The organism is Apilactobacillus kunkeei DSM 12361 = ATCC 700308 (assembly GCF_001281265.1).
Taxonomy (GTDB): Bacteria; Bacillota; Bacilli; order Lactobacillales; family Lactobacillaceae; genus Apilactobacillus; species Apilactobacillus kunkeei.
Genome location: NZ_JXDB01000004.1, coordinates 1 through 56,787 on the forward strand (window position 1 = coordinate 1; position 56,787 = coordinate 56,787).

At 38.0% G+C, this 56,787-nt stretch carries 45 protein-coding genes, 1 tRNA gene and 3 rRNA genes; 43 read left to right on the forward strand and 6 right to left on the reverse strand.

The annotated features are described in order from the left end of the window. The first annotated feature begins 45 nt into the window (after positions 1-45). From RZ79_RS01360 to ppk1, 6 genes are all read left to right on the forward strand, one after another. A 16S ribosomal RNA gene (locus RZ79_RS01360) occupies positions 46-1,619 on the forward strand. Positions 1,620-1,841: 222 nt separating this feature from the next. Further along, positions 1,842-4,760, forward strand: a 23S ribosomal RNA gene (locus RZ79_RS01365). 69 nt (positions 4,761-4,829) lie between these two features. Continuing rightward, positions 4,830-4,946, forward strand: a 5S ribosomal RNA gene (gene rrf, locus RZ79_RS01370). The 16S, 23S and 5S rRNA genes sit together here with 1 tRNA gene alongside, the layout of an rRNA operon. A 46-nt stretch (positions 4,947-4,992) precedes the next feature. Beyond that, positions 4,993-5,065: transfer RNA gene (locus tag RZ79_RS01375), tRNA-Thr, on the forward strand. A 216-nt stretch (positions 5,066-5,281) separates the two neighbouring features. Beyond that, complete coding sequence (locus RZ79_RS01380) at positions 5,282-6,673, forward strand: DUF2252 domain-containing protein (protein WP_054449690.1); 1,392 nt, start codon at positions 5,282-5,284, stop codon at positions 6,671-6,673. Next, entirely contained in the window at positions 6,657-8,816 is a 2,160-nt protein-coding gene (gene ppk1 / locus RZ79_RS01385) for a polyphosphate kinase 1 (protein WP_054449691.1), read from the forward strand. The genes RZ79_RS01380 and ppk1 overlap by 17 nt, the downstream gene beginning before the upstream one ends. A gap of 62 nt (positions 8,817-8,878) precedes the next feature. On the opposite strand, the gene helD is transcribed toward ppk1, so the two are convergent. Next, positions 8,879-11,185, reverse strand: coding sequence for an RNA polymerase recycling motor HelD (helD, locus tag RZ79_RS01390; RefSeq protein ID WP_054449692.1), 2,307 nt, complete (start codon positions 11,183-11,185; stop codon positions 8,879-8,881). 330 nt (positions 11,186-11,515) lie between these two features. Here helD and trpS point away from each other — a divergent pair, with 330 nt between their 5' ends. The 16 genes from trpS (at position 11,516) to RZ79_RS01470 (ending at position 26,951) form a co-directional block, all read left to right on the forward strand. After that, positions 11,516-12,535: a tryptophan--tRNA ligase gene (gene trpS, locus RZ79_RS01395; RefSeq protein WP_054449693.1), complete on the forward strand. Its 1,020-nt coding sequence runs from the start codon at positions 11,516-11,518 to the stop codon at positions 12,533-12,535. Between the two features lie 31 nt (positions 12,536-12,566). Continuing rightward, positions 12,567-13,499, forward strand: a complete 933-nt coding sequence (locus tag RZ79_RS01400; RefSeq protein ID WP_034532451.1) for a Ppx/GppA family phosphatase — start codon at positions 12,567-12,569, stop codon at positions 13,497-13,499. A 107-nt stretch (positions 13,500-13,606) separates the two neighbouring features. After that, complete coding sequence (locus tag RZ79_RS01405) at positions 13,607-14,872, forward strand: hydroxymethylglutaryl-CoA reductase, degradative (RefSeq protein ID WP_054449694.1); 1,266 nt, start codon at positions 13,607-13,609, stop codon at positions 14,870-14,872. Then, positions 14,872-15,834, forward strand: a complete 963-nt coding sequence (locus RZ79_RS01410; protein ID WP_054449695.1) for a hypothetical protein — start codon at positions 14,872-14,874, stop codon at positions 15,832-15,834. Before RZ79_RS01405 ends, RZ79_RS01410 begins: the two co-directional genes overlap by 1 nt. A gap of 16 nt (positions 15,835-15,850) precedes the next feature. Then, the gene (locus RZ79_RS01415) at positions 15,851-16,555 is read left to right on the forward strand and encodes an NAD-dependent protein deacylase (RefSeq protein WP_191978973.1); all 705 of its coding nucleotides are present in this window, start codon (positions 15,851-15,853) and stop codon (positions 16,553-16,555) included. Positions 16,556-16,574: 19 nt separating this feature from the next. Continuing rightward, positions 16,575-17,426, forward strand: a complete 852-nt coding sequence (locus RZ79_RS01420; protein ID WP_054449697.1) for a DUF72 domain-containing protein — start codon at positions 16,575-16,577, stop codon at positions 17,424-17,426. Between the two features lie 74 nt (positions 17,427-17,500). Next, the gene (gene metG, locus RZ79_RS01425; protein WP_054449698.1) at positions 17,501-19,537 is read left to right on the forward strand and encodes a methionine--tRNA ligase; all 2,037 of its coding nucleotides are present in this window, start codon (positions 17,501-17,503) and stop codon (positions 19,535-19,537) included. A gap of 77 nt (positions 19,538-19,614) precedes the next feature. Next, positions 19,615-20,382, forward strand: a complete 768-nt coding sequence (locus RZ79_RS01430; protein ID WP_054449699.1) for a TatD family hydrolase — start codon at positions 19,615-19,617, stop codon at positions 20,380-20,382. Continuing rightward, positions 20,382-20,933 (forward strand): ribonuclease M5, encoded by a 552-nt coding sequence (rnmV, locus tag RZ79_RS01435; RefSeq protein ID WP_054449700.1) that lies wholly within the window; start codon positions 20,382-20,384, stop codon positions 20,931-20,933. Before RZ79_RS01430 ends, rnmV begins: the two co-directional genes overlap by 1 nt. Before the next feature lie 3 nt (positions 20,934-20,936). Next, positions 20,937-21,824 carry a 16S rRNA (adenine(1518)-N(6)/adenine(1519)-N(6))-dimethyltransferase RsmA gene (gene rsmA / locus RZ79_RS01440; RefSeq protein ID WP_054449701.1) on the forward strand — a complete coding sequence of 296 codons (888 nt, stop codon included), beginning with the start codon at positions 20,937-20,939 and terminating at the stop codon, positions 21,822-21,824. 89 nt (positions 21,825-21,913) lie between these two features. Then, positions 21,914-22,165 carry a Veg family protein gene (locus RZ79_RS01445; RefSeq protein WP_053795143.1) on the forward strand — a complete coding sequence of 84 codons (252 nt, stop codon included), beginning with the start codon at positions 21,914-21,916 and terminating at the stop codon, positions 22,163-22,165. A 133-nt stretch (positions 22,166-22,298) separates the two neighbouring features. Further along, positions 22,299-23,147 (forward strand): 4-(cytidine 5'-diphospho)-2-C-methyl-D-erythritol kinase, encoded by an 849-nt coding sequence (ispE, locus tag RZ79_RS01450; RefSeq protein ID WP_053795144.1) that lies wholly within the window; start codon positions 22,299-22,301, stop codon positions 23,145-23,147. Positions 23,148-23,268: 121 nt separating this feature from the next. Continuing rightward, positions 23,269-24,114: a pur operon repressor gene (gene purR, locus RZ79_RS01455; protein ID WP_053795145.1), complete on the forward strand. Its 846-nt coding sequence runs from the start codon at positions 23,269-23,271 to the stop codon at positions 24,112-24,114. Further along, the gene (glmU, locus tag RZ79_RS01460; RefSeq protein ID WP_054449702.1) at positions 24,114-25,487 is read left to right on the forward strand and encodes a bifunctional UDP-N-acetylglucosamine diphosphorylase/glucosamine-1-phosphate N-acetyltransferase GlmU; all 1,374 of its coding nucleotides are present in this window, start codon (positions 24,114-24,116) and stop codon (positions 25,485-25,487) included. The genes purR and glmU overlap by 1 nt, the downstream gene beginning before the upstream one ends. Positions 25,488-25,620: 133 nt before the next feature. Further along, positions 25,621-26,601 (forward strand): ribose-phosphate diphosphokinase, encoded by a 981-nt coding sequence (locus tag RZ79_RS01465; RefSeq protein WP_034532467.1) that lies wholly within the window; start codon positions 25,621-25,623, stop codon positions 26,599-26,601. Then, complete coding sequence (locus tag RZ79_RS01470; protein WP_054449703.1) at positions 26,601-26,951, forward strand: DUF3899 domain-containing protein; 351 nt, start codon at positions 26,601-26,603, stop codon at positions 26,949-26,951. The genes RZ79_RS01465 and RZ79_RS01470 overlap by 1 nt, the downstream gene beginning before the upstream one ends. A 47-nt stretch (positions 26,952-26,998) precedes the next feature. Here the strand turns inward: RZ79_RS01470 and yidA are convergent, their stop codons facing one another. Beyond that, positions 26,999-27,811, reverse strand: a complete 813-nt coding sequence (gene yidA / locus RZ79_RS01475) for a sugar-phosphatase (RefSeq protein WP_054449704.1) — start codon at positions 27,809-27,811, stop codon at positions 26,999-27,001. A 13-nt stretch (positions 27,812-27,824) separates the two neighbouring features. Continuing rightward, positions 27,825-29,171 carry an HD domain-containing protein gene (locus tag RZ79_RS01480; RefSeq protein ID WP_054449705.1) on the reverse strand — a complete coding sequence of 449 codons (1,347 nt, stop codon included), beginning with the start codon at positions 29,169-29,171 and terminating at the stop codon, positions 27,825-27,827. Positions 29,172-29,334: 163 nt separating this feature from the next. Here RZ79_RS01480 and RZ79_RS01485 point away from each other — a divergent pair, with 163 nt between their 5' ends. The 5 genes from RZ79_RS01485 to RZ79_RS01505 all read left to right on the forward strand — a co-directional run bounded on the left by RZ79_RS01485 (position 29,335) and on the right by RZ79_RS01505 (position 33,990). Then, positions 29,335-29,775, forward strand: coding sequence for a YwiB family protein (locus RZ79_RS01485; RefSeq protein WP_054449706.1), 441 nt, complete (start codon positions 29,335-29,337; stop codon positions 29,773-29,775). Positions 29,776-29,863: 88 nt separating this feature from the next. Then, positions 29,864-30,400 carry a DNA-directed RNA polymerase subunit delta gene (rpoE, locus tag RZ79_RS01490; protein ID WP_373301492.1) on the forward strand — a complete coding sequence of 179 codons (537 nt, stop codon included), beginning with the start codon at positions 29,864-29,866 and terminating at the stop codon, positions 30,398-30,400. A gap of 188 nt (positions 30,401-30,588) precedes the next feature. Continuing rightward, complete coding sequence (locus RZ79_RS01495) at positions 30,589-32,205, forward strand: CTP synthase (RefSeq protein ID WP_054449707.1); 1,617 nt, start codon at positions 30,589-30,591, stop codon at positions 32,203-32,205. 162 nt (positions 32,206-32,367) lie between these two features. Further along, positions 32,368-33,642, forward strand: coding sequence for a UDP-N-acetylglucosamine 1-carboxyvinyltransferase (locus RZ79_RS01500; RefSeq protein ID WP_054449708.1), 1,275 nt, complete (start codon positions 32,368-32,370; stop codon positions 33,640-33,642). Positions 33,643-33,744: 102 nt separating this feature from the next. Beyond that, the gene (locus RZ79_RS01505) at positions 33,745-33,990 is read left to right on the forward strand and encodes a type B 50S ribosomal protein L31 (protein WP_053791508.1); all 246 of its coding nucleotides are present in this window, start codon (positions 33,745-33,747) and stop codon (positions 33,988-33,990) included. A 41-nt stretch (positions 33,991-34,031) separates the two neighbouring features. Here RZ79_RS01505 and RZ79_RS01510 read toward each other — a convergent pair whose 3' ends face one another. Continuing rightward, positions 34,032-34,493, reverse strand: a complete 462-nt coding sequence (locus RZ79_RS01510; RefSeq protein ID WP_054449709.1) for a low molecular weight protein-tyrosine-phosphatase — start codon at positions 34,491-34,493, stop codon at positions 34,032-34,034. 202 nt (positions 34,494-34,695) lie between these two features. On the opposite strand from RZ79_RS01510, the gene RZ79_RS01515 reads away from it, so the two are divergent. From RZ79_RS01515 to RZ79_RS01535, 4 genes are all read left to right on the forward strand, one after another. Beyond that, positions 34,696-36,066: a UDP-N-acetylmuramoyl-tripeptide--D-alanyl-D-alanine ligase gene (locus RZ79_RS01515; RefSeq protein ID WP_054449710.1), complete on the forward strand. Its 1,371-nt coding sequence runs from the start codon at positions 34,696-34,698 to the stop codon at positions 36,064-36,066. 168 nt (positions 36,067-36,234) lie between these two features. After that, positions 36,235-37,761 (forward strand): degradosome RNA helicase CshA, encoded by a 1,527-nt coding sequence (gene cshA, locus RZ79_RS01520; protein ID WP_054449711.1) that lies wholly within the window; start codon positions 36,235-36,237, stop codon positions 37,759-37,761. A 104-nt stretch (positions 37,762-37,865) separates the two neighbouring features. Continuing rightward, positions 37,866-38,984, forward strand: coding sequence for an alanine racemase (gene alr, locus RZ79_RS01525; RefSeq protein WP_054449712.1), 1,119 nt, complete (start codon positions 37,866-37,868; stop codon positions 38,982-38,984). Positions 38,985-39,298: 314 nt separating this feature from the next. After that, positions 39,299-39,652: a type II toxin-antitoxin system PemK/MazF family toxin gene (locus RZ79_RS01535; protein WP_034532478.1), complete on the forward strand. Its 354-nt coding sequence runs from the start codon at positions 39,299-39,301 to the stop codon at positions 39,650-39,652. A gap of 57 nt (positions 39,653-39,709) precedes the next feature. Here RZ79_RS01535 and cbpA read toward each other — a convergent pair whose 3' ends face one another. Both cbpA and RZ79_RS01545 read right to left on the reverse strand, forming a co-directional pair. After that, positions 39,710-40,351, reverse strand: a complete 642-nt coding sequence (gene cbpA, locus RZ79_RS01540) for a cyclic di-AMP binding protein CbpA (protein ID WP_054449714.1) — start codon at positions 40,349-40,351, stop codon at positions 39,710-39,712. A 151-nt stretch (positions 40,352-40,502) separates the two neighbouring features. Beyond that, positions 40,503-41,453, reverse strand: a complete 951-nt coding sequence (locus RZ79_RS01545) for an L-lactate dehydrogenase (protein WP_054449715.1) — start codon at positions 41,451-41,453, stop codon at positions 40,503-40,505. A 189-nt stretch (positions 41,454-41,642) separates the two neighbouring features. On the opposite strand from RZ79_RS01545, the gene pth reads away from it, so the two are divergent. The 12 genes from pth to lysS all read left to right on the forward strand — a co-directional run bounded on the left by pth (position 41,643) and on the right by lysS (position 56,336). Beyond that, on the forward strand, positions 41,643-42,200 hold the full coding sequence (gene pth / locus RZ79_RS01550) for an aminoacyl-tRNA hydrolase (RefSeq protein ID WP_034532481.1): 558 nt from the start codon (positions 41,643-41,645) through the stop codon (positions 42,198-42,200). 21 nt (positions 42,201-42,221) lie between these two features. Further along, the gene (gene mfd / locus RZ79_RS01555; protein ID WP_237756528.1) at positions 42,222-45,749 is read left to right on the forward strand and encodes a transcription-repair coupling factor; all 3,528 of its coding nucleotides are present in this window, start codon (positions 42,222-42,224) and stop codon (positions 45,747-45,749) included. Continuing rightward, positions 45,739-47,316 carry a putative polysaccharide biosynthesis protein gene (locus tag RZ79_RS01560; RefSeq protein WP_054449716.1) on the forward strand — a complete coding sequence of 526 codons (1,578 nt, stop codon included), beginning with the start codon at positions 45,739-45,741 and terminating at the stop codon, positions 47,314-47,316. Before mfd ends, RZ79_RS01560 begins: the two co-directional genes overlap by 11 nt. Beyond that, positions 47,313-47,585: an RNA-binding S4 domain-containing protein gene (locus tag RZ79_RS01565; RefSeq protein WP_053795163.1), complete on the forward strand. Its 273-nt coding sequence runs from the start codon at positions 47,313-47,315 to the stop codon at positions 47,583-47,585. Before RZ79_RS01560 ends, RZ79_RS01565 begins: the two co-directional genes overlap by 4 nt. Before the next feature lie 87 nt (positions 47,586-47,672). After that, a complete protein-coding gene (locus RZ79_RS01570; RefSeq protein WP_054449717.1) occupies positions 47,673-48,050 on the forward strand; it encodes an FtsB family cell division protein in 378 nt (125 codons plus the stop codon). Between the two features lie 95 nt (positions 48,051-48,145). After that, complete coding sequence (locus RZ79_RS01575; RefSeq protein ID WP_041152424.1) at positions 48,146-48,604, forward strand: S1 domain-containing RNA-binding protein; 459 nt, start codon at positions 48,146-48,148, stop codon at positions 48,602-48,604. 79 nt (positions 48,605-48,683) lie between these two features. Beyond that, a complete protein-coding gene (gene tilS, locus RZ79_RS01580) occupies positions 48,684-50,051 on the forward strand; it encodes a tRNA lysidine(34) synthetase TilS (protein ID WP_054449718.1) in 1,368 nt (455 codons plus the stop codon). Between the two features lie 21 nt (positions 50,052-50,072). Beyond that, positions 50,073-50,615 carry a hypoxanthine phosphoribosyltransferase gene (gene hpt, locus RZ79_RS01585; protein ID WP_053795167.1) on the forward strand — a complete coding sequence of 181 codons (543 nt, stop codon included), beginning with the start codon at positions 50,073-50,075 and terminating at the stop codon, positions 50,613-50,615. 117 nt (positions 50,616-50,732) lie between these two features. Then, positions 50,733-52,721 carry an ATP-dependent zinc metalloprotease FtsH gene (ftsH, locus tag RZ79_RS01590; protein ID WP_054449719.1) on the forward strand — a complete coding sequence of 663 codons (1,989 nt, stop codon included), beginning with the start codon at positions 50,733-50,735 and terminating at the stop codon, positions 52,719-52,721. A gap of 65 nt (positions 52,722-52,786) precedes the next feature. Continuing rightward, the gene (gene hslO / locus RZ79_RS01595; protein ID WP_054449720.1) at positions 52,787-53,677 is read left to right on the forward strand and encodes an Hsp33 family molecular chaperone HslO; all 891 of its coding nucleotides are present in this window, start codon (positions 52,787-52,789) and stop codon (positions 53,675-53,677) included. A gap of 75 nt (positions 53,678-53,752) precedes the next feature. Then, positions 53,753-54,763: a tRNA dihydrouridine synthase DusB gene (gene dusB, locus RZ79_RS01600; protein ID WP_054449721.1), complete on the forward strand. Its 1,011-nt coding sequence runs from the start codon at positions 53,753-53,755 to the stop codon at positions 54,761-54,763. A 64-nt stretch (positions 54,764-54,827) separates the two neighbouring features. Continuing rightward, on the forward strand, positions 54,828-56,336 hold the full coding sequence (gene lysS, locus RZ79_RS01605) for a lysine--tRNA ligase (RefSeq protein WP_034532490.1): 1,509 nt from the start codon (positions 54,828-54,830) through the stop codon (positions 56,334-56,336). Positions 56,337-56,787: the final 451 nt, after the last annotated feature.

The window sequence follows — 56,787 nt, forward strand, 5'->3', positions numbered from 1 at the left end:
AAAATAACAATTTATTCAGAAGAGCTAAGTTAAGCTTTTCATCTATAAGATGAGAGTTTGATCCTGGCTCAGGACGAACGCTGGCGGCGTGCCTAATACATGCAAGTCGAACGAGCTCTCCCAAATTGATTTTATGCTTGCATAAATGATTTTTGGATTCGGAGCGAGTGGCGAACTGGTGAGTAACACGTGGGTAACCTGCCCCGAAGCGGGGGATAACATTTGGAAACAAGTGCTAATACCGCATAATTAGTTGGAACCGCATGGTTCCAACTTGAAAGATGGCTCTGCTATCACTTTGGGATGGACCCGCGCCGTATTAGTTAGTTGGTGAGATAAAAGCCCACCAAGACGATGATACGTAGCCGACCTGAGAGGGTAATCGGCCACATTGGGACTGAGACACGGCCCAGACTCCTACGGGAGGCAGCAGTAGGGAATCTTCCACAATGGACGAAAGTCTGATGGAGCAACGCCGCGTGAGTGATGAAGGTTTTCGGATCGTAAAACTCTGTTGTTAAAGAAGAACAAGTGTTAGAGTAACTGTTAACACTTTGACGGTATTTAACCAGAAAGCCACGGCTAACTACGTGCCAGCAGCCGCGGTAATACGTAGGTGGCAAGCGTTGTCCGGATTTATTGGGCGTAAAGCGAGCGCAGGCGGTTTTGTAAGTCTGCTGTGAAAGCCCTCAGCTCAACTGAGGAAGTGCAGTGGAAACTACAAAACTTGAGTACAGAAGAGGAAAGTGGAACTCCATGTGTAGCGGTGAAATGCGTAGATATATGGAAGAACACCAGTGGCGAAGGCGGCTTTCTGGTCTGTTACTGACGCTGAGGCTCGAAAGCATGGGTAGCGAACAGGATTAGATACCCTGGTAGTCCATGCCGTAAACGATGAATACTAGGTGTTGGAGGGTTTCCGCCCTTCAGTGCCGCAGCTAACGCATTAAGTATTCCGCCTGGGGAGTACGACCGCAAGGTTGAAACTCAAAGGAATTGACGGGGGCCCGCACAAGTGGTGGAGCATGTGGTTTAATTCGATGCTACGCGAAGAACCTTACCAGCTCTTGACATCTTCTGCCAACCCAAGAGATTGGGCGTTCCCTTCGGGGACAGAATGACAGGTGGTGCATGGTTGTCGTCAGCTCGTGTCGTGAGATGTTGGGTTAAGTCCCGCAACGAGCGCAACCCTTATTATTAGTTGCCAGCATTTAGTTGGGCACTCTAGTGAGACTGCCGGTGATAAACCGGAGGAAGGTGGGGACGACGTCAAATCATCATGCCCCTTATGAGCTGGGCTACACACGTGCTACAATGGATGGTACAACGAGTCGCGAAACCGCGAGGTCAAGCTAATCTCTTAAAGCCATTCTCAGTTCGGATTGCAGGCTGCAACTCGCCTGCATGAAGTTGGAATCACTAGTAATCGTGGATCAGCATGCCACGGTGAATACGTTCCCGGGCCTTGTACACACCGCCCGTCACACCATGAGAGTTTGTAACACCCAAAGACGATGGGGTAACCTTTTAGGAGCTAGTCGTCTAAGGTGGGACAGATGATTAGGGTGAAGTCGTAACAAGGTAGCCGTAGGAGAACCTGCGGCTGGATCACCTCCTTTCTAAGGAAATTTCGGAAACTTACATTAGGTTCATCAATCTTATTCAGTTTTGAGAGGTTTACCTCTCTACTTGGTTCTTTGAAAACTAGATATTATTTAATTTCTATATTGAATTTGTATAAAAATACAATTTCAACCGAGAACACCGCGTTATTTTGAGTTTTAAAATATTAGTTTATTCGTAAATACTCAACTAACCAAACATCACGTAGTGATGAAATAGGTTAAGTTATGAAGGGCGCATGGTGGATGCCTTGGCACTAGGAGCCGATGAAGGACGGGACTAACACCGATATGCTTCGGGGAGCTGTACGTAAGCTTTGATCCGGAGATTTCCGAATGAGGAAACTCGATAATCTTAATCGATTATCACCAGCTAGAGAATACATATCTAGTTTGGGGGCAGACGTGGGGAACTGAAACATCTAAGTACCCACAGGAAGAGAAAGAAATTTCGATTCCCTAAGTAGCGGCGAGCGAACGGGGAACAGCTCAAACCAAAGAGCTTGCTCTTTGGGGTTGTAGGACTGAACATTTGAGTTACCAAGTTAATTGATAGTCGAATTATCTGGGAAGTTAAGCGAGACAGGGTGATAGCCCCGTAGGCGAAATCAATTAACCTCAGTTCAGGATCCTGAGTACGGCGACACACGTGAAACGTCGTCGGAATCCGGGAGGACCATCTCCCAAAGCTAAATACTCCCTAGTGACCGATAGTGAACCAGTACCGTGAGGGAAAGGTGAAAAGCACCCCGGAAGGGGAGTGAAATAGTTCCTGAAACCATGTGCCTACAAGCAGTCAGAGCCCGTTAATGGGTGATGGCGTGCCTCTTGTAGAATGAACCGGCGAGTTATGCTAACATGCAAGGTTAAGGCGAAAAGTCCGGAGCCGTAGCGAAAGCGAGTCTGAATAGGGCGTTACAGTATGTTGGGATAGACCCGAAACCAGGTGATCTACCCATGTTCAGGCTGAAAGTGCGGTAAAACGCACCGGAGGGCCGAACCCGTGTACGTTGAAAAGTGCTGGGATGAAATGTGGGTAGCGGTGAAATTCCAAACGAACTTGGAGATAGCTGGTTCTCTCCGAAATAGCTTTAGGGCTAGCCTCGGACTTAGAATCATGGAGGTAGAGCACTGTTTGGGTGAGGGGCCCGTCATGGGTTACTAAATTCAGATAAACTCCGAATACCATTGATTTATATGTCCGGGAGTCAGACGATGAGTGATAAGATCCACCGTCGAAAGGGGAACAGCCCAGACCACCAATTAAGGTCCCTAAATATATGCTGAGTGGAAAAGGATGTGGAGTTGCATAGACAACTAGGATGTTGGCTCAGAAGCAGCCACCATTTAAAGAGTGCGTAATAGCTCACTAGTCGAGTGATTCTGCGCCGAAAATTTACCGGGGCTAAGCATATTACCGAGATTGTGGACATGACGTAGTCATGTGATAGGAGAGCGTTCTAAGGGCAACGAAGGTAGACCGTAAGGACTGCTGGAGCGCTTAGAAGTGAGAATGCCGGTATGAGTAGCGAAAGAATAGTGAGAATCTATTCCACCGATTGACTAAGGTTTCCTGGGGAAGGCTCGTCCTCCCAGGGTAAGTCGGGACCTAAGCCGAGGCCTAGAGGCGTAGGCGATGGATAACAGGTTGAGATTCCTGTACTAGTTAATTATGTTTGAGCGATGGAGGGACGTAGAAGGCTAACCTGTGCGCACTGTTGGATATGTGCGTTCAAGCAGTAAGTCAGGTAATGAGTGAAATGCTTGTTACCGTGTTGACAAGCTGTGATGAGGATCGAAATAAAGTAGAGAAGTGGGCCATGTCACGCTACCGAGAAAAGCTTCTAGTGAGTAATTAACTACCCGTACCGCAAACCGACACAGGTAGTCAAGGAGAGTATCCTAAGGTGAGCGAGTGAACTCTCGTTAAGGAACTCGGCAAAATGACCCCGTAACTTCGGGAGAAGGGGTGCTGCACGCAAGTGCAGCCGCAGTGAAAAGGCTCAGGCGACTGTTTATCAAAAACACAGGTTTCTGCAAAATCGTAAGATGAAGTATAGGGGCTGACGCCTGCCCGGTGCTGGAAGGTTAAGTGGATGAGTTAGCTTCGGCGAAGCCCAGAAACGAAGCCCCAGTAAACGGCGGCCGTAACTATAACGGTCCTAAGGTAGCGAAATTCCTTGTCGGGTAAGTTCCGACCCGCACGAAAGGCGTAACGATCTGAGCACTGTCTCAACGAGAGACTCGGTGAAATTGAGATACCTGTGAAGAAGCAGGTTACCCGCGACAGGACGGAAAGACCCCATGGAGCTTTACTGTAATTTGATATTGGGTGTTGACATAGCTTGTACAGGATAGGTAGGAGCCGTGGAAACCGGGACGCTAGTTTCGGTGGAGGCATTGTTGGGATACTACCCTCGCTGTGCTAACACTCTAACCCGCACCACTTATCGTGGTGGGAGACAGTGTCTGATTGGCAGTTTGACTGGGGCGGTCGCCTCCTAAACAGTAACGGAGGCGCCCAAAGGTTCCCTCAGAATGGTTGGAAATCATTCTTCGAGTGTAAAGGCAAAAGGGAGCTTGACTGCGAGACAGACAGGTCGAGCAGGGACGAAAGTCGGGCTTAGTGATCCGGTGGTACCGTATGGAAGGGCCATCGCTCAACGGATAAAAGCTACCCTGGGGATAACAGGCTTATCTCCCCCAAGAGTTCACATCGACGGGGAGGTTTGGCACCTCGATGTCGGCTCATCGCATCCTGGGGCTGTAGTTGGTCCCAAGGGTTGGGCTGTTCGCCCATTAAAGCGGTACGCGAGCTGGGTTCAGAACGTCGTGAGACAGTTCGGTCCCTATCCGTCGCGGGCGTAGGAAATTTGAGGGGAGCTGTCTCTAGTACGAGAGGACCGAGATGGACATACCGCTGGTGTACCAGTTGTCCCGCCAGGGGCATCGCTGGGTAGCTATGTATGGATGAGATAAACGCTGAAAGCATCTAAGTGTGAAACCGACCTCAAGATGAAATTTCCCATTCCTTTATGGAAGTAAGACCCCTAAGAGATGATTAGGTAGATAGGCTAGAAGTGGAAGTGCAGTGATGTATGGAGCGGACTAGTACTAATTGGTCGAGGACTTAACCAAGTAAGGTAGTAATCGGAAGAAATAAATAATATCTAGTTTTGAGAGAACGAAGTTCTTTCAGATAAATAGTGTGGTGGCGATAGCTAGAAGGATACACCTGTTCCCATGCCGAACACAGAAGTTAAGCTTCTAAACGCCGATAGTAGTTGAGGGATCGCCCTCTGCAAGGGTAGGAAGTCGCCGCGCGAATAAAAAAGTCTTCGATGTAAATCGAAGGCTTTTTGTTAATATTGCCGTTTTAGCTCAGGAGGTAGAGCGTTTCCATGGTAAGGAAGAGGTCCCGGGTTCAAATCCCGGAAACGGCTTAAACTTAAAGAATATATAACATTCATTAATATATATAGAATAAAGAGTTTAATAAATATAAATAGAATAATCAAAAAAAGCAGTGAATTGCTAGTAATTCACTGCTTTTTTTGTTTTCAACAAGCTAAATTTTTAGACTTCAAAGCCAATTAGCAAGAAATTGAATGTCTTAATTGCTTTTGATATAACTGGTAATTGAAAAGGAGGGATAATTTATGAATAAGAAAATATTACCTTATAATTTTGATTTTACAGATATATTGTTGAAGACACCCGCTGAATTGATTGTTGAGGGTAGTAGATTAGCAATTGATACTAAATATGATGATATAGCAAGTTATAAAGTTAATCATCGTGATGTTTCAAAAATTATGAAACCTAAAAATGATTTGCTGTATAAAGATTTGCTCGCAACCAAAAGGAAGCGAATGTCAAAATCACCCTTTGCATTCTTTCGAGGATCAGTTGATGTGATGAATTATGATTTAAATCACTATAATAATTCAGGCATCAAAACTTTAATTGGTGGAGACGCTCATCTTGGTAATTTTGGTTACTATGGTTCATCAGAAGGACAGTTATTGTTTGACATGAATGATTTTGATGAGTCTCACATTGATTATTGGGAATATGACGTAAAGCGACTGTTGGTTAGTGCATTGCTGGTAGCAAAACAACAGGGCTTTCATTTAAAAAAGGATGTAGAACCTTTTCTAAAAAAATCTGTTAAAACTTATTTGAAAACGTTGAGATATATGGGTAATTTGCCATCAATGGAAAGATTCATAAAGCCCAATACTTTGGAAAACATTTCGAGTAGTTTTTCTAAAATTCATGAATCCAAAATTACCTTTGATAAATCATTTAAAAAAATTGTCAGTAAATCTATCAATAAGGCTATTAATAATAATTCAGATTATGCAGTTAAAAAATATACGACCACCCTAAAAGGTCAAAAACAATTTATAGAAGATACACCTGTTACGGTGCATGTCGGAAATGAAGATTATAAGAAGTTGGTAAAAGGTTATGAAAATTATTTACATCACTCAAGAAGTGATATTAAACAATTTTTGCTTCAATTCCATATTGTTGATATTGTTCGACATACCGTTGGGGTTGGGAGCGTCGGAACACTTTGTTATTTAATTTTACTAGAAAATTCCTCCGGAGATGATCTTGTTTTACAAATAAAACAAGGATTGCCAATTTATCAAGATGATAAAATCTACATCGACAATAAACATTCAACCGGAGAAGATATTATGAATTGTCAATTGATTTTGCAAAGTGCATCAGACCCATTTCTAGGTTATTTTAATACTGAAAAAAATAGTTTTTATGTAAGACAGTTTAGAGACATGAAGGGCTCGGTTAATCTTAATAAATTAGATTTTCCAGCATTCTGTGACTATGTAAATGTATGTATCAGTCTATTAGCTAGAGCACATAGCCAGTCACCAACTTTTTATAAAATTATTGGATATTTAGAAAGCAAAGATTGGATATCAGAAGCCTTAGTAAAGTACTCGAAACGTTATGTTGAACAAGTTGAATTAGATTTTAAGTCCTTTACTGGAGGCGGAAAACATGGGAATAAAATCTAAATACAAAGGTGAGTTATACAATCGAGATTTAAGCTGGTTACTTTTTAATAAAAGGGTAATCGAATTAGCAAATAATTATCATGTTCCGTATTTAAACAAACTAAATTTTTTATCTATCGCATCTAGCAATTTAGATGAATTTTACAGTGTTAGGGTTCCTAGTCTACAAAGTCAAGAAGCCTTGACTAACAACGGACGTGATCCAAAAACGATGTTAAAGTATTCAGAATTATTAAAAAAAATTCATGAGTCAAATGATAATAATTTCAAATTACAATCGAAGTATTTCAATCAACTAATTACCCAATTATCGGATTATGGTATTGGTAAATTCGTAAAGTATGTTGATTTATGTGATCGAATGAAGCAAAAAGCTAACCAAAAATTCGATGAAAAAATTCTTCCTTTTCTGACTAGTACCACATTTAATTCTGAATATAATTTAGACTTTTTGAAAAATAAATGGATGGCAATTGCGACATTGGTTAAAACAAAAGCAGACACGTCAATTCGTATTATGCCAATACCACCATATATTAGAAGAACCGTAAGTTTGAAAGCAAACGGAAAAAAACAATACTTGATGATGGAAGATCTTATCATCAATAATCTTGAAAATTTATATGACGATGGTGAAATTGAGGATGTTATCATATTTCGATTAAGTCGAGATTTAGATGCATCAATTGACCTAGATAAAAATAATGGTAGTAAAAAAACTATCCAAAACTTACGTCATTATCTAGCGAACCGAGAAAAGGGTAAAGTAACAATGTTAGAAATACAGAAATTACCCGATACTAACGAAAAATTCATTAATTATTTTATTAAAAAGTTTAAAATTAAACCAAGTGATGTTTTTAAAATTGATGCTCCATTAGATTTGACATTTATGTTTCCGTTGATTAAATCTTGGAGTAAAAAGCATCCAGTACTATCATATCCTGACTTTTCAGGAACAAAGTGGCATGGAAACAAATCTATGCAAGATTATCTTAAAAGCCATAATCTACTCTTACAATATCCTTATGATTCATTCGATCAATTTCTTCAGTTTTTAAAAGAAGCGGTAGATAATCCTAAAACTATAGCAATCAAACAAACAATTTATCGAGTCGCGGATAATTCCAAAGTCATAGAGCTATTAAAAGAAGCTTCTAAGAAGGGAATTAAAGTGACAGTGGTAGTTGAACTGAGAGCTAGGTTTGATGAGACTAATAACCTCAAAGTAACTGACGAATTGGAAGATGCAGGATGCGAAATTATATTTGGAAAAAAATATATGAAGGTCCACAGCAAAACATGCTTGGTCATAATGAATGATAAGAGTAGTGTTAAAGGATACGTACAGATTGGAACTGGAAATTATAACGAACAAACAGCAAAGGGATTTGTTGATTTAAGTTTATATTCCAGTTCGGATGAATATGTGAACTGTCTAATATCATTCTTTGATTATTTGTCTCATAATGGTGATTGTTCACGTTCGCCAAAATATAATTCTATTGTTTCGTCACCCAATCGAATCGAAGATATGGTTATTCAAAATATAAATCGAGTTAAGGAATATTACCAAAAATATGGTAAGGGCAAAGTTTTTCTTAAAGTAAATTCTTTGACAGATGTTGATGTCATTGCAGCCATTTATGATGCTGCTACGGTGGGGGTCCCTTTTAGACTGGTAGTAAGAGGATCTTGTTGTTTGAAATTAGGAATATGTGGAGATAAAGAAAATATCGTCGTTTCAAGTGTTGTCGGTCAATTCCTAGAGCATAGCAGAATATATGCGTTTTATACAGATCAGCCGTCATTGTGGATTTCCTCAGCTGATTTAATGACAAGAAACATGGTTAATCGCGTTGAATTAGCAGCTAAGATTTTGGATAAATATAATATTAATAAAATTCAAAAAATTATTGATGTTTATTCTGAAGATGATGTCGATGGTTTCTTCTTGGACAAGGAAGGAAACTATTTCAAGTTTGAAAATTCTAAAAATCATTCTGCACAACAGACATTTATCCAGGAATCTATAAAATTATCCAAACAATTAGAAAGTCAAAGATCACTTTATAAAAGGATTACTGAAAAAATAAGTAAATTAAAGAATCACTTAGTTTCAGGAAAAAATGAAACGTTATAACATCTCTAGGGTGTGATTCCCCATATAAAAAGACCAATCTTTTATGATTGGTCTTTTTTTAATTATTTAATTTTTCTATCAATTTTAACATCATTAATTGGTAAGTTAGCGTTTGCAATAATTGGTGAAACAGTACCATTACTAATTAATGTTAGGTGGTGCATTGAACGAGTGGCAATTGTGTAGATTGTTCCAACATAATCATCGTTTGGATAATTATCTTTAGAAACGTTCCAAGCAATGACAGAATCAAATTCTAGTCCCTTAGCTAGATAGATTGGCATGATTACCACACCCTTTGGAAGTGATCTATCTGTATCAGCTAATAGGGTTGGATTAAGTTGGTTATAGGTATGTTGATGGAGTTGTTTTGCTTCATTTAAGTTCTTGGTAACAATTGCTACGGTACCTTCATCTTTTAATTCTTGTTGGGCACTTTCAATTAAAGCATCAATACATTCTTTTTCGTTATGACGAATTAAAATCTCAGGTGATTTACCTGGACGGTTAAATGCTTCAATCTCATCACCGTTTGGTAATAGTGATTTAGCAAAGTTAGTGATTGGATAAGTTGAACGATATGATCGGTTCAAAGTAATCAATCTTGATTTCTTAGTAGCAAATGCTTCGTTTAACTTATTTAGTAATTCTTGAGGAGCCTCAACCGCCTTGAACAATGCCTGTTCACTGTCACCAATTAAGTTAATCTTGGTTTGAGGGAAAGAATGTTTGATGTAAATCAATTGGGCGATTGAGTAGTCCTGCATTTCGTCGACAAATAGATATTGCATGGTTTGGTTTTGACCGCCACCAATCATTAAATCACGCATGTATAGAAGTGGGGCAGCATCATCCAAACGAACTTGATGTAATTCGATTGAATCTGCAAAACCATCGACGTCATCGTTCCATGCATCAACATTAACATCATTTGGTAGGACCACTTGTTGCATGAAGCGTTGGTATTGAAGATATGGATCAAAAAATGAGCCGTTATACAAAGCATCATATACTTTTCTGAAATGTTCAGTCACAATTTGTTTAGCAATGAAGTATCTTTCATCATCTTCATCCTGGAAACTACCTAGTTGGTGACCTTCCATGAAATCATGATATTGTTCAGAGTTAAGTTGGTCGATTGCATCATCAACCCATGGTTTATATACTTCGACTTCAATTCGTTTCTTCAAGATTTCAATCAAACGGTTCTTAGTCTTTAAGAACTTGTCAGCCGGTTTCATTTGTTTAGGTTGAGAAGCGTAAATGTCCTTAATCACATCGGCATCGAAGAAGACCTTGCCATCGATTAAGATGCTTTGAAAAGCAATGTCATCATTGAAAACGGTATTAATATAGCTCTCAATTGATGTCATGTATTGATGACTGCGTTTGAATGATTGAATTGCTTTTTCTTCATCGGTGTATGCTTGTTCGGTTTCATATTGGTCGAATAAACTTTGGACCTTCACACCTTCAAGACGGTGATCGATGAACTCTTGTAAAGTAACCTGTCTCATATTACGTTCGCCTAAACTAGGTAAAACATCAGAAATATAATGTGAGAACAAACGGTTAGGGGAGAACAAAATAATTTGATCTGCCTGAAGTGAGCTTCTGCTGTGGTACAACAAGAAAGCAATTCTTTGTAGAATCGCAGAAGTCTTACCGGAACCAGCGACCCCTTGAACGACAAGTAGGTCATTGTAGGTATCTCTGATGATATCGTTTTGTTCCTTTTGAATTGTTGAAACGATGTTTTGCATCACTTCATCATGTTGTTGTCCCAACACGGATTGAAGCATTTCATCACCCACAGTTTCATTGGTATCAAACATGTTGATGATTTCACCGTGACTAATTTGAAACTGTCGCTTCTTTTCTAGGTCGGTGCTTTGTTTACCAGCAGGGGTTTGATATGAAACTTTTCCCAACGTTCCGTTGTAATAAATACTAGAAATTGGGGCACGCCAATCGTAGACTAGGAAGTTTTCATTATCGTCAACGAATGAGGCGGTGCCGATGTATAAGCTTTCTGTATCATCGTCTCCATCATCCTTGATATCAATTCGGCCAAAGTATGGTGAATCAGCTAGTTTTTTGTATGTTTCAAGTTGGTTTTTAATAATTGCTTCGCTTTGGACTACCTTATTAACTAGTCCTCTTTGTTGTTGGAGGTCAGCGGAAGTTTCAATCCTATCATCGACTTCGACGTAGTTAACAGAAGTATTGTTACCGTAGTTTTGTTGAACACGTTTGGTTTCATTGTGTGCTTTTTGGTATTCAGTTTCTGTCTTGTCGATTCGTTTGTTTAATTTGGCGACAACTTTATTGACACGATTTTGTTCATTTGTAAGATCGTTATTAGCCATTTTTACCTCCTGATTTATTGTTAAATCCGTTCATTTATGCTCAATAATTCTAATTAGATTTTGGCGTCATGTCAATTAATATCCTTTTTGACATGTCAATTTAAATCCAGTAAAATATAGTTAATATTAATGTAAGTAGCGATGTCATTTACAGAGAGATTATGTATTACTGAAAATAATCACGACTAGCGAAATGGATGAATTTATGGGATTGCACCCTTATCGCAGAGTGGCAAATGATAATACATTTGTAAGTTAGGTGGTACCGCGCTCAAGCGTCCTATTGTTTTTTTAACAATGGGGCGCTTTTTTTGGAAAGGAAGTAACAAAATGGCAGATAAAAAAGTAATTCTAACTGGTGATCGACCAACTGGTAAACTACATATCGGACACTACGTTGGATCATTAAAAAACAGAGTTGCACTACAAAACTCAGGTGAATACGACACCAATATCATGATTGCGGACATGCAAGCATTAACTGATAATGCGCGTGACCCTGAAAAAATCAGAAACTCACTATTACAAGTAGCTTTGGATTACTTAGCTGTCGGAATTGACCCAGAAAAATCAACAATCCTGGTTCAATCACAAATTCCTGCACTAAATGAATTAACAATGCACTACTTAAACTTAGTTTCAGTTAACCGTTTGAAGAGGAACCCAACTGTTAAGACTGAAATTCAACAAAAGAAGTTTGGTGAAAGTGTTCCTGCTGGATTCTTTATTTACCCAGTCAGTCAAGCTGCAGATATTACTGCATTTAAGGCTGACACTGTTCCAGTTGGTGAAGACCAAGAACCAATGCTAGAACAAACTAGAGAAATTGTTAGAAGCATTAACGGTATCTATGGTAAGGACGTATTAGTTGAACCAGAAGGCTACTTCCCACCAAAGGGAATGGGTAGAATTCCTGGTTTAGATGGAAACGCTAAGATGAGTAAATCATTGAACAATGCCATCTACTTAGCAGACGATGCTGATACAATTCAAAAGAAAGTAATGTCAATGTACACTGACCCTAACCACATTCACGTGGAAGATCCTGGTCAAGTTGAAGGAAACACTGTATTTACTTACCTAGACATCTTTGCTGACGACAAGCAAAAGGTTACCGAATTAAAGGAACAATACAGACACGGCGGTCTAGGTGATGTGAAAATCAAACGTTACTTAAACGAAGTATTACAAGCTGAATTGGCACCAATCAGAGAACGTCGTGAACAATTCGAAAAGGATCCACAAGCTGTTTATGACATTCTAAAGGCTGGTAGTGATAAAGCGAATAAGGTAGCCAACCAAACCCTAGATGAAGTAAGGGATGCTATTGGTATTAATTACTTTAAATAAAAAACTATTTTAGGAGTTTAGGGTGAATCGGATGGAGAACTTAGTAATTGTTGACATCGGTTCGAATTCTGCTCGAATGTCCATCTATCGGATTGAAAATGACGGTTATTGCGTTGAACTAAAACGTAGTAAGAGTGATAGTCGTCTATCTGAAGGGATGGGGAAAGAAAAGATTCTACAACCGGTTGCAATTAATCGGACAATTAATGCTTTAAAGTCTTTCAAAAGAATTTATAGCTCAATGAATAATGCCACTGTGATTACCATTGCAACTGCTGCGGTTCGACAAGCTGAAAACCAAAAAGCTTTTATTCGCAAGGTAAGAAAGAAAGTTGGCTTAGACGTTAGAGTCCTATCAGGTCGTGAAGAAGCTTATTACGATTATTTAGGCGTCGTTAATAAGATTAAGATGAACGACTACATGGTGATGGATATTGGTGGTGCCAGTATCGAATTGGTCCGCGTTCAAGGTAAGAAACGTCGTGACTTAATTAGTTTACCAATTGGTGCCGTTAATATTTCAGAACGTTTTAAATTGAATAACTCAGTTCACGCAGCTGACTTATTCAATGCGCAACGTTTCTTAAAGGAAAACATACATCGTGTTCCTTGGCTAAAAAAAGCTGATCACTATCAATTAGTTGTTTTGGGAGGAGCTGCTAGAAGTTTAGCGAGAATTAATCGTAGTCATCAACACTTCAAGAATTCTGATAACCTAAATGGCTATCACCTAAATCAACGCCAAGTGATGGGAACGTATGAATTACTTTTACGTAAGAACTTACACAATCGAAAAGAAATTCACGGATTAGAAAACGAGCGAGCTGATATTATACTAGGTGGTCTATTACCTCTTATTACAGTCATTGATGAAATTGATTCAAGAAGAATCGTGTTTTCAGAAGGTGGCGTAAGAGAAGGACTTATTGCTGAATATATAAAGAAGCACTATCGAAACTATTAAAGAGGTTTTTAATCCAGAGACGGGTTAAAAACCTTTTTAACTGCTTGAAATTTAAATAATGTTATCATAAATATCAGATATAAATACCGCATCCGGGGGGACTAATAATGGGAACTTTCAAACATTTCTACCATTGTAATTATGATGATAGAATGAAACTAATCAGTGAATTTGCTGGATTAGACATGAATCAAAAACATAAAATGACTAACGATTATCACCAATCAAGTGATAGTTTAGTTGAAAACTATGTAACTGATTACTCCATTCCAGAAGGAGTGGGCGTTAATTTTATGATTAATGGTACTGAAAAAATTGTTCCAATGGTAACAGAAGAACCATCCGTGATTGCGGCGGCTAGTAATGGTGCCCGCCTATTTTCCAAGGACACAGGGATTACTGCCGAAGTATTGGGGCATAATCTAATGGGCCAAATTGTTGTTAAAACAAACAATACTAACCTATTGATTGGAATCGTCAATACTCATCAACAAGAAATTATTGATGTTGCAAACCAATCACATCCATCAATTCTAGAATACGGTGGCGGTGCTAAGAAGGTGCGCGTTAGAAAACTAGGTGATGATTATGCATCAATTGATTTGTTTGTGAACGTAGGTGAAGCCATGGGTGCAAACATCATTAACTCAATGCTAGAAGCTACTTCTGAGTTTATCGAAGAACACGTCAGTGGGGATGTTTTGATGAGTATCCTATCTAACTACGGTGAAGATAATCTGGTGAAGGTATCCGGATCAATTCCCGTTATCCAACTGGGTAATTCCGATACCAACGGTAGTGATGTTGCAAACAGAATTGTTGAAGCATCACATATCGCTCAAATTGATCCGTATCGTGCCGCTACCCATAACAAGGGCATCATGAATGGAATCGATGCTGTAGTAATGGCAATGGGTAACGATTGGCGTGCCGTCGAAGCTGGCATTCATTCATACGCCAGTAAAGATGGCCAATACAAGGGTCTATCCAACTGGTCAATTGATGGCGATAAGTTAGTTGGTGAGATGACCATTCCATTATCGTTAGGTTTTATCGGAGGTGCCGTGAAAGTATTACCAAAGGTTAAAATCAACCAACAACTATCTCAAGTAACCTCAAAGGAAGAGTTAAGCCAATTGGTTGCTTCAGTTGGCTTAGCCCAAAACCTAGCAGCTTTAAAGGCCTTAGTTACCGATGGAATTCAAAAGGGCCACATGAACCTACAATTGAATTCATTAGTGATGAGTGCAGGAGCTAAGGGTGAAGAAGTAAAACAAGTTGTTTCAGAAATGAGAGCCAATCATTTAAACGACTTAAAGTCAGCACAAAAAATCTTAAACCAAATTAGAAATAATAATGAAGGTGAATTTTAATGGAAATCGAATTAAATCAAGACACACAAAGTTTAATTAACGTTGTAAACAAATTTTTCCCAGGTAAAATTGAAGTTCAATTTATCGGACAACTTCAATCTGGATACGTTAGACATGATCAAGCACAAGTGGTGCAAGACGGTAAGAACCTATTTGTTCAAATCTCAGACATGTCAGCTCCTAACTACACTGCTTCACACGAACTAATTCACTTGTTGATGACATTACGTGGTTTCCCACAAGTATTCTTCTCACTATCAACTGGTCAAGACGAATTAGACGAACAACTAGAAGTGATGGGTACAGAACTATTTGATATTGTTGCTCACTTTGTGGTTGTTTCAGAACAAAGAAAACACGGCCTAATCAACGAAGACATCGAAAAGATGTACCTAAAGGGTATTCAAAACACAATTGAACCTGAACCAGAAGAATTAGATAACGCAATGGAATTACGTTTATTGACTTTAATCGACGCTCACGTATTCTATGGTGACAAGTTCGATTCATTTGCTCGTCCAACTCTGGAAAAAGACTACCCAGTTGCCCTAAAGGCTGCTGATGAAATCTACAAGATTATCACTGAAAAACCAACAGATTCACCATTTGGTTTCAGAAGAAATGTTGTTAAGTTATTCAAGGCCTTTGACGAACAATTAAAGAAGTGGGGACTACCTGCATTGCATAACTCAGAATTTGCAACTATCTCCAGTGTCGTTTCAGAAAGACAACTAAACTTAAACGTAAAACAACAATTTGAAATCTTCCATTCAGAATTACATGATAAGAAAACTGGTCGTCGTGCATACGTTGGTTTCAACAAGTCAGATGATCAAAACTCGTTCGTTATTCCTGCGCCAACTGGTATGGATGACAGTCCAGAATACTTCAAGAAGTTATACGCTATGACTGTTCAAGAATTATTTAAAGAATTAAAAATGCCATATATCATTAGAAAATAAGGCAGGAGGCAATCTGATGGATAAGGAAATTCAATCATTATTTGATAATGCAAAAAACATCGTATTTTTGACAGGAGCCGGTGTATCAACAGCTTCCAACATTCCAGACTATCGTTCTAAGAATGGGCTATACGCAACTGATACAACTGGAAAACCAGCTGAATATTATTTAAGTCATGCATGTTTAGTTAATGAACCAGATGTGTTTTACACATTTGTGAAGGAAAATATGTACTATCCAGATGCCAAACCCAATGTAATTCACCAAAAACAAGCTGAACTTACTAGGGAAGGTAGAGCCAGTGTAATCACTCAAAACGTTGATGGATTATACGGTGCTGCCGACACCAAGAATTTAATTGAATTTCACGGCAATCTATACGACGTATATTGCCAAAAGTGCCGTCAAAGAGTTGACTGGCATGAATATATGCAAAGCGACAAGCACGCTGATTGCGGCGGAACACTTCGTCCAGGAATCGTGTTATACGATGAAGGTCTTAATCAAGCAAAGGTTGTTAACAGTGTTCAACTAATGGAAAAGGCGGACTTGGTAGTAATCGTTGGGACTTCCATGCGTGTCTACCCATTTGCCGGTCTATTGGATTATAGAAATCCGGGTGCCAAAGTAATTGCGGTTAACCAGGAAAAGTTAAACTTAGGAATCGATTTTACAATGATTCAAGAGGATGCAACGAAATTCTTTAGTGAATTGAAATAAGAAGGAAGATGATGGTTTAATGATAACTTTAGGAGTAACAACTTGGAGCGAACATCCAGCATTGATTAATGGTGAAGATCGTCCCGTTAAGTTAAACGAGTACGCTGCCCATTTTCCAGTCGTGGAAGTCGATAATCCGTTTTACGGCATTCCACAGGAAAAAACAGTGCGTCAATGGATGCGCCAAGTGCCAGAATCATTCCAATTTATCTTAAAAGCTAACCAATTAATGACCAAGCATGACATGCGTTCACAGATGGCTGCCGATGATGATCAGAGAAGACAGGCGTTTAATGATTACGTGAAAATGCTTCAACCTTTAATGGAAACCAATCAATTGAAGACGGTCTTATTTCAATTTCCACCATATTTCCAACGCAATAACGACAATATTCGCTATCTAATGACCATCCGTGAATTGATGGGAAGAAAGGTACCAATTGCAGTCGAGTTTAGAAATCCAACATGGACAGAAAAATCGATGCAAAACTCAATTAAGAATTATTTGAAACGTTTAGGGATGACCTTTGTGATTGCAGATGAACCACATAACCTAAACGACGGAATTGAGTTATTACCAATGGTGACTACTTCTAAGATGGCGATGTTAAGATTGCACGGTCGAAACGCCCAGGGATGGTTTAACCAAGACAAGAATTGGCGTAGTCAAAGAACGTTGTACAAATATAGCGAAGATGAACTAAAGCAATTCGCCGACATCGTCACTAAGTTAAACAAAGAAGTCGATGAGGTGTGTGTGATCTTTAACAACAACTCAGGTAGGGATGCCGCACCGAACGCGCTACAATTAAAAGAGATGTTGCACGTGTCATTTAACGATTTGGCACCGATGCAATTAGATTTGTTCTAAGAGCAATATTATTGACAATTCAAGTATGATATACTAATAGTTAATATTAATTACTGGTTGAAAGGATGATTAACATGGCTGATAACAATACTTTTTATGTTACAACGCCAATCTACTACCCATCAGGACGTCTACATATCGGGAACTCATACACAACTATTGCTTGTGATGCGTTAGCTCGTTACAAACGTGCTGAAGGATTTGACGTGTTCTTCCTAACAGGAACAGATGAACACGGACTAAAAATCGAAGAAAAGGCAGAATCATTAAACACTACTCCACAAGCATATGTGGACAAGATGGCTGCACAAATTAAAGAATTATGGAAGAAATTGGACATCTCAAACGACAAGTTCATCAGAACTACTGATGCTCAACACAGAGAAGTTGTTCAAAAGATTTTCCAACAATTATTAGATCAAGGTGACATTTACCTAGGTGAATACTCTGGTTGGTACTCAGTATCAGACGAAGAATACTTCACTGAATCACAATTAGCCGAAGTATACAAAGACGATAACGGTAACGTTATTGGTGGAAAGGCTCCATCAGGACACGAAGTTGAACTAGTGAACGAAAAGTCATACTTCTTCAAGATGAGCAAGTACGCTGATTGGTTATTACAATACTACAAAGATCATCCTGATTTTATTCAACCAGAATCAAGAATGAACGAAATGATTAATAACTTTATCAAACCAGGTCTAGAAGACTTAGCTGTTTCTAGAACATCATTTAGTTGGGGAATTCCTGTTAAATCAAATCCTGAACACGTAGTTTACGTATGGATTGATGCGCTATCAAACTATATTAGTGCATTAGGATACGATACTGATGATGACTCACTATTCCAAAAATTCTGGCCTGCTGATGTCCACATGGTTGGTAAGGAAATCGTTAGATTCCATACCATCTACTGGCCAATTATCCTACATGCTTTAGGTTTACCATTGCCCAAACATGTTATCGGTCATGGTTGGTTAACCATGAAAGATGGTAAGATGTCTAAGTCAAAGGGTAACGTTATTTACCCAGAAGTCTTAGCCGAAAGATACGGTTTGGATGCTGTAAGATACTACTTACTAAAGGCCGTTCCATTTGGTAACGATGGAGTGTTCACACCAGAAGACTTCGTAGATCGTATCAACTATGACCTAGCAAACGACTTAGGTAACTTATTAAACCGTACTGTTTCAATGATTAACAAGTACGAAGACGGTGTAATTCCAGAATTTAAGTCAAACTTTTTAGAGCCTGACAAGGAACTAGAAGCACTAAGCAAGGATGTTATTGCTGAATACAAGACTAAGATGGATGAATCACGCTTCTCAGATGCTTTAGCTGCTGTTTGGCAATTAGTTTCTCAAACTAACAAGTACATTGATCAAACTACACCATGGATTCTAGCTAAGAATGAAAACGATGGTGACGCTGAAAAGCTTGCTGATGTAATGGCTCATTTAGCTGCCAGCTTACGCGTGATTGGTCTATTAATTAGTCCAATTATGACCCATGCACCAAAGGAAATCTTCACTCAATTAGGTTTAGACAATCAAGCAATTGACTTAACTAACATTACAATTGAAGACTTACCAACAGGTGGCAAAGTGGTTGCTAAGGGAACTCCAATCTTCCCACGTCTAGATAAGGAAGAAGAAGTTGACTTTATCAAGAACCAAATGACTAAGTCAGACAAGCAAAAAGGTCGTGCAGCCAAAGAAGAAGCCAAGAAACAAGCTCAAGTTGCCCAAGAAGGCGTTCAAAGTGCTGCTGATAAGAAAGAAATCAAGTTCGATACCTTTGAAAAAGTAGAACTAAAAGTTGCCGAAGTTAAGAATGTTGAACGTGTGGAAGGGGCAGACAAGTTATTGAAGTTTACCCTAGATGCAGGTAAGGAAGAAACTACTCAAATCCTTTCAGGAATTGCTAAGTGGTATCCTGACTTCGAAAAACTAATCGGTAAGAAAGTAATCATAGTTTCCAATTTGAAACCTAGAAAGATGCGTGGCCAATTGAGCCAAGGAATGTTACTATCTGTTGAACATGACGATGGCAACATTGAATTAGTTACAATTGGTAGCCAATTTGAAAATGGTGCCACTTTGGAATAATGGTGAGATAACAAACTAAAAAATAGCCATTAATTCAAAATGAATTGATGGCTATTTTTACGATAGGAGCAAATATAATGCAAATTTTCGATTCACATACGCATTTAAACGATGATGCTTTTAGAGGACAGGTTCCAGAATACATTGAACACGCCCAAAAGCTGGGCGTTACCAAGATGGCAATCGTTGGATCAAACCGTCAAATGAACGAAGAAGCGATTGAATTAGCGCACCAATACGATAATCTATACGCAATCGTAGGTTTCCATCCAGAAGACGCTTTGAACTATAACGACGGAGAAGAAGACATCCTATACAAGCAACTACAAGATGACAAGGTGGTTGCTTTAGGTGAAATCGGTCTTGATTACAATCAAAGTACCGCACCCAAAAAAGCTCAGTTCAACGTGTTCAAACGTCAAATCGATATTGCCCAAGAACTAGGGATGCCTATTTCTGTGCATAACCGTGATGCCTTTGAAGATACCTACGCCATTTTAAAAGAAAAAGGCGTTAACAACGGTATCATTCATAGTTTCAATGGTGACGCTGAATCGTTAAACAAGATTATGGATTTAGGGATGTACGTCTCATATTCTGGTGTTGCCAGTTTCAAAAAGACCAAGGAAATCCATGATTCCGTTTCAAAGACACCAATCGATAGAATGCTAGTGGAAACAGATGCACCTTATCTAGCACCTGAACCATTACGTGGTCACCAAAACGAACCGGGATATACTCTATACACCGTCGAAGCTGTCGCTCTCTTTAGAGATACAACCCCAGATAAGATTGCTGATGCAACTTATCAAAACGCACTAAGAATTTTTGGATTGGATGAATAATGGAAAAAATCAAAGAAGTAATCGTGGTAGAAGGCCGCGACGATACCAAAAGAATTAAAATGGCGGTCGACTGTGACACTATCGAAACCAGGGGATCAGCAATTGACGAAAAGACACTTGCATTGATTAAGAAACTAGACAAGCAACGTGGAGTAATTGTCTTCACTGACCCAGATTTTTCTGGTGAACGCATCAGAAAGATTATTAATCAAGAGGTACCAAATGCTAAACACGCGTTTGTCGACCGTAAAAAATCGGTACCAACCAAGAGTGATGGTTCACTAGGTGTTGAACATGCCAGCGTCGAAACCATTAGAGATGCGCTTAAAAACGTCTATACTGCAGACACTAATCACGAGAGTGAAATTTCAGTTGCTGATTTAAATGCTGCTAGGGTCATTAATGATTCCGAAGCTAAAATCAGACGTACGCAACTATGTAATGAATTAAAGATTGGATATGTTAATGGTAAACAACTATTGAAACGACTATCCATGTTTGGAATTACTAAAGAACAATTTAACGAAGCACTAAGTAATATTAAGGAGTAAACAATGCCAAATAATCCAGAAATTGCTAGCCCAGCTAGAACACAAGCAATCTTAAATCGTTTCCATCTATCAGCTAAGAAGAGTTTAGGTCAAAACTTCTTAACTGATTTAAACGTTTTAACTAAGATTGTCGATGCTGCTCATTTAACAGATACTGATAATGTAATCGAAATTGGACCAGGTATCGGTGGTTTAACCGAATTCCTAGCGCGTAGTTCAAAACGTGTTTTAGCGTTTGAAATTGACCAAAATTTACTGCCTGTATTGGATGAGACACTAAGTCCTTATGATAATGTCGAAGTGATTAACCAAGACATCCTACAAGCTAATTTACCCGCTATTATCGAAGAAAAATTCAACAATGAACGTCCAATTAAGGTTGTTGCCAACTTACCTTACTACATCACAACTCCAATCATTTTGGATTTATTGAAGGGAAATGCTGAATTCGACAACATTACCGTTATGATGCAAAAAGAAGTTGCTCAACGCCTAGAAGCCAAACCAGGTAGCAAGGATTACGGTTCACTATCAGTGATTATTCAATACCTAAATGATGTGAAACTAGCGTTTGAAGTATCAAGAAAATCATTTATCCCAGCACCAAATGTTGATTCAGCAATCGTAACTTTGGAAAGAAAAGAAACCATAGAAAATGAAGTATTCGATGAAAAGGCATTTGCTAGTTTTGTAAGGGGATGCTTTGCCCACCGTCGAAAGACTCTATGGAATAACCTCCAAGGATTGTTCGGCAAGGACGCCGAAACTAAGGAAAAGGTCCAAAGTGTCTTAGATGAATTCGACATTCAACCAAGCATTCGTCCTGAAAAATTAACCGTTGATCAATACGTTGATTTAACAAATAAATTCCATTCTATAAAATTGGTATAATATTATTTGATTATTAAAAAATACTGTGATATAATTTTGATTTTTAATATTTTCCGTGGTATAATGAACCTACTAGAGAGGTGAATATTATGCCAACCAGTTTGACTGACATTAAGAGCCACTTGGACACTCGCCTAGGCGAAAAAGTTGTTGTAACTGTTCAAGTAGGAAGAAACAAGACATTAGAACGACATGGGATGCTAGCCGAAACATTCCCTGCAGTGTTTGTTGTTGAGTTAGAAGAAGATGAAAATCTTAAGAGAGTATCTTATAGCTACACTGATATTCTAACTAAGAACATTGAAATGGATTTTACCGACGAAGTAAGTGAAGAATCTTAAAACTAAGAGCTAATAATGTTTATTAGCTCTTTTTATTTTGCACTTTTGACAAAATCCGAAAGTTTCACTGACTTTTCATTTTAACTTTAGTATAATGTTATTAAATAATTTAGTTAAATTGGGGGTGTGATACTTGAGAACCGTAGAGAAAGCATGCGCCAAACTTAACCTAGGCTTGGATACACCGTATCGTCATAAAGACGGAAAAATTGAGTGGAATATGATAATGACTTCGATTGAATTATCTGATTACGTCGAAATTGTTACCGAAAAAGGAAACGGGATTTCTGTTCACTGTAATCGTGTGTTTTTACCACAAGATCATCGCAACTTAGCATATCAAGCAGCATTTCTACTTAAAAAGAAATTTGGAATCCAACAAAAAGTGGATATCCATATCAGAAAGAATATTCCTGTTGCTGCTGGAATGGGTGGTGGATCATCTGATGCAGCAGCTGTTATTCGGGGCCTTAATCGTCTCTGGAATCTACATATGACCGACCAAGAAATGGCAACATTCGGATTGCAACTTGATTCAGATGTTCCCTACTGTGTATATAGCCAAACCGCCATGGTTACTGGTAAAGGTGATAACATTGAGTTAATGCCAAAATTGCCAAAAATGTATTTTGTAATTGTAAAACCAAAGGTTAGCGTTTCAACACCCGAAATCTTAAACAAGATTGATTACGATAAATTAGAACATGTGAATGTTAACGAATTGGCAGAAGCGGTTGAAACGCAAGACTATGATCAAATCGTTTCTCACATGGGAAATGTGCTGGAACCATTGTCTTCAAAGCATCATAGTGAGATTAAAAAAATTAAAGAAAAATTCGAGAAATACGGTGCGGACAGTGCCCAAATGAGTGGAACTGGACCGACTGTTTTTGGAATTTGTAGGACAGAAAGCCAAGCAAAACACATTTTTAATAGCATTCGTGGTTTTTGTTCTGAAGTATATATTGTAAGACCTGTCTAGAAAATATCCGTTTAGTTGAAACCCTAAACGGATATTTTTTTATTATTTTGTTTAAAAAGTATCTTAAATCCGAACATTATGATAAAATTTAGATGTAGTTTTTACTTAATGAGGTGAAAGAATGAAAGCAAAGCGTAGTGCGCGTCTAGTAGATATGACTCGCTACTTAATGGAGAATCCTAATACGGTAGTACCATTGACTTTTTTTGCAAATCGTTACGATTCTGCTAAGTCATCTATTAGTGAAGACCTAACCATTTTACGAAAAACATTTATGGAAACAGGAACTGGTGTATTAGAAACCATTCCCGGTGCCGCTGGCGGAAGTATGTTTATGCCCGGCATTCAAAAACAAGAAGCTAGTCAATTTATTGACGAAGTTCAATCAGCATTGGCTGACAATTCAAGAGTTTTACCTGGTGGATACGTATATATGAACGACCTACTTAATCGTCCATCAATTTTGAGACAAATTGGTCGAATTATCGCAACATTATACAGTGACAAGAAGATTGACGCTGTATTAACTGTTGCCACCAAGGGTATTCCGGTTGCACAAAGTGTTGCAACCCTATTAAACGTTCCGTTCGTAATTGCTAGACATGATTCTAGAATTACCGATGGTTCAACTATTAGTGTGAACTATATTTCTGGTTCTCAAAAGAGAATCGAAAAGATGGTTCTATCAAAACGTAGTTTACCTGCTAATTCCAACGTCTTAATCGTAGATGATTTCCTACGTGGTGGGGGATCGGCCGATGGACTATGTAGTTTAATCAAAGAATTCGATAGTGAAGTTGCCGGAATTGCATTCGTTGCCGAACGTGACTACGAAGGCCAACGTAAGATTGGCGAAGATGATTACACTTCATTATTCAAGATTGATACTAATAACGGTGATATTAAAGTTGATCTAGGTAACTTTACCTACGATAACTTCAGTGACATCACCAAGGAGGAAGAATAATGACGACTAGAAATACAATTATTTTAGCTGCCGGTAAAGGTACGCGAATGAAGTCAAAACTATACAAAGTTTTGCATCAAGTTTGTGGTCGTACAATGGTTGATTGTGTATTAACACAAGTTGAAAAAATTCATATGGATAACATTGTTACTGTTGTTGGTTTTGGTGCGGAAGACGTTAAAACTCAACTAGGTGATAGAAGCCAATATGCATTACAAGAAAAACAACTAGGAACTGGGGATGCGGTTAAAAAAACTGCTGACATTCTAGAAGATGTTGATGGATCAACAATGGTTGTTAGTGGAGACACTCCATTATTTACAGCTGAAACTTTTGATCACTTGTTTACTCAACATGAAGAAAGTGGTGCGGTTGCAACCGTATTAACTTCAAAAGCACCTAACCCATTTGGTTATGGTCGTGTTGTTAGAGATGACAAGGGTAACGTTAACAAGATAGTTGAACAAAAAGATGCCTCAGTTGCAGAACAAAACATCGATGAAATTAACACTGGTGTTTACGTTTTCGACAACCATGAATTATTCGAAGCCCTAAAGAAGGTTAAAAACGATAACGCGCAAGGAGAATACTACCTACCAGACGTTATTGGTATCTTCAAAGAAGAAGGTAAGAACATTGGTGCTTACCAAATGAAGGACTTTGATGAATCAATGGGTGTAAACGATCGGATTGCACTTTCAAAGGCTAACCAAGTGATGCAACAACGCATTAACGAATACCACATGTCAAACGGTGTTACTATGCCAAATCCAAATGACACGTACATTGATTTTGGCGTTGAAATTGGTCAAGACACAATCGTAGAACCCGGTGTTCACATTAGTGGTCATACCAAGATTGGTAACGACTGTAAGATTGGTGCTAATTCAGAAATTAGAGACTGCATTATTCATGATAACGTTACCGTGACATCATCATTACTTGAAGAATCAGAAATGATGGAAGGCTCAAATATTGGACCATACTCACATCTTCGTCCAGAAGCTAAGATCGGTGAAAATGTTCACCTTGGAAACTTCGTTGAAGTTAAGAAGGCCCAAATTGATGAAGGTACTAAGGTAGGTCACTTAACTTACGTTGGTAATGCTCATCTAGGCAAGAACATCAACGTTGGTTGTGGTGTTATCTTTGCTAACTACGATGGTAAGAACAAGCACAACACCGAAGTTGGGGATGACTCATTTATCGGAAGTAATGCTAACTTGATTGCGCCATTACACATTGATGACCACACATTTATTGCTGCTGGTTCAACTATTACTGATGACGTAAAACAATATGATATGGCGATTGCAAGACAACGTCAAACCAACAAACCAGGATATTTCAAAAAGCTTCCATATGCTGATTAAGAGATAATCCAATGATATTTTATTTATTATTTGTATAATTTTTGAATGAAAAATTATTAATTATAGTGTAAAATTAAATTTGAATTATGAATATAGTTACGAATTATAGAATTTATTGTTAGGTGGAGGACTTATGGCTGAAAGATATTCTGATCCTAAATTGAAGATTTTCGCTTTAAACTCTAACATCCCTTTGGCAGAAAAAATTGCTGATCGTGTTGGTGTTGATTTAGGTGAAACATCCGTTGACAGATTTAGTGATGGTGAAATTAGAATTAACATTGAAGAAAGTATCCGTGGGGATAACTGTTATATCATTCAATCTACATCAGCTCCCGTTAATGATAATTTAATGGAATTAATGATTATGATTGATGCTCTTAGACGTGCAAGTGCTAAGACAATTAATGTGGTAATCCCATATTATGGTTACGCTAGACAAGACCGTAAGGCTCGTTCTAGAGAACCAATTACTGCAAAGCTAGTTGCTAACATGCTAGAAACTGCTGGAATTGACCGTGTAGTTGCATTGGACTTACATGCTGCTCAAATCCAAGGTTTCTTCGATGTTCCAGTTGATCACATGATGGGTGCACCATTATTAGCTGATCACTTTATTAATCACGGCTGGGACTCAAACGCAGTCGTAGTTTCACCTGACCATGGTGGTGTAGTTCGTGCCCGTGCATTGGCCGAATTCCTAAAGGCGCCAATTGCCATTATCGACAAGCGTCGTCCTAAGGCAAATGTTGCTGAAATCATGAACATTATTGGTGATGTTAAAGGTAAGTCATGTTTGATGGTTGATGACATGATTGATACTGCTGGTACTATCACTTTAGGTGCTCAAGCATTGATGGATGCTGGTGCAAAAGAAGTATACGCATGTTGTACACATCCTGTATTATCAGGTCCTGCAATTGATCGTATCCAACAATCACCAATCAAGAAGCTAGTTGTTACTGATACAATTCGCTTACCAAAAGAAAAGCAAATTGATAAGATTGAACAAATTTCAGTTGCTCCATTAATTGGGGACGCAATTAAGCGTATTAACGAAGATCGTGCCGTTAGTCCATTATTCAGTAACCGTTTTAGAAGTAACGCAGAATAATGAATAAACCAAAAAGATTAGGATTGCTAATAGCGTTAGTTGGAGTCGTCGTTGCTTTAATAGCAATGGTGTTTAAAATTAGTGCTATTACGATTAGTAACTACCTATTCTTGATAGGGTTACTATTCACAGTCATTGGCTTGATTGGAGTATTATCCAAGGGACATCTTTTCACTGGATGGCGCATTTTTCACCGCAAGGGTGATGATGAACGTTTTGAAAACGAAAAGATTCCTGCCAATAAAATTGGTGGCATTAAGAATGCAAAAATTGTGGTACGTCCATTTGCACAATTAACGTTGATAATAGGAATTATCTGGATTGCATTTGCAATCATTATCACACTATAAAAAAAGAACTCACTTCAATGAAGTGAGTTCTTTTTGTTTATGATTGATTACTTTAAAGCAAAGTTTCTAATGGCATATGCAACACCATTTTCTTTGTTTGTCTTAGTAATCTTGTTAGCAACTTTCTTTAAGTCATCAGCAGCATTACCCATAGCAACACCAATGCCGGCGTAGGTAACCATGCTAATGTCGTTACCTTGATCACCGATTGCCATTACGTTTTCAGCGGTGCAACCTAAACGAGTAGCCAGCTTACTTAAAGCAGCACCTTTTGAAGCCTTTTGGTTAACGAATTCTATAAATACTGGTTCACTTCTAACCATTGTTAGGTGGTCTAAGAAGCTTTCTGGAATGTTTGAAATAGCCGTATCAATGATATTAGGATCAGCGATTAGCATTGCCTTAACAATTTCAGTTTCATCAGTGATTTCTTGTGGTTCACGAACACGAATTGGCATTCTTACAAGGTAACTTTCAGCCACACTGTAAGGGCTTATGTCACGGTTAGTGGTGTAGATGTAGTCGGTAGTTTCGATTTGGAAGCTAGTGTTTAACTTGTGACTTAGTTTTTCTAGTCCAACGAAGTCGTTGTAATCTAAATCAAATTTTTCGATGATGTTAGCATCTGCATCTTGCACTTGCGCACCGTTGAAAGTAATAGCGTATTCGTTGTTACCAGAAATGTTTAGTTTCTTTAGGTATGGCTTAACACCAGTCAAAGGACGACCAGTACATAGAACTACTTTGATGCCATTGTTTCTTGCTTCAGTAACAGCATCGATTGTTTCTTGAGCTAAAATGTTTTCTTCGTTTAAAAGGGTACCATCGATATCAATGGCGATTAATTTGATTTCACTCATGGAGAAATCCTCCTTACTTAATTAATTCATCGTTTTTAATGTGTTTTTGAAACTCTTGATAAACTGGTTCGAATAAATCGATGTCACTATCTTTAGATAACATTTCCTTAGGGAAGAAGAAGCGTTCGTCACCTAAGTGCTTACCTGTAACGGCACTAACCAATTGAGAAATCTTGGATAGCTCAATCATTGTACCATCGTTTCTTCTAAGTTCAATTTGTGTAGCATGATGTTTTTTGTTTGGATCATAGGCATCATATGGTAAATCAAAACTGTTGTTAACGGCGGTGTAGTAAGTGGTTTCAAATCCAGCTTCTTGAATCCATTTTTGCATGGTTGGAATCAATGATTCAGTTTCATTATTGTATTCTACAGATTTAAGTGGCTTTCTGTTAATAAAACGATCAGCTAAATCAGATAGAATCTTGTCATCTGAATCAATCCAGTTAATAAAGTAGGTGTTTAGGACACCATCATCTAGTTTCAAATAGTCATCGATAGTAAATTCATTCTTAAAGAATGGCATTAATAGATGTGGAGTTAGACGGTCGTTTTTATCCAATTGACTGGCCAGTTCCTTCGCTCTTTGAAGTAGGTGACTTAGGATAACTTCCATTGAACGAGATACTGGATGGAAGTATACTTGCATGTACATTTGTAAACGAGAGATGATGTAGTCTTCAACGGCATGCATCCCATTAATTTCAAAACAGATGCCACCTTCGTAAGGCCTCATCACACGCAAGATTCTGGTTAAATCAAAGTTACCGTAGTTGGCACCGGTGTTGTAGGCATCCCTTAGTAGGTAATCCATTCTATCGGCGTCACATTGACTAGAAATCATTTGGACCACTTGTTTATTTGGATAAGTGTGGTCGATTACGCTAGCGACTTCTTTTGGGAAACTAGGACTAATCTTGCTTAATACCTGGTTAACCTCGGTCTTTTCAGAAGTGATGATTTCTTGCGTGATTGCTTCGTGGTTGGTACCAAAGATGTGTTCAAAGGTATGTGAGTAGGCACCGTGTCCGATGTCATGAAGCAAAGCCGCACATAGTGCAACTAATCTTTGAGAATCGTCCCAAAGACCATCACCGGCAACCTTACTAGGATAGTTTCTAAGGAAACCATCACAGATGCGGCGGGTAATTTCGTACACGCCTAAACTATGGGTAAATCTTGAATGTTCTGCACCATGGAATGTGTATGAAGCAGGACCTAATTGTTTTATTCGTCTTAATCGTTGGAATTCTTTAGTATTAATCAAGTCTAAGATGACTTGATGTTGTACGTAAATGTAGTTAAGAACCGGATCTCGAAAAACCTTTTCTCGAGGTAGTAGTTTTTCTTGGTATTCCAAATTCTTACCTCCTTACTATTTATATATAAGTTATTTATGCTTATTATAACAAAGTTTTAAATGAAATAATTAATTTTCCGACCATTAATTAATGCATTTATGGACATGTCCGTATATAATATTAGTTTGTGATATATGAAATGAGGGAAGGTGAGTCAGTGTGATGGATAAAAATGAAAATGCTCAAAAGGTTGTTGTGAACTTAAAGACAACTATTTTCCAAGATGCAGAGCGCGAAGACTTTATATTTGAAGAAGTGGGTAGCCTGGTTCAAATGAATAACGGCCTATACCTTCGCTTCACTGAACATCAAGATAATCAAGCGGTAGCAAACGTTACTTTGAAAATTACCGATGAACATGTTCAATTAACTCGCCAAACCAATGGTGGACACCACTCTAGAATGATTTTTGATGAAAACAAAGATCACGACACAATTTACCAAACTGAGTATGGTCCAATAAAAATTTTGGTCAAAACAAAAGAGTTAAACTACGATTATAATGAAGATATAATGAATGGTAAGCTTGAAATTGACTATGAATTACATTCAGGCGGAATGATTGTAGGAGAATACAATCTTACATTGCAATTTTCTGCTTAAAAAGGTATGATATTAATAGTATTTTGAAAGGACGTGCACCGATTTGAAATTACAAGCCTTAGAAGGTAAAGACAAAAAAGAATTATCAATGGTCGAAGTTGCTCACGCAATTCTTTCTGAACGTGGGGAAGTAATGGCCTTTGCTGATATCGCCAACGAAATCCAAAAATACTTGGGTGATTCTGATGAAGAAATTCGTAAACGATTGGTACAGTTCTACACAGATATGAACGTTGATGGTAGTTTTATTTCTTTAGGTGATAATCTTTGGGGACTAAGAACTTGGTATCCATATGATTCAATCGATGAAGCTACAGTTCATCCTGAAGACGAAGATATCGATCGTCCTAGAAAGAAAAAGCGTCGTAAGGTTAACGCATTCTTAGCTGATGCTTCTGACGATGATGACGTTATCGATTATGATGATGATGATCCAGAAGACCAAGACGACGAATTTGAAGATGCCGATGAAGGTGTCGACGAAACCGACAAGTATCACAAAGATTTAGATGAAATTGACGAAGAGAACGATGTTGACGACGATAACATCCCTGATGGTATCGAAGGCGAATTGTCAGAATTACACGATGATGACGATGACATCGACGACGATTCTAAAGATTAATTTTTCTTAGAAATAATAATTATATTTCTTGACTATAAACCTAGAACAATGTAATATTATTTTTGGGCTCCTTACAAAAGAATTTGTAAGGACAATTGATCGATTATAGTAATCAATGACTCCCTATTCTCAATGAATAGGGAGTTTTTAATTTTTACCCTAATAGATTTTATGAGGAGTTTTTTCACATGACTAAATATGTTTTTGTTACTGGTGGGGTTGTTTCTTCACTAGGAAAAGGAATTGTTTCTGCATCACTAGGACGTTTATTAAAAAACCGTGGAATCAACATTACTATTCAAAAGTTTGATCCATACGTTAACGTCGACCCAGGTACTATGAGCCCATACCAACACGGTGAAGTGTTTGTTACTAATGATGGTACTGAAACTGACCTTGATTTAGGTCACTATGAACGTTTCATTGATAATGACTTAAATAAATACTCAAATGTAACTACTGGTAAAATTTATTCAGAAGTATTGAGAAAAGAACGCCGCGGTGACTACTTAGGTGCAACTGTTCAAGTTATTCCTCATATCACTGGTATGATTAAAGAAAAAATCATGCGTGCAGCTAAGGTATCAAACGCTGATATCGTAATTACTGAAATTGGTGGTACTGTTGGTGATATCGAATCACTACCATTCCTAGAAGCTATTCGTCAAATGAAGAGCGAAGTAGGGGATGAAAATGTATTCTACATCCACACCACTTTAATTCCTTACTTACGTGCTGCTGGCGAAATGAAGACTAAGCCAACACAACACTCAGTTAAAGAACTACGTGGTTTAGGTATTCAACCAAACCTATTAGTTGTTAGAACTGAACAAGACGTTACTGATGCAATGAAGAGAAAGATTGCTCTATTCTGTGACGTTAAGCCAGAAGCCGTTGTTGAATCAAAAGATGCTCCAACACTTTACACTGTTCCATTGATGCTAGAAGCTCAAGGTATGGATCAACAAGTTGTTGACCACTTTGGTATGGATGCTCCTAAGGCTGACATGACTGAATGGAAGGCACTAGAACAAAAAGTACAAAACTTAAAGAATGTTGTTAACATTACTTTAGTTGGTAAATACGTAAAACTAAAGGATGCTTACATTTCAATTACTGAATCATTACGTCATGCTGGTTACCCAGTTGATGCAAAGATTAACCTAAAGATGTTAAATTCAGAACTAGTTACTGAAGATAACGTTAAAGAATTACTTGGTGATGCTGACGGTATTATCGTTCCTGGTGGTTTCGGTGACCGTGGTATCGAAGGTATGATTACTGCAGTTAAGTACGCTCGTGAAAACGACGTTCCTTACCTAGGTGTATGTTTAGGTATGCAAATTGCAAGTATCGAATTTGCTCGTGATGTATTAGGTTACAAAGATGCTAACACTACTGAAATTGACCCAGAAACTCCACACAAGATTATTGACTTAATGGCTGACCAAGCTGATATCGATGGTATGGGTGGTACTCAACGTCTAGGTGCATACCCATGTAAGCTAAAACCTGGTACTGTAACTGCTGCAGCTTACGGTAACAAGGCTGAAATTTCAGAACGTCACAGACACCGTTACGAATACAACAACGAATACAGAGAAGAAATGGAAGCTCACGGTCTAGTTATTGCAGGTACTTCTCCAGATGATCACTTGGTAGAAGTTGTTGAAATTCCTACTAACAAGTTCTTCGTTGCTGCTCAATACCACCCAGAATTCCTATCACGTCCAACTAGACCTGAAGGATTATTCAAGGCATTCGTTGCAGCTGCACACGAACAACATGAAGAAAACAACAAATAATATGTTTTACAGAAAAGGCCAGGAATTTTTCCGGCCTTTTTTTGTTGTTTTTATTAAATGTATGTTTAATTTAGCTTAAACTATTGTATTTTTAATATTTATTATTTAATATTGTTATTGTTCACTATTATTTAGTGAAACTGTAAGTGAGGAATTTAAACAATGAATAAAATGATAATAAAGGGCGGCCATCGTTTATCTGGTAACGTGACCATTGGCGGGGCTAAAAATAGCACTGTTGCATTAATTCCAGCAGCTATTCTAGCCGACACACCAGTGCAATTTGACATGGTGCCAAACATCTTAGATGTACACAATCTAATGGTGATTTTGGAATCAATGAATGTCTCATCAGATTTTGCCGATGGAATATTAAACGTCGACCCAACAACAATAAATGAAAGTGCCTTACCAAGTAAGGCAATTAAAAGTTTAAGAGCATCATACTACTTCATGGGAGCACTATTAGGACGCTTTGGTCGTGCTAAGATTACTTTCCCTGGTGGAGATAACATCGGTCCTAGACCAATTGACCAACACATCAAGGCTTTTGAAGCAATGGGGGCAAAGGTTGAAAATGATGGTGATGAAATTATCATCACAACCGACGAAGATGGTTTACACGGAGCACAAATCTTTTTAGATGTTGTGTCAGTGGGGGCCACTATCAATGCTATTTTAGCTGCCGTTAAAGCAAAGGGTTCAACTGTCATCAGAAATGCTGCCAAGGAACCAGAAATTATTGATGTTGTTACATTCTTGAATAACATGGGTGCCAAGGTTAGGGGAGCCGGTACAGATGTGATCAGAATTGAAGGTGTTGAATCACTTCGTGCCAAAAATACTCACATCATTATCCCTGACCGTATCGAAGCAGGTACATATCTATCCATGGCTGCTGCATATGGTGACGGTGTGAAGATTCAAAATGTGATTCCAGAACATTTGGAATCATTCATTGCTAAGTTACAAGAAATGGGTATTGATTTACAAATTAATGAAGATAGTATCTATGTTCCAAAGACTGAAGAACTTAAGAACATCGAAATTAAGACAATGCCATATCCAGGATTTGCCACTGATTTACAACAACCAATTACGCCACTACTACTAATGGCTGCTGGTGACAGTACAATCATTGACACTATTTATCCAAAGAGAATCAAGCACATCTCCGAACTAAAGAAGATGGGTGCCAAGATTAGATACGATGAAGGTAACGGTACCATCATCGTAAGTCATACTGACGCACTTGTTGGTTCAAAGATTGAAGCAGGGGAAATTCGTGCCGGAGCATCTGAAATGATTGCTGGTTTAATGGCACAAGGAACCACTGTGATTGATAACGCAGACAACATTTTACGAGGCTATGACAATATCATTGATAAGCTAACTAATCTAAATGCTGTCGTTGAATTAGTTAACGACGAAAGTTAATTTTCGTGTTGAATTAACTTCTATTTAGTGTTACTATAATCAAGTCGACTAAACGATAATCTCTGAATCAACATATGATACAGGGCAAAGGAGCGATTTATAATGAAACAAGGAATTCATCCAGAATACCGCCAAGTGGTATTCCAAGATACAAGTACTGGTTTTAAATTCATGGCTGGTTCAACTATGAACTCAGCTGAAACTATCACTATGGATGATGGTAATGAATACCCATTAGTACGTCTTGAAATTTCTTCAGATTCTCATCCATTCTACACTGGCCGTGAAAAGTTCACTCAAGCCGATGGTGCTGTGGATCGTTTCAACAAGAAATACGGTTTCAAGTAAAGATAAAAAAGGACATATCCGTTTCGGATATGTCCTTTTTTTTACATATTTAACACATAGTCAATCCATTTTGGCATCGCTTCGTTAATTTGCTCAAAAGTTAAATCAAAGTTACCGGTATACCAAGGATCTGCGATTTCTTTACCTTGCAGTCCATCGATAACATCTAAGCAAAGATGAATCTTGTGGGCTTGGTCCTTAGGTGCCCAGTGAAGCAGGTTGTTCATGTTTTCGTAATCCATTCCAATGATTAAATCATATTTCTGGAAGTCAGATGATTCGATTTGTCTTGAATGTTGACCGTCATAGCTAATTTGCTTTTGGTCTAACAGTTTACGAACTTCTGGGTGTGGCGGATTTCCGATTTCTTCGGTACTTGTCGCAGCTGAATCAACTGCGATTTCATTTTCCAGTCCACGCTCTTTTACAATCTTTCTAAAAATGGCCTGAGCCATTGCAGAACGACAAACGTTTCCATGGCACACAAATAAGACTTTTTTCAAAGTAGTCACGTCCCCATTAATTATTATCCATTAAACATATTAACAGTGTTTTGACAATTAGTTAATAGTTTTTACAAGACCTCATTAAAAACAAAGGATTGTCTCATAATGGATTGGCAAAAACGGTTTTAAAATAATTTGTCGTTTCATGTTATAATATGTGTAACACTTATCGAACTGATGAAATGGAGATTTATTAGATATGAAAATGTCACTTACAGAAGTTGCTCGTGCAGTTTCTGCGCAAAATGATATTAGCGAATATGAAGATATTGATATTACTAGTGTTGCTTTTGATAGCAGGGAACTAACAGACGGGGCACTATTTGTGCCACTTGTTAGTCAAAACGATGGTCACGACTACATTCAAAGTGCAATTGATAATGGTGCCGTAGCAACATTCTGGCAAAAAGACCACGAAAATGCTCCAACAGATTTTCCAATTATCGTTGTAGATAATACATTAGAAGCACTACAAAGATTAAGCCAATACTACTTGGCTAAGATTAATCCTAAGGTTGTCGCAATTACTGGAAGTAATGGAAAGACTACTACCAAGGACATGGTGGCTTCAGTATTATCCACTCAATTCAACGTCACTAAGACTCATGCCAACTTCAACAACGAAATTGGAGTTCCAATGACCATTTTAGATATGGAACCAAACACCGAAGTATTGGTTGTTGAAATGGGCATGGATCGTCCAGGGCAACTAGACTTTTTGAGTCACTTAGTTGAACCAGACGTTGCAGCCATAACAATGATTGGTGAAGCCCACATTGAATTCTTTGGTACTCGTGACAAGATTGCTGATGCCAAGATGGAAATTGTCAACGGACTAAAGGAAGATGGTATTTTCGTTTATAACGGTGACGAACCACTATTAGAAAGTCGTAGTGAATCACTACCATTCAAACGTACTTTTGGTTTGACTGAAGATGATGATTTTTATGCTTACGACATTGCTGGAACAGAAGTACAAACCACATTCAAGGTTAATAAGTACTCAGATGTTGAATTCAAGATTCCAATGATTGGTGAATACAATGTTAACAACGCCTTGGTTGCCATCACAATCGGTGACTTATACAGAATCAGAGAAGAAAACATTCAAAAGGCATTGTTGAATGTCAATTTGACTAATAACCGTACTGAATGGATTGAAGGAAGTAAACATGAAATGATCCTTTCAGATGTTTATAATTCAAACCCTACTGCTGTTAAAGAAGTAGTGAACGCATTTACTCAAGAAAAGATTGATGGCCGTAAAATTGCCGTTTTAGGTGACATGTTGGAATTAGGTGATCAATCAATTCAACTACACGAATCATTAGCCGAGGTATTAGATCCAAAAGAAGTGCAAAGCGTGTACTTAATTGGTCCTGATATGAAGTACTTGTACGACAAGTTAAGCTCAGTTTATCCATCAGAAAATCTTTTCTACTTTAAGGCAGATCAATTGGATGATTTGTACGACCAATTAAATGCTGAAATTTATGAAGGTGACCAAGTACTATTGAAAGCTAGTCACGGAATTCATTTAGAAAAACTATTAGATAAACTAACAAATTAATATAGGTAATTCATTTGCTAATTTGACCCAAAAGGGTTATATTAGTCTAGTTACATTTTTTAGAACACGGAATTTTTATAATCAAGTTATTAGCGCATTAACGGGAACGGACTCTTCCTTAGCTAATGACGGTATTATATTGAATGTTTCGTTTAGGAGGAAACATATTTGAAGTTTAGAGAGTTAGGTCTTTCAGAAGATCTATTAAAAGCGATTGAAGACAAGGGTTTTAAGGAAGCCACTCCAATCCAAGCAGAAACAATTCCTTTATCCCTACAAGGTAAGGATGTTTTAGGACAGGCACAAACAGGTACAGGTAAGACAGCTGCTTTTGCTCTTCCTATTATTGAACACGTTGATTTAGACAATCCAAACGTGCAAGCATTAGTTATTTCACCAACTCGTGAACTAGCTATTCAAACTCAAGGCGAAATTAGTCGTTTTGGAAAAGAAAAGGGTGTTAAAGCTGTATCAGTTTTTGGTGGTTCTGACATCAGAAGACAAATCCAAAGCTTAAAGCGTAAACCACAAGTTGTTGTGGGTACTCCTGGACGTTTATTGGATCATATCAACAGACGTACATTAAAATTAGACCATGTTAAGACATTGGTTCTAGATGAAGCCGATGATATGTTGGACATGGGATTCCTAGATGATATTGAAAGCATCGTAAAACAAGTTCCAGAAGAAAGACAAACATTGTTATTTTCTGCAACTATGCCACCACAAATCAAACGTGTTGGTGTTCAATTCATGAAGGACCCTCAACAAGTTACAATTAAGGCTAAAGAATTAACTACTGATTTAGTTGATCAATATTACATCAGAGTAAAACAATTTGAAAAGTTTGATATCATGACTAGATTCTTTGATATCCAAGCACCTAAGGTAACTATCGTATTCTGTCGTACTAAGCGTCGCGTTGATGAAGTCTCTAAGGGACTTCTACTACGCGGATACCGCGCTGCCGGAATTCATGGTGACTTAACTCAAAACCGTCGTTCACAAATCATGAAGGACTTCAAGCATGACAAGGTTGACGTTTTAGTTGCAACCGACGTTGCTGCTAGAGGTATTGATATCTCAAGTGTTACTCACGTATACAACTACGATATCCCTCAAGATTCAGAAAGTTACGTTCACAGAATTGGTCGTACCGGTCGTGCCGGACGTCATGGTGTTTCAATGACTTTTGTTGAACCAAACGAAACTAGTTACTTAAGAGACATTGAAAAGCTAACTAAGGTTAGAATGTTACCTCTTAAGCCACCTTCAGCTGATGAAGCATTGAAGGGTCAACTAGAAGTAGCCACTAAGGAAATTGGTTCATTAATAGAAAAGACTAAGATGGAACCATTCTCAGAAGCTTCTGATGAATTATTAGAAAAATACGATGCTAAGGAATTAGTATCAGTGCTATTAAGCAAGATGACTAGAAACCAAGTTAAGGTTCATATCACTGCTGAAAAGCCACTTCCTAACAAGAACAAGCGCGGTCATGGTGGTGGATACCACCGTGGCGTTGGTAACCGTCGTGGTGGCTTCAAGCGTGGTGGTAACAGAAATGGTGGCGGAAACCGTCGTCGTTACAATGGTAATGGCGGAGGCAACCACCGTGATGATCATAAGAAGGGTAACCGTTCATCAAACCACAAACGCCCAAACAAGTCATTCACAATTAAAAACAAAGATTAATAACAAAAAATGCTGTTGATATGAAAATTTGTCAATAGCTTTTTTTTACATAAAGAACTACAATTAAAAGGAAATACCCATTATTAATTGGAGGAAAGATTAATATGGTAGTAGGAACTCATAGAAATGCTCAAATACTAATTAGTAAGAGTGCTTTATATCATAATATTAGTAACGAAAAAAAACGTTTGAAAAATAACGAATACTTATTCATGGTCGTAAAGGCCAATGGATATGGCCACGGTGCGGTCGCAGTAGCACATGAAGCGAAGAAGGCAGGCGCCGATGGCTTTTGTGTTGCCATTTTAGATGAAGCCTTACAATTAAGGGATGCTGGTTTTGACGAACCAATCCTAGTTCTAGGTATCACCGACGTAGAACATGCATCATTAATGGCAGAAAGAAACATTTCAGCCACCGTCTCATCCATTGATTGGTTGAGAACAGCCGATGAACAACTAGCTCAAAAGAATCTATCAAAGCTAAATGTTCATATTGGTTTGGATACTGGAATGGGTAGAATTGGTTTTCAAGACAAAGATTCACTTAAAGAAGCAGTTGATTTCTTGGATCAATCGAATAACTTGAACTTTGAAGGAATCTTTACACATTTCTCAACCGCTGATACACATAACGTAAAGTATTTTGATTTGCAAGTTGAACGATTTAATGATTTAATTTCAGTTATAGATACATTACCAAAATATGTACATGTGTCTAATTCAGCTACTAGCTTGTGGCATAGTGAATTTAACTGCAACATGATCAGATTTGGTGTTGCTGGTTATGGTTTGAATCCATCTGGTGGGGAACTAGACTTACCATACGAATTAAAACCAGCACTTAGTTTAACAACAGAAGTTGTCTACTGTAAGAAAATCGATGCAGGTCGTTCAGTTGGATATGGCGCGACATACACTTCCAAGGAACCTGAATGGATTGCCACAGTTCCAGTTGGTTATGCCGATGGAATCGTACGTGCATTACAAGGCTTCTCACTATTGGTGAACGGTAAGTTCTGCCCAATTGTTGGTCGTGTATGCATGGATCAATTAATGATTAAACTAGACGAACCAGTGAAACCAGGCACAAAAGTTACAATTGTAGGTCAAGACGGTAAAGAAAAGATTACTTTACAAGACATTGCGTCATATTGTGATACAATTCATTATGAAGTGGCTTGCTTACTCACTGATAGACTACCACGCATTGTGGTAGAATAACCCGTTTTAAGAGGATTAATCAATGCAATCTAAGAATCGATATGTTTATTCACTTTTAAGTACAGCTACATCAAGTAAGGAAGCAAAAATATCACATCCTAGAATGAATGTTTCCATTGATACACATACTAGGATTGTGGTTAATCCATGTATTAACGATTATTTGATAATCCAGAATTTAATTGCTGGGTACACTGAGATGACCGATATCAATCGTGCTATTTCAAAGGAATTCACTTTTTGTGAATCTTCAGGTGTACATCATATTACGTTTTAGAATTCAGATGAATTCATTATAGATAGGGGATGTTAGAATGGCTAACGTTGAAATTAAACGTGGCGACGTTTTTTATGCTGACCTATCACCAGTTGTTGGTTCCGAACAGGGTGGAATGAGACCGGTATTAATCATCCAAAATAATATCGGGAATCACTACAGTCCTACCGTGATTGTAGCCGCAATTACTGCTAGAATTTCAAAGCCAAAGATGCCTACTCACGTAGCTATTAGTGCTGATAAGACCCGAATCGAAAAAGATTCAGTTATCCTATTAGAACAAATTAGAACAATTGATAAACAACGATTACATGATCGAGTAGATCACTTAAGTGATAAGTTTATGAAACGAGTGGACGAGTCATTGAAATTAAGTATTGGTGTACAGTAAAACATACATAAAAAAAGGATGCGAATTAAATTCGCATCCTTTTTTGTTTCGATAATGTTATTTCTCGTCCGCTAAATTTTCAATCTCTGCAATCTTAAAACCTTTACGTTCTAATGCAGCAGTGATTCGTTTTAACAATTTCTTATCTACCTCTTCGGGAAGGGTGAACATAACTCTATGTACCAATTCACCTTCTTGACCGTCTAAACTAATAACACTGGCAATTGCAGTGTACTTAGTGATGATTCTAGACATTGATTCTAGATCACCGCGGTTACCAGGAGCTAAAACTGTAAGAACATAGCTGCCAACGTTTACGTTCCATGATTGTGAAAGCATGTCCAATAAACGAGTGTGGGTCAAGATACCGTAGAAACGATTATTATCATCCAATACAGCGATATAAGGTAAATCCTTAATCGAAAAGAAAATGTGGAAGAAGGCTGAATTAACATTGATGAACTTAGTGGCATTCTTTAATAATGTGGTAACAGGTTGAGACATATCACCACCGTTAGCTTTGTGACGGTAGATATGCATCTTATAGATGTTACCTCTAAAGATTGTACCAGTTTCGTCTAAGATAGGAATACATCTGTAACCAGACTCTTCCAACGTTTCAAGAGCTTGTTCTAATGAAACGTTTTCTGAAACGGTAACTAAACTGCCTTTAGGTTTAACCAATGACTTCAATAGCATAACATAACCTCCTTTTTAATTATTAGAATTTTTCTCATAATCTAATTTTAACATAAATTGATGAATTTGTGGCGATAAATCAACAATTGCCCAAAATAAAAAGCCGGGGAGCAAAGTGCGCCTCGACTTAATATCTAATCAAGTTGATCGATTATTTTAAAGCTTCCATACCTTTTTCGGCAGTTTCCTTTAAGGTCTTACCTGAAGCTTCCATCTTAGCTTTTTCTTCATCACTTAGAGGAACTTCGATAACTTGCTTAATACCTGATGCGTTAACAACAGCTGGAGTACCGATGTAGATATCGCTTAAACCATATTCACCGTTAACTGGAGCACCAACAGGTAGTACAGAGTTTTCGTCACGTAAGATAGCACGTGAAATTCTCATTAGAGCAGTAGCAACACCGTAGAAAGTAGCACCTTTCTTGTTGATGATTGTGTATGCCTTGTTTCTAGTTTCATCTTCTAATTGTAGTAAGTCATCTTTGCTTACGCCAGCATCTTTAGCTACGTCTAATAGAGGACGTGAACCAACAGTTGCTTCGTCAATAGCAGCAAATTCTGAGTCACCATGTTCACCCATAATGTATGCGTTAATGTCAGCAGGGTTAACACCTAACTTCTTAGCAACAGCAACTTGGAAACGAGTAGTGTCCAATGAAGTACCTGAACCTACAACCTTTTCCTTTGGCCAACCTGAAAGTTTTTGAACACCGTAAGTTAAGATGTCAACTGGGTTAGCAGCAACTAAGAAAATACCATTAAATCCTGACTTAACAACTTCAGGAACGATTGATGAAAGAATCTTTAGGTTCTTTCCAACTAGATCTAGTCTAGTTTCACCTGGTTTTTGAGGTGCACCTGCAGTGATAACAACTAAGTCAGCATCTGCACAGTCACTGTAATCACCAGCGTAAATGTTCTTAGGAGCAGTAAATACTTGAGCATCTTCTAAGTCAAGTGCGTCTCCTTCGATACGATCTCTAATAATATCAACGATGACGAATTCTTCGCCTAGTCCTTGTTGCATCATAGCAAATGCGTATGAAGAACCAACGGCACCGTCACCAACTAAAACAACTTTTTGATGTTTTAAAGCCACAATAATCATCCCTTCAAAAACATATTTAAATCTACATCTGAATTATATCATTAATTTGGAAATTAGTAATTACAAAGCGCTAAAAAAACGAATAGTTTTCTATATTTCTATAAGCGACGGGATAAATATCGGATTGCATACTATGATATAATTTACATATTAATTGAGCGAAAAAGGAGCGGATTTTTTATGAAGATGATTGTGGGATTAGGAAACGTTGGACCACAATATAAGGAAACCAGACACAACACTGGTTTTATGGTAGTAGACGAGTTTGCCGATAAGCATGGCGTGGAGCTATCAACACAAAAGATGGAAGCAAAGATTGGATCAACTAACATTAATGGTGAAAAGGTTATGTTAGTCGAACCACTAACATTTATGAACGAATCAGGTCGTTCAGTTGGACCTTTAATGAAGTTCTTTAAGTTAGATTTAAGCGATTTAATAGTAATATATGATGATATGGATTTACCAATCGGCAAAATCAGATTGAGAAATCATGGATCAGCCGGTGGTCACAATGGAATTAAGAGTTTAATTGCTCATTTAGGCACCGACAAGTTTAACCGTATCAAGGTGGGAACAGATCATCCAACCAAGGAAAGCGTCGTTAACTATGTATTAGGTCACTTTACAGACGACCAAAAACCAGGATTAAACCAAGCAATTGACAACAGTGTTTCAGCGCTAGAAGAATTTATCGATGGGGAAGAATTCAACAAGCTAGAAAACAAGTACAACTAATATTTAGAGGGGATAACTATTTTGGAATTAAGTCAATTTTTCACACAACTGCCACAATACGATGAGATTGTTAATGATTTAGCACCAAAACATCGTCAGTTAGTGACTGGTTTATCAGGTTCTGCGAAGACAATGATGATTGCCGCTCTGTTCAAGTCAACAAAGAAAAACTTCTTGATTGTGACTGATACTTTATCCAGATGTGATGATATTGTTGAAGATTTACAAAATGTTGTCTCCGAAGATGATGTATTAGAATTTCCAGTCGAAGAAGTCTTAGCCGCAGAAGTTGCCACCAGTTCACCTGAATACAAGGCCACTCGTGTTCAAGCTTTATCAAAGCTATTAAGCGATGAACCTAAGATTATCGTAACGTCTGTTTCCGGTACTAAACGTATTTTGCCGGAACCTGGCGATTTTTCAGATGCTAATTTAACCATCTCAATCGACGATGAAGTTAATCTAGATGAATTAAGAAACAAACTATTTCAAATGGGCTACACACCAGAAAAGATGGTGGCAGCACCAGGAGAATTCTCACTTCGTGGATCAATTATCGATATTTATCCATTGAACTCAGAATACCCAGTTCGAATTGATTTATTCGATACCGATGTCGATTCATTGAGATATTTTGACGTATCTAATCAAAGAAGTTTGGAAAATATTGAAACCATATCGGTGCTACCAGCGACTGATATGGTATTAAACGAAACACAAAGACAACAAGCAGTTGCTAATTTAACGCAACTACGTGATAAACGTTCGGTAAAACTGGATAACGACGAACTAAAGCAGCGGCTAAGCGATGCTATTCAAACCATGATTGATGATGCCAATGAAGGAATCATTGATCCAGATTGGATAATGTATGCTAAGTCAATGTATGAAAATGAAACGACCATCTTCGATTATTTGGATGATGATGGGGTCGTCTTATTCGATGACTACAGTCGTATCTTAGAAAACAGCCAACAACTAGTCGAAGAAGAACAATCATGGGCTAACGACAAGTTTGACCATGGTGAAATAGCATCCACTGATTTGTTTAGCGTGGACTTTAGAGAACACTTCCACAAAATTAATCAGGCAGAAATTTTAATGTCATTGTTCCAAAAGGGAATTGGAAACCTTAAGTTAACCCAATTAAATGATATTAAGGTTCGCCCAATGCAAAAGTTCTTCGGTCAAATGCCACTATTGAAGACTGAAATTGATAGATGGCACAAACAAGATGACACCGTTGTGATCTTGGTGAAGGACAAAGCCAGAATGCAAAAGGTATCGCAAACATTGACTGACTTTGAAATCGAATCCGTTCAAACCACCAGTGACAACATCTTGGAACATCAGGTCCAAGTGATCAGTGAACGCTTGAAGAATGGATTTGAATTACCAATCAAACAATTGGCGGTAATTACCGAATCAGAAATGTTTACGACTGTTCACAAGAAACGACCACGTCGTCAAACATTTTCTAACGCGGAACGAATTAAGAGTTATGCTGATTTGAAACCGGGCGACTATGTCGTTCATGCTAACCACGGGATTGGTAAGTATGAAGGGATGAAGACAATGGAAGTCGATGGTAAGCACCAAGACTATATGACCATTGCTTACCAAAAGAACGCCAAGTTATTCATTCCGGTGACTCAATTAAACTTAATTCAAAAGTACGTTTCATCCGAAGACAAACACCCACGTGTTAACAAGCTGGGTGGAAGTGAATGGCAAAAGACGAAGTCAAAGGTTCAAGGTAAGATTGAAGATATCGCCGATGACCTAATTGACTTATATGCTAAACGTTCCAACCAGGTTGGCTATGCCTTCCCAGAAGATGACGAGTACCAAGAAGAATTTGAAGGAGCCTTTCCATATCAACCAACCCCCGATCAGGTGAAGAGTTCAGAAGAAATTAAAAAGGATATGGAACAACCACATCCAATGGATCGTTTGCTAGTTGGGGATGTTGGTTACGGTAAGACTGAAGTAGCATTACACGCTGCCTTTAAGGCGGTCGAAGCAGGTAAACAGGTTGCTTTTTTGGTACCAACTACCGTGTTAGCACAACAACACTACGAAACAATTGTGAACCGTTTTGAAGGTTTTCCAGTTTCAGTAGCTGTGCTATCTCGTTTCAGAACCAAGAAGCAAGTTGAAGAAACCAAAAAAGGTTTACTAGATGGCTCTATCGACATAGTTGTCGGAACCCATCGTTTGTTATCTGATGACATCAAGTTTGCCGACTTAGGACTGTTGATGGTCGATGAAGAACAACGCTTTGGTGTTAAACACAAGGAAAAGATTAAGCAATTAAAATCAAACGTTGATGTTTTGACATTAACCGCAACCCCAATTCCAAGAACTTTGAACATGTCTATGATGGGAGTTCGCGACCTTTCAGTTATTGAAACTCCACCAGCAAACCGTTACCCAATTCAAACATACGTAATGGAAGAAAACGCTGGGGCAATTCGTGAGGGGATTACCCGTGAAATACACCGTGGTGGCCAAGTCTTCTTCATGCACAACCGTGTTTCAGACATTGAAGACACTGTCATGAAGTTACAAACATTGGTTCCAGATGCTAGAATTGCCTACATTCATGGTCAAATGACTGAAAATCAATTGGAAACTATCCTATATGATTTCGTTAACGGTGAATATGATGTCTTAGTAACCACAACAATCATCGAAACCGGGGTCGACATTCCAAACGCCAATACGTTGTTTGTCGAGGATGCTGATCACATGGGATTATCCCAGTTGTACCAAATTCGTGGAAGAATCGGTCGTTCTAACCGTGTCGCTTATGCGTACTTTATGTATAAACCAAACAAGGTGTTGACCGAAGTCTCAGAAAATCGTTTGGAAGCCATCAGGGACTTTACCGAACTTGGTTCTGGTTTCAAAATTGCCATGCGTGATTTATCACTTCGTGGTGCCGGGAACCTATTAGGTAAGCAACAATCAGGATTCGTCGATTCGGTTGGTTATGATATGTATACTCAAATGCTAGCCGATGCTGTTGCAACTAAACGTGGTCGTCGTGCCGAACAACGAGTTGATACAACCGTCGAAATGGACGTGGAAGCGTACTTACCAAGCGAATATATTCAAGATGAAAAGCAAAAGATTGAATTATACAAACGAATTAGACAAATGCAAAACGACGATCAATATCGTGAATTACAGTCTGATTTAATTGACCGTTTCGGTGATTACCCAACCGCGGTTGAAAACTTATTAACAATTAGCCGCATTAAGATGTATGCCGACTCATCGTTAATTGAAAAGATTAGACAAACACCAAAACAAATCACAGTCACTCTATCAACGATTGGAACTCAATTCTATGACAGCAAGCAAGTGCTAAAGGCAATTGCGCAAACTGAATTCAGATCAATGGTTGGTACTGCCAACAACAAGATGCAAATTACCTTAATCATTCAACCTAATATGGATGAACAAAAGTGGTTAAGTGAATTGAGTAAGTTTGTCGAAGCATTAGATAAAGAACATACAGGAAACTTAACAAATGAAAAATGACAATAAACTATCAGTGATAATGAAGGGTGCGATGATTCTATCAATTTCCTCTTTGATTAGTAAGGTATTAAGTGCCGTTTACCGTGTGCCATTTCAAAACTTAGTGGGAAACATTGGATTCTACGTTTTCCAACAGGTTTATCCAATCTATGGAATTGGGATGGTGCTTGCGTTGAGTGGTATGCCGATTATTATTTCACGTGTTATCGCTGAGCAGGAAACAACATTTCAGAAAAAAGCACTTCTAAGGCAGCTATTTATCGTGCTTTCAATCTTTGGTGGTTTGATATTTATCATCTGCCAGATTAAGGCAACATCGATTGCGGCTTTAATGGGTGACATCAGATTAGATAGTTTGATTCGCGCAGTTAGCTGGATGTTTTTAATGATGCCAATCTTGGCCTGCTTAAGAGGTTACTTCCAGGCAACGTTGGTTATGAAACCAACCGCTTATTCACAGGTAATAGAGCAGGTGGTTCGAGTTGGGTTAATCATTGCTGCTGCTTACGTCGGGGTTAGACACCACGTCAATCCATATACAATTGGAACATATGCAATGGTGGCAACGCCAGTCGCTGAAATTTTCTCGATTGCTATCTTAATTCGTTACTATTCCGTGGATATTAAACGACTACCGAATCAAAGTGTAATGTCTTATCAATCATTGTTGAAACGATTATTGTTTGAAGGTGGCACAATCTGCATGCTTTCATCGCTAATGGTCTTAATGCAACTAGTTGATTCGTTTACCGTCCGAAAGGGATTGCTATTAAATGGATTGAATCTGATTGATTCACAGGCGGTCAAGGGAATCTATGATCGTGGCCAACCACTAGTTCAATTAGGTTTGGTAATTGCGACATCGTTTGCTTCTGCCATCTTGCCATCATTAAGTTTGGCCTATGCCAAGAAGCAAATGAAGTCGTTTCATAACTTAGCATCCGAAATGCTTAGGGTCAGCATGTTTATGACCGTCGGTGTGGCAGTAGGGATGATTAGTTTGATGCCACTAATTAACCGTTTGTTATTTAACAGTAATCAACAAAACACCACAATTAGTATCTTTATGATTAGTGTTGTACTAACGACGATGATTACGATTTATAGTAGTATTTTGCAAAGTGCAAATCACTTTAAAATTACCATTATCGCGATTATATTAGGGTTAGCAGCTAAGATATTGATTACCAAGGAAATGGTTGCCCACATGGGAATCGCCGGTGCAAGCATCTCTACTGTAATTAGTTTGCTATTAATGCTAATCGTGGAAGTGAAGTTCGCACCAACTGACATCGTAAAAATTGAAAACAAGTGGAGCTTCTTATGGAAACTAACTGTAATTGCTATGGTGATGTTAGTCATTGAAATGATTATGATGAACCTATTTGGATCAATTCATTTGGTTCATAGTCAAAGATTAAGCGCCATCGTTTCACTATGTTTTTTAGTTCCAATCGGTGCAGCCGTCTTTGGTGTTTTAGCGATTAAATGGAAACTATTAACATATCAAGAATGGCAATCAGTGCCATTAGTAAATAAGTTTATAGATAGGTGGATGTCGAAATGAGATTAGACAAGTTTTTAAAGATTTCAAGAATTATCAAAAGAAGAACAGTAGCCAAAGATATTGCTGATCAAGGTCGTATTACCATTAATGACCGTGTGGCAAAATCATCATCAAACGTTAATTCAAATGATAAGTTAGTGATTAAGTTTGGTAACAAGACCCTAACCGTTCAAGTTAACCAATTATTTGAAACAACCAAAAAGGCTGATGCAGATAGAATGTACACCGTTTTGGATGAACAATACGAAAGAGATTTCAACGCCGAATAATTAAAATTTAGTTACAAAATTAATTATCTATTTATTTTTTTTAAGAATCATCTATACTATTAAGTAGCAAATTGAGGAGGGGATACCATGGATGTTGATAAGGTTCATCAATTGAATAATCAATACACGAAGATTAAGCAATCTCGACATCAAGAAATTTTACGCAGTCGAAAAAAACGTGGAATTATCCTGGTAAGCTTTTTCCTCGTCGTTATCTTAATGTTGGTTGTGCAAATCTTTATAACTAAATCTAAGATTAGCAACGTTTCTGAACAACAGGTTCAAACTAAGAAGGAACTTAAGAAAAGTAAAATTGATAATCAAAAGCTAAAACAAAATATTAAGCAGTTACATGATAAGGACTATATCCAAAAAGTAATTCGTGAAAAATATTACTACACCAAGCCCGGAGAGACTGTTTACAGTCTTCCAGGAGATGTTTCAAAGGATGTAACTCAAAATTAAAATGGTATGAAAAAATACCATTTTTTTTATACAATTATCATTTAAATGGTGCTATACTAAAGTTACTAATCATTATTAGGAGGACAAATTTTTTTATGGCAATTGAAGTTGGAGCAAAAGTTTCCGGCAAAGTATCAGGAATCACTAATTTTGGTGCTTTTGTTGATCTAGGCGAACACAAAACAGGACTGGTTCACATTAGTGAAATTTCTGATGGCTATATCAAAGATATCAAAGATGTATTAAAAGTTGGCGATGACGTTAAAGTTAAGGTTCTAAGTGTTGGTGACGATGGTAAGATTGCTTTATCAATCAGAAAAGCAGTTGATAAACCTGCCGAACCACAAAGAAGAGAACAACCAAAGATGGCCCATGGACATTCAAATCATGGTAAGTTTGGTGATAACCGTCATCACAATGATAACCATAAAAATAACAAGGCTAGTTTCGATGACTTAATGGACAGTTTCCTAAAGGAAAGTGAAAGCAGACTAGCTACAATCAAGAAAAATACTGAAGGTAAGCGTGGAGGCCGTGGCGGTCGCCGTAGTTAACCAAATAAAAAATGATTGGGGTAGATTACCTTAATCATTTTATTTTTACCAAAAATGTGACTAAAAGGGGACGGTATTAATGCCGGAACAAAATATTACCCAGCAAAAATTTAATCGATTGATTGAGAGCAAAAATTGGTTTAACCAGTCAGACTCTGTGGTTGTCGCGGTATCAGCTGGTGTCGATTCAATGGCTTTGCTTAACCTAATGATGCACTTGCCAAAGAAGAGCAGACCCAAAATTATCGTTGCTCACGTTAACCACCACCTAAGAGCACAAAGTGCTGAAGAAGAACAATATATCAGAGACTTCTGTCAAAGCCATAGCGTTAAAATTGAAGTTGGTAACTGGGAAGAACAGTTCCATCCAAGTAATGGAATTGAGATGGCGGCTAGAAAATATAGGTATGATTTTTTTTCAAAGGTAGTTAAAGACACTAATTCACGTATATTATTAACAGCACATCATGCCAATGACCAAGCTGAGACAGTCTTGATGAGATTAATTCGTGGATCGTTTGTAAAGGATCTAGTCGGGATTAAGGAAAGTCGAAAGTTTGATGATGGCCGATTGATTCGTCCACTACTGGGGTTTAGCAAAGAAGAACTAACACAATACATGCAAACTTTATCAATCAAATGGTATGAAGATGACACTAATCAAAAACTAGACGTCACTAGAAACCGAATTAGACATCGTTTGATTCCACTTATCGAAGCAGAGAACAATCGTGGAATTGAACATGTGAATGATTTTTCCTACCAATTAAATTCAATGAAGAAACAAAATGATTTCTTCTTTGAGAAGTTAGCAAAAGATATCAGCGTTGATACCAACATTTTTGAGTTAGGTTCATTCTTGAGGCTACCCAAATACGTTCAAAGTGGCTTAATTGATTATCTAATTGATCAAGAGGTAGTTGATGGCTTAAACGTCGACATCGTTAATCAGGTGACTTCACTACTTAATAATGATGAAAAGCCACAGGGTGTTGTTGAGTTATCGAACAATTTGAGCATAAAAAAGGAATATGACAAATTTTTAATCGAAAATATCAATCAAAACCAAATAACTGGATTTAAAAACGATTATTTTGTGGTAACATTGAATAAATGGTATTTTGAAGATGATATCCAGTGGATGATTACGGATAATTCCGAAGTTTCATATGATGGAACAAGAAGAGTTTCTCGTTTTAATCTTTTGGATTCAGAATTCCCATTGATTGTACAAAAGACGCAAAATCGTGATAGAATAACGCTTAAAAATGGTGGCCATCAAACGGCTAAGCGACTGTTTATTAACAAAAAGATACCTGTTTATAAAAGACAATCTGCTAATAGTTTGATGACTGATCAGGGAAGGCTGTTAGCCATTTTAGGCTACAGTGAATCTGTATCTATCGATAACTCTAACGCTAGAGTTTATACATTAATCATTAAATAAAGTATGTGGAAGGAGAAACTAATGAACAACGACATTCTAAAAACCTTATATAGTAAGGAAGACATCACAGATGCTTGTCGCAGATTAGGTCAACAAATTACAACTGATTACAAAGACAGAAAACCAGTAGTAGTTGGTGTATTGAAAGGTGCTATTTTCTTCATGACAGATATTGTCAGAGAAATGGACCTATACATGGACATCGATTTTATTGACGTTTCAAGCTACCATGGAGGTACTGCATCAAGCGGAACCATTGAATTAATGAAAGATATTGATGTGGATGTTAACGGTAGGGATGTTATTTTCATTGAAGATATTATCGATACTGGTAGAACATTGAAATATTTAGAAGACCTATTAGCTGAACGTGGTGCTAAATCAATTAAGGTATGTACTTTAATGGACAAGCCTGAAGGAAGAGTAGTTGAAGCCAAAGCTGATTACGTTGGTCTAGAAGTACCAAACGAATTCGTGGTTGGATATGGTTTAGATTACCAAGGCAAGTATCGTAACCTTCCATATGTTGGAGTATTAAAACCAGAGATTTATTCAGACAAATAAATGGTTAATTCTTCTGAAAAATGATAATATATGCTTCGTGTAATGTATTGAAAAATTGGCGGGTCTCACCATGTTATTTTTAATACATAAACAAGCATTGAACACAGGAGGCAATTGATGCGTAATAACAATAATAAAGGATTATTCAAGAACAGCCTGTTCTACATAGTGTGCTTCTTGATTGTCTTGGGAGTTACTTTCTTTGTCACATCAAAGAACGGCCAACCTCAAAACAAAGAATTACAATCTAGTCAGTTTGTTCAAGAACTAAAAGATAACAAAATCAAGAGTTTTTCAATTCAACCAGAAAATGGTGTTTACACAGTTTCTGGTGAATACAGAAAGGCCCAAAGCGTTAAATCAAATAATTCTGGTAGCATTTTATTCAGTAATACCAAGAGTGAAACTAAGGTTTCATCATTCAAGACTAAGGTTTTGAAGAACAACGGTACTATTAATGAAATTACAAACTACGCTAAGAAGAATAACGTTAAGATGGGTGCCAAGGCTGCTGACACTGACGGCGGTTTCTGGTCAAATCTAATATTCTCATTACTACCAATGCTAATCATTATCATTTTCTTCTTCGTTATGATGAACCAAATGGGTGGTAAGAATGGTAGCAAGGGCGGCATTATGGGTGTTGGTAAGTCAAAGGCTAAACCAACCAAGAGTGATGTTCGTTTCACAGACGTTGCTGGTGAAGAAGAAGAAAAGCAAGAACTTGTTGAAATTGTTGAATTCTTAAAGGATCCAAAGAAATTCACCAAGTTAGGTGCTAAGATTCCTCATGGTGTCCTATTAGAAGGACCTCCAGGAACTGGTAAAACTTTACTAGCTAAAGCCGTATCCGGTGAAGCTGGTGTTCCATTCTATTCAATTTCAGGTTCTGATTTCGTTGAAATGTTTGTTGGTGTAGGGGCTAGTCGTGTTCGTGACTTATTCACACAGGCTAAAAAAGAAGCTCCAGCAATTATCTTCATTGATGAAATTGATGCTGTTGGTAGAAAACGTGGTAACGGAATGGGCGGTGGCCATGATGAAAGAGAACAAACATTGAACCAACTATTGGTTGAAATGGATGGATTCTCAGGTAATGATGGTGTTATCGTAATTGCCGCAACTAACCGTGCTGACGTATTGGATCCTGCCTTGACTCGTCCAGGTCGTTTTGACCGTAAGGTGCTAGTTGGTAGACCAGACGTTAAGGGTAGAGAAGCAATCTTAAAGGTACATGTTAAGAACAAGCCAATCGCTGATAACGTTGACTTGCATGAAATTGCTAAACAAACTCCAGGTTTTGTTGGTGCCGATTTGGCTAACTTGTTAAACGAAGCTGCTTTATTAGCTGCTAGAAGAAACAAGTCTGAAATTGGTCCATCAGAATTGGATGAAGCTGAAGACCGTGTAATTGCTGGTCCAGCTAAGAAAGATAAAGTTGTTAGTCAAAAAGAACAAAACATTGTTGCCAACCACGAAGCTGGTCACACAATTGTTGGTTTAGTTCTAAACGATGCTCGTGTAGTTCACAAGGTTACTATCGTTCCTCGTGGACGTGCCGGCGGATACGCAATTATGCTTCCAAGAGAAGATCAACAATTGCTATCTAAGAAGAACGCAATGGAACAACTTGCTGGTCTAATGGGTGGTAGAACTGCCGAAGAAATTATCTTTGACTCATTGTCTTCAGGTGCTTCTAATGATTTCGAACAAGCTACTAACTTAGCTCGTGCTATGGTTACTCAATATGGTATGAGTGAAAAGTTGGGAACTGTTCAATTGGAAAGTCCAAACGATGACCCATACGCAAGAAGATATTCTGAAAAGACTGCTTCAGTTATCGATGAAGAAGTAAGAAGATTAATTGATGAAGCTCATGGTCAAGCTCATGATATTATTGAACAACACCGTGAACAACATAAGGTAATCGCTGACGCATTGCTTAAGTACGAAACATTAGACGAAAAGGAAATCTTGAGTCTATACCGTACTGGTAAGATGCCAGAAGAAAACCCTTCAAGTGATAACGAAGATGCTTCTTTTGAAGAAAGCAAAGAACAACTAGAACAAAAAGAAAATCAACATCAAGATAATGATGAAGACTAACTAATAGAGCGTGGGTTGAATTTATTTGACTCACGCTTTTTTAGGTGATTATGGAGGAATAAAAAATGGCAGACTATTTAACAAAGAGCGTCACTAAAGACGGTATGTTTAGAGCATACGCAATGGAAGCTACTGGCGTAGTTGACGAAGCACAAAAAGATCATAGAACATGGCCTGTATCTTCAGCGGTATTAGGGCGTTCATTGGTAGCTAGTTTATTATTAGCTACATCAGTATTAAAGGGTAAGGAAACAATGACTGTGAAGGTATTGGGTGATGGTCCTGCCGGTCCAGTATTGGTTGACGTAGACGCAAATGGTCACGTTAAGGGATACATTCACAATCCACATGTTGATTTACCATTAAACAAACACCACAAACTAGATGTCGGTGGTGCTGTTGGACAAGGTAGCCTAGAAGTAATGAAGAATCTAGGTGGTGATGAACCATACGTAAGTAACGTTCAACTAGTTTCAGGTGAAATTGGTGATGACTTTACTTTCTACCTAGCACAATCAGAACAAATTCCATCAGCTGTTGGGGTATCTGTATATGTAAACGAAGATGGAACCATTGGTGCTGCCGGTGGATACTTAATTCAAGTACTTCCAGGCGCATCAGATGATGCAATCAGCAAACTAGAAGAACGTTTAAAGTCAATTCCAATGATTTCAGAACTATTCCTATCAAAACAAAAGCCAGAAGATATCTTGAAACTAATCTTTGGTGAAGACAACATCGATATTCTACAAAACATGCCTGTAGAATTTAAGTGTGACTGTTCAAAAGAAAAGTTCGGTGAAAAGATTGCCGGTTTAAACGATAAGGAAATCCAAGCCATGATTGACGAAGACCATGGAGCAAAGGTTATCTGTAACTTCTGTGAAACCGAATATAACTACAGCGAAGACGACTTGAGAGCATTGTTGTCTGATAATCAAGATTCAAAAGAATAGTAAGTATGCAGTTTTAATTTTAGTGTGATATTATATTTATCATGCTAAACGTGTTTAATATTGAGGTGAATATAAATGGAATGGAAAATCGGAGATGTTACAATCCCCAATCAAGTAGTTGTTGCTCCAATGGCTGGGGTTACTAACACTGCGTTTAGAATGATTTGTAAAGAATCAGGAGCTGGACTTGTTGTCTGTGAAATGATTTCTGATCGTGGTTTAATGCACAAGAACAAGAAGACTCTAAGTATGTTGGATATTGATCCAAAGGAACACCCAATGAGTATTCAAATTTTTGGTGGTACTAAGGAAACCCTTGTCGAAGGAGCTAAGTTTATCGACCAAGAAACCGATGCCGATATCATTGATATCAACATGGGGTGCCCAGTAAACAAGGTTATTAAGACTGATGCCGGCTCAAAATGGTTATTGGATCCTAATAAGGTATACGAAATGGTTTCATATGTTACAGACGCTGTTAAGAAACCAGTTACTGTTAAGATGAGAACTGGATGGGATGAAGACCACGTATACGCAGTTCAAAACGCATTGATGGCAGAAAAGGCCGGTGCCTCAGCGATTGCAATGCACGGTAGAACTAGAAAACAAATGTACACTGGTAGCGCCGACTGGGATGTTTTAAAACAAGTTGCTGATGCTTTAACAATTCCATTTATGGGTAATGGGGATGTTAGAACTCCTCAAGAAGCAAAGAAGATGTTAGACGAAGTTGGAGCAGACGCCGTAATGATTGGTCGTGCCGCTGAAGGTAACCCATGGATGCTACAACAAACAAGACACTACCTAGAAACTGGTGAACTATTGAAGGAACCAACAGTTGATGAAAAGATTGCAACTGCTAAGGAACATCTACATCGTTTAGTAGGTGTGAAGGGTGACTTCACAGGTCCTCGTGAATTTAGAGGACAAGCTGCATACTATCTAAAGGGTATTTCTCACTCAGCTAGAGCTAAGGTAGCTTTAAACAATGCAGAAAGTGAGCAAGAAATGGACGATATTTTCGACAATTTCCTTGAAAAGACTCATAAAAGAGCAGCAAAAAATGCGGATTTAAGTGAAATGTAATTTTTTAAATTATTTTATGGTATTATGTTAATATAAAATAATTTATTCTGATGGAGGTTTTACTGTGGCACAAGAAAAGCAAATGAATGACCAATTGCGAGTTCGTCGCCAAAAGATGAATGAATTACGAGAAGAAGGGGTCGACCCATTCGGTAGCCGTTTTGAACGTACTCATTTAGCTAAACAATTACACGATAAGTACAACGATAGTACTAAAGAAGAACTAGAGGAAGAAAATCTAAAAGTTGTTATCGCTGGACGTATGGTTGCAAAACGTGGAAAAGGTAAAGTAGGTTTTGGTGATTTACAAGATCGTACCGGTAGAATTCAACTATACGTAAGAAAAGATGAAGTAGGTGAAGACAACTACCATTTCTTCAAGCGCGCCGACTTAGGTGACCACTTAGGTATCGAAGGTGAACTAATTAAGACAGACATGGGTGAATTAACCGTTAAGGCTACCCATGTAACTTTCTTATCAAAGGCTTTGCGTCCATTGCCAGACAAGTACCATGGTCTACAAAACAAGGAACAAAAATACCGTCAAAGATATCTTGATTTGATTTCAAACCGTGATAGTTTTGACCGTTTCCAAAAACGTAGCAAAATTATTTCTGCAATCAGAAACTACCTTGACAACGAAATGGATTGTACTGAAGTAGAAACACCTGTACTACACAACCAAGCTGGTGGTGCTAGTGCACGTCCATTTATTACTCACCACAATGCATTAGACATCGACTTATACCTACGTATCGCACTAGAACTACACTTAAAACGTTTAATTGTTGGTGGTATGGAACGAGTATACGAAATCGGTCGTGTATTTAGAAATGAAGGTATGGATCAAAACCATAACCCAGAATTTACTGAATTAGAATCATACATTGCGTACTTTGACTTCCATGATGTTATGGATGAAACTGAAGGTATTTTCAAGGCAGCTGCTAAGGTTGTTACTGATAACGGTATTATTAACTACCGTGGTGAAGAAGTAGACTTTAACAAGCCATTCGAACGTTTACACATGGTAGACGCAATTAAAGAATTTACTGGAATTGATTTCTGGAAAGAAATGAGTCTAGAAGAAGCTAGAAAACTTGCTGACAAGAACAACATTGAATACCAAGATTTCTGGACTGTTGGCCATATTATCAACGAATTCTTCGAAGAAAAGGTTCAACCAGAAATTAAGAACCCAACATTTATCTACGGTCACCCAGTAGAAATCTCACCATTAGCTAAGAAGAACGCTGATGATCCAAGATTTACCGATCGTTTCGAACTATATGTTGAAGGTATGGAATATGCTAACGCATTCTCTGAATTAAATGATCCAATCGATCAAAAGGAAAGATTCCAAGCTCAAGCTGCTGAAAAGGCTAACGGTAACGATGAAGCACAACCAGTCGACTTAGACTACGTTGAAGCTCTAGAATACGGTATGCCACCAACAGGGGGACTAGGCATTGGTATTGACCGTCTAGTTATGTTATTAACCGACGCTGAATCAATCAGAGATGTTCTACTATTCCCAACAATGAGACCAGAAGATAACTCAGAACAAGACTAAGATCTACAATTAAGCGTAGAGAATTGATTAATTTCAATTCTTTACGCTTTTTTTGTTGAAAGTGGTTGACGATGTTCCACAAACTTGATAATATATTAAATGTTGTTTGAAAGACGAACAGCTCAAAAAAATAAATATAAAAAGTTATTGACATAACAACGATTACATGGCATAATATTTATTGTTGTCGTTAAGGGATAACGTTAATAAATTTGATTATTTAAAAAAAGTTGTTGACATTGTTTCACAACTTTGATATAATTAAGAAGTCGTAATTTAGACATATAAATGGTAGATCTTTGAAAACTGAACAAGATTGATAATCGATGATGTGTAAGGAACTTACAACTTGGTTGTAAGAATTAAACATTGCGAAGTCAATTCGCTTATAAAATAACAATTTATTCAGAAGAGCTAAGTTAAGCTTTTCATCTTAAGATGAGAGTTTGAT

What these genes read in the sequence shown, in the direction of transcription:
- RZ79_RS01420 (WP_054449697.1), top strand. Translation starts at nt 16,575, where the DNA reads ATGATAACTTTAGGAGTAACAACTTGGAGCGAACATCCAGCATTGATT.
- yidA (WP_054449704.1), bottom strand. Translation starts at nt 27,811, where the DNA reads ATGAGTGAAATCAAATTAATCGCCATTGATATCGATGGTACCCTTTTA.
- trpS (WP_054449693.1), top strand. Translation starts at nt 11,516, where the DNA reads ATGGCAGATAAAAAAGTAATTCTAACTGGTGATCGACCAACTGGTAAA.
- purR (WP_053795145.1), top strand. Translation starts at nt 23,269, where the DNA reads ATGAAAGCAAAGCGTAGTGCGCGTCTAGTAGATATGACTCGCTACTTA.
- RZ79_RS01415 (WP_191978973.1), top strand. Translation starts at nt 15,851, where the DNA reads ATGGATAAGGAAATTCAATCATTATTTGATAATGCAAAAAACATCGTA.
- rsmA (WP_054449701.1), top strand. Translation starts at nt 20,937, where the DNA reads ATGCCAAATAATCCAGAAATTGCTAGCCCAGCTAGAACACAAGCAATC.
- RZ79_RS01465 (WP_034532467.1), top strand. Translation starts at nt 25,621, where the DNA reads ATGGCTGAAAGATATTCTGATCCTAAATTGAAGATTTTCGCTTTAAAC.
- RZ79_RS01495 (WP_054449707.1), top strand. Translation starts at nt 30,589, where the DNA reads ATGACTAAATATGTTTTTGTTACTGGTGGGGTTGTTTCTTCACTAGGA.
- ppk1 (WP_054449691.1), top strand. Translation starts at nt 6,657, where the DNA reads ATGGGAATAAAATCTAAATACAAAGGTGAGTTATACAATCGAGATTTA.
- alr (WP_054449712.1), top strand. Translation starts at nt 37,866, where the DNA reads ATGGTAGTAGGAACTCATAGAAATGCTCAAATACTAATTAGTAAGAGT.
- RZ79_RS01380 (WP_054449690.1), top strand. Translation starts at nt 5,282, where the DNA reads ATGAATAAGAAAATATTACCTTATAATTTTGATTTTACAGATATATTG.
- RZ79_RS01470 (WP_054449703.1), top strand. Translation starts at nt 26,601, where the DNA reads ATGAATAAACCAAAAAGATTAGGATTGCTAATAGCGTTAGTTGGAGTC.
- RZ79_RS01505 (WP_053791508.1), top strand. Translation starts at nt 33,745, where the DNA reads ATGAAACAAGGAATTCATCCAGAATACCGCCAAGTGGTATTCCAAGAT.
- RZ79_RS01565 (WP_053795163.1), top strand. Translation starts at nt 47,313, where the DNA reads ATGAGATTAGACAAGTTTTTAAAGATTTCAAGAATTATCAAAAGAAGA.
- RZ79_RS01515 (WP_054449710.1), top strand. Translation starts at nt 34,696, where the DNA reads ATGAAAATGTCACTTACAGAAGTTGCTCGTGCAGTTTCTGCGCAAAAT.
- RZ79_RS01560 (WP_054449716.1), top strand. Translation starts at nt 45,739, where the DNA reads ATGAAAAATGACAATAAACTATCAGTGATAATGAAGGGTGCGATGATT.
- helD (WP_054449692.1), bottom strand. Translation starts at nt 11,185, where the DNA reads ATGGCTAATAACGATCTTACAAATGAACAAAATCGTGTCAATAAAGTT.
- RZ79_RS01410 (WP_054449695.1), top strand. Translation starts at nt 14,872, where the DNA reads ATGGAAATCGAATTAAATCAAGACACACAAAGTTTAATTAACGTTGTA.
- ftsH (WP_054449719.1), top strand. Translation starts at nt 50,733, where the DNA reads ATGCGTAATAACAATAATAAAGGATTATTCAAGAACAGCCTGTTCTAC.
- RZ79_RS01445 (WP_053795143.1), top strand. Translation starts at nt 21,914, where the DNA reads ATGCCAACCAGTTTGACTGACATTAAGAGCCACTTGGACACTCGCCTA.
- glmU (WP_054449702.1), top strand. Translation starts at nt 24,114, where the DNA reads ATGACGACTAGAAATACAATTATTTTAGCTGCCGGTAAAGGTACGCGA.
- cbpA (WP_054449714.1), bottom strand. Translation starts at nt 40,351, where the DNA reads ATGCTATTGAAGTCATTGGTTAAACCTAAAGGCAGTTTAGTTACCGTT.
- hpt (WP_053795167.1), top strand. Translation starts at nt 50,073, where the DNA reads ATGAACAACGACATTCTAAAAACCTTATATAGTAAGGAAGACATCACA.
- tilS (WP_054449718.1), top strand. Translation starts at nt 48,684, where the DNA reads ATGCCGGAACAAAATATTACCCAGCAAAAATTTAATCGATTGATTGAG.
- RZ79_RS01535 (WP_034532478.1), top strand. Translation starts at nt 39,299, where the DNA reads ATGGCTAACGTTGAAATTAAACGTGGCGACGTTTTTTATGCTGACCTA.
- rpoE (WP_373301492.1), top strand. Translation starts at nt 29,864, where the DNA reads ATGGTCGAAGTTGCTCACGCAATTCTTTCTGAACGTGGGGAAGTAATG.
- RZ79_RS01485 (WP_054449706.1), top strand. Translation starts at nt 29,335, where the DNA reads ATGGATAAAAATGAAAATGCTCAAAAGGTTGTTGTGAACTTAAAGACA.
- RZ79_RS01570 (WP_054449717.1), top strand. Translation starts at nt 47,673, where the DNA reads ATGGATGTTGATAAGGTTCATCAATTGAATAATCAATACACGAAGATT.
- RZ79_RS01400 (WP_034532451.1), top strand. Translation starts at nt 12,567, where the DNA reads ATGGAGAACTTAGTAATTGTTGACATCGGTTCGAATTCTGCTCGAATG.
- dusB (WP_054449721.1), top strand. Translation starts at nt 53,753, where the DNA reads ATGGAATGGAAAATCGGAGATGTTACAATCCCCAATCAAGTAGTTGTT.
- metG (WP_054449698.1), top strand. Translation starts at nt 17,501, where the DNA reads ATGGCTGATAACAATACTTTTTATGTTACAACGCCAATCTACTACCCA.
- RZ79_RS01500 (WP_054449708.1), top strand. Translation starts at nt 32,368, where the DNA reads ATGAATAAAATGATAATAAAGGGCGGCCATCGTTTATCTGGTAACGTG.
- RZ79_RS01430 (WP_054449699.1), top strand. Translation starts at nt 19,615, where the DNA reads ATGCAAATTTTCGATTCACATACGCATTTAAACGATGATGCTTTTAGA.
- RZ79_RS01575 (WP_041152424.1), top strand. Translation starts at nt 48,146, where the DNA reads ATGGCAATTGAAGTTGGAGCAAAAGTTTCCGGCAAAGTATCAGGAATC.
- hslO (WP_054449720.1), top strand. Translation starts at nt 52,787, where the DNA reads ATGGCAGACTATTTAACAAAGAGCGTCACTAAAGACGGTATGTTTAGA.
- rnmV (WP_054449700.1), top strand. Translation starts at nt 20,382, where the DNA reads ATGGAAAAAATCAAAGAAGTAATCGTGGTAGAAGGCCGCGACGATACC.
- RZ79_RS01405 (WP_054449694.1), top strand. Translation starts at nt 13,607, where the DNA reads ATGGGAACTTTCAAACATTTCTACCATTGTAATTATGATGATAGAATG.
- pth (WP_034532481.1), top strand. Translation starts at nt 41,643, where the DNA reads ATGAAGATGATTGTGGGATTAGGAAACGTTGGACCACAATATAAGGAA.